The sequence below is a fragment of the Halorubrum rutilum genome (assembly GCF_042665015.1).
Classification (GTDB): domain Archaea; phylum Halobacteriota; class Halobacteria; order Halobacteriales; family Haloferacaceae; genus Halorubrum; species Halorubrum rutilum.
In genome coordinates, this window is sequence record NZ_JBHTBL010000001.1 from 54,018 (window position 1) to 108,417 (window position 54,400).

The following is a 54,400-nucleotide window of genomic DNA, read 5'->3' on the forward strand; positions in this document are numbered from 1 at the left end:
CTGACCCCTTCGACGGCTCTGACCCCTTCGACGGCTCTGACCCCTTCGACGGCTCCGACCCCTTCGACGGCTCCGACCCTCTCGACGACCCCGACCGGGCCGACGGGAGCGCGGTCGCCGACCCGGTCGCCGACGACGTCCGGTCGGCGATCAGCGTCCCGATCGGATCGTACGGCGTGGTACAGGCCGTCTCGGACGGATACGCCGCATTCGACGACGGCGACATCGAGTTCGCGGAGCTGCTGGCCGCCCACGCGGCCGACGCGATCGACCAGATCGAGACGGAGAACGCCCTGCGGGCCGAGCGCGACCGGCTGACGGCGCTGTTCGACGACCTCCCGCTGCCGGCCGCGAGGACGGTCGCGCTCGGCGACGGCGAGCGTCGCCTCGACGCCACGAACGAGGCGTTCGAGCGGACGTTCGGCTACTCGACGGCCGACCACGGCTACCGCGAGATCCGCGAGGGGATCGTTCTGGAGGACGCCGACCCCCCCGATCCCGAGGCGATCCTCGACGCGGAGGAGACGCCCCGCCTCGAAGTGCGCCGCCGCACGACCGACGGGATCAGGGACTTCATCCTGCACGTGATCCCCGTGCGACGCCCGGAGGAGACGGTCGTCTACAGCGTCTACGCCGACATCGGCGAGCAGAAGCGGGTCGAGCGGACGCTCCGCCGCCTCCACGAGACGACCCGCGAGATGTTCCGCGGCGAGGACCGCGAGGAGATCGCCGAGCTCGCGACGCGGGCCGCGATCGACATCCTCGAGTTCCCGAGCAGCGGCGTCCGGCTGTACGACCCCGACGCGGGGAAGCTGCTGCCGACCGCCATCAGCGAGGAGGCGACCGCCGCGCTGGGCGAGCGCCCCGCGTTCGGCCCGGGCGACGGTCGGATATGGGAGGCGTTCGAGACCGGCGAGCCGATCCGCGTCGACGACCTCGACGACGTCGACACCCCGGTCGGCTACGGCGACCACCGGAGCCTGCTCGTCGTCCCGCTCGGCGACCACGGGGTGATGCCGCTCGGCTCGCGCGAACCGGGGTTCTTCGACGACACGGCGACGCAGCTGGCGCGGGTGTTGGCGGCCAACGTCACCGTGGCGCTCGACGGCGCCGAGCGCACGGCGCAGCTCCGGGACCGCGACGACGCGCTCCAGCGCGAGATCGACCGACTGGAGAAGTTCGCCGGGCTCGTCTCCCACGACCTGCGGAGCCCGCTCAACGTCGCGGCCGGCCGGCTCGAACTCGTGCGGGAGTCCGTCGACGACCCGGACGCGCTCGACGAGATCGACCGCGTCGGCGACGCCCACGACCGGATGAGCCAGCTCATCGACGACCTCCTGGCGCTGGCGCGGCAGGGCCGGACCGTCGACGACCTCGAGTCGGTCGACCTCCCCGAGGCGGCGGCGACCGCGTGGCGCACCGTCGACACCGCCGGCGCGGCGCTCGACGCGCCCGACGGTTCCGTCGCGGTCGACGCCGACCCGGAGCGCCTGCGGACGCTCCTGGAGAACCTGTTCGCGAACAGCGTGGAGCACGGTTCCACTAGCAGTCGGGCGGTACCCGACGACAGCGTGGAGCACGGCTCCACTGACAGCCGGACGAAGTCCGGCGACAGCGTGGAACACGGTTCCACTGGCAGTCGGGCGGAGCCCGACGACGACGCGGCCGACGCCGGCCGCGAAGTCACCGTCACGGTCGGCGCGCTCCCGGACGGGTTCTTCGTCGCGGACGACGGGGACGGGTTCGACGTCGACCCCGAGGAGGCGCTCGAATACGGGACCTCGAACGACCCGCGCGGCACCGGGTTCGGGCTCGCGATCGTCCGCGAGATCGCGGCCGCGCACGGCTGGACGCTCACGATCGACGACGCGGACGGGGCGCGGTTCGAGTTCCGCACGGACGACTGACGGCCCGTCGCGACGACGTGGTATATAAAATAACGGGGAGCTGTGCGGTGCGGGTACACACCCGGGCCACGGTTATGCCCGACTCGCCCGTGTAGACGAGGTATGGACGACAGTGCCCGCGAGCTGCTCGAGCCGCTCCCGCCGAGCGCCAAACTGGTCTACTACGTCCTCGACGAGGAGGGCCGGTTCGACCAGACCGGGCTCGCCGAGGAGACGCGCCTCTCCACCAGAACCGTCCGCTTCGCGGTCGAGAAGCTCACCGAGGTCGGGCTCGTCGAGGAGGGGCTCTGTCCCCGCGACGCCCGCCGGTCGGTGTACGCCCCGGTCCCCGAGTCGGAGCGCTCGGGCGACGCCGAGCCCGAGGCCGCCTCGGAGCCCGACGCCGAGGCCCCCACGGCGGCCGCGGTCGCCGAGGACTGACGGCGGTCGCCGTCGACCTGGCCGGATCCGCTCCTTTTACATCCGATCCGCTCCCGGCCCGCCCCCGATCCGTCGCGCTTTTGCCCGCGGGACCGGTAGTGGGCCCACTCGATGGCGACGTATCACATCGAAACCTACGGCTGCAGTTCGAACCGGGGTGAGAGCCGGGAGATAGAGCGCGCGCTCCGCGACGGCGGCCACCGCCCGGCGGACGGCCCGGAGGACGCCGACGTCGCCATCCTCAACACCTGCACGGTCGTCGAGAAGACGGAGCGGAACATGCTCCGGCGCGCCGAGGAGCTCCAGGAGACGGCGGCCGACCTCGTCGTCACCGGCTGCATGGCGCTCGCGCAGGGCGAGGCCTTCGAGGAGGCCGGGATCGACGCCGAGATCCTCCACTGGGACGAGGTGCCGACGTACGCGCTCAACGGCGAGTGCCCGACGACCACGCCCGACGCCGAGCCCGTCCTCGACGGCGTCGTCGGGCTCCTCCCCATCGCTCGCGGCTGCATGAGCAACTGCTCGTACTGCATCACGAAGTTCGCGACCGGGCGGGTCGACTCCCCGCCGGTCGAGGAGAACGTCGAGAAGGCCCGCGCGCTGGTCCACGCCGGCGCGAAGGAGATCCGCGTCACGGGACAGGACACCGGCGTCTACGGCTGGGACGACGGGGATCGGAAGCTCCCCGAACTGCTCGACCGCATCTGCGACATCGACGGCGAGTTCCGGGTCCGGCTCGGGATGGCGAACCCCGGCGGCATCCACGGGATCCACGAGGAGCTGGCCGACGTGTTCGCCGCGAACGAGGAGCTGTACGACTTCATCCACGCGCCGGTCCAGTCCGGCTCCGACGACGTGCTCGAAGACATGCGCCGACAGCACCGCGTCGAGAAGTTCCGCGAGGTCGTCGCGACGTTCGACGACCGGCTCGACCACTGGACGCTCTCGACCGACTTCATCGTCGGCTTCCCCACCGAGGACGAGACCGACCACGAGCGGTCGATGGACCTGCTCGCCGAGGTCCGCCCGGAGAAGATCAACGTCACGCGCTTCTCGAAGCGCCCCGGCACCGACGCCGCCGACATGAAGGGACTCGGCGGCACAGTGAAAAAGGAGCGCTCGAAGGCGATGTCCGAGCTGAAGATGGAGGTCGTCGGCGAGGCGTACGAGTCGATGGTCGGCGAGACGTTCGAGGTGCTCGTCGTTGAGGAGGGCACCGGCGACTCCGTGAAGTGCCGCGACTCCGCGTACCGCCAGATCATCGTGCGGAACGCGACCGAACGCGGGGTCGACGTGGGCGACTTCCTGGACGTCGAGGTGACCGGCCACAACACCGTCTACGCGTTCGGCGATCCGGTCGACGAGGCGGGGTCCGGCCCCGCCGGCGTCGAGGACGCGGGAGCGGTCCTGGGCGACGACTGACCGAGCGACAAGCGAACGGAGCCCCCGCCGAACGCGCCGCTCACGTCTCCGCGTAGATCATCTCGATCTCGTCGGCGAACCGGTCGAGGATGTTCCGCCGCTTCTTCTTCATCGTCGGCGTGAGCAGGTCGTTCGCCTCCGTGAACTCCTCCTCGACGAGCCGGAAGCGCTTGATCCGCTCGTACGGCTCGAACCCCTCGTTGACGCGGTCGACCTCCGCCCGTATCCGTCCGCGGACCCGCTCGTCGCGGCAGACTGCCTTCCGATCGTCGGGGAGGTCGACGCCCCGCGCGTCCGCCCACGCCGCCACCCGCTCGAAGTTCGGGACGATGAGCGCGGAGATGAACTTCCGGCCGTCGCCGAGCACGACGCACCCCTCGACGAACTCGTTCGCGGCGAACCGGTCCTCGATCGGCCCCGGCGCGACGTTCTTCCCGGTCGAGAGCACGAGCAGCTGCTTAGCGCGCTCGCGGAAGGCGACGTACCCGTCCGGACGGAGCCGGACGACGTCGCCAGTGCGGAACCACGGCGCGTCCGGGTCGCCGCCGCGCTCCTCCGGCGGCGTGCCCGCGAGGGCGACCCCCTCGGGAAGCCGGTCGGGCTCGGTGAACGCCTCGGCGGTCGCCTCCGGCCGCTCCCAGTAGCCGTCGGTCACCTGCGGGCCGCGCGCGAGCAGCTCGCCCGTCTCGCCCGCGAGGTCGGCGGTCGCCTCGCCGACGACCGTCCCGTCGACCGCGATCTCGGTGTCGGCGACCGGCGGACCGATGGTGCCGACCTTCGGCGCCTCCGGGGGATTGACGCTGATGACGGGCGAGGTCTCCGTGAGCCCGTACCCCTCCAGTATCGGGAGGTCCATGGCGTGGTACAGCGCGCACAGCTCGGCGGACAGCGACCCGCCGCCCGAGATGAAGAAGTCGACGTTCCCGCCGAGCGCCTCCCGGACCGACGAGAACACCAGCCGGTCGGCGACCGCGCGCTTCGCGTCGAGCAGGGCGCCCGGGTCGTCGGCCTCGTGGTGGGCTCGCCCGACCGCGACCGCCCACTCGAAGACCCGCTCTTTCACCGCCGACTCGCCCGCCTGCTCGCGGATCGCGTCGTACAGCTTCTCGTAGACGCGCGGGACGCTCGTGGTCGTCGTCGGCCGCACCAGCCCGAAGTCCTCGCGGAGCGTGTCCGGGCTCTCGGCGTACCCGACCGTCGCGCCCGCCGCGAACATCATGTAGTGGCCGGCCAGCCGCTCGAAGACGTGCGCGAGCGGGAGGAAGGATAGCGTCGTCGACTCGGCGGAGATCCCCGGCACGCCGGGGTCGCGGTCCGGGCGGTCCGCGAACCGTCGGTAACACTGGGTGACGTTGGCTCGGAAGTTCGCGTGAGTGAGCCGGACGCCCTTCGGCCTCCCGGTCGTCCCGGAGGTGTAGATGAGGCTCGCGAGGTCGTCGACGTCGGTCGAATTAAGCCACCCCTCGTAGGCCGCCTCGTCGAACGCGTCGGCGCCGAGCGCGTGGAGCTCGCCGAGGGTGTACACGTCGTCGGCGCCGAGGGCGGTATCGACATCGTCGCCGTCGCCGCCGAAGTCGACCTCCCCTACGTCGACGTCGTCGAACGAGACGACCGCGTCGAGGTCGCGCGAGAGCTCGCCGGCGACGGCGAGCACCTCGTCGAGGAGCTCGCGGTCCCCGACGACGACGACCGTCGCGCCGGGGTCCTCCAGCAGGTACCGGACCTGGTCCGACGACGAGGAGGCGTAGACGGTCGTCACGACCGCGCCCGCGGCCAGCGCCGCGAAGTCGGTCTGGGCCCACTCCATCCGCGTCTCCGCGTAGAGGGCGACCCGGGTGCCGCCGTCGACGCCGAGCTCGCGGAACCCCGCGGCGAGCCGGCGGACGAGACCGCGCATCTCGGCGTAGGTGACGTCGGCGTACTCGCCGTTGAGCGCGGCCGGGAGGACACCCTCCGCGACCAGCGACCGGTCGTAGGGTCCGCCCTTATACCGCTGAGCGGTCCGGTCGGCGTTGCGCTCGGCGGACCGCTCGAAGGTGCGCGGAAGCGTCTCGCGGGCGACGACCTCGTCCGCGAACGCCCGCTCCGCCTCCCGCCAGTGCATACCCCTCCGACCCGCCGGAACGGTATAAACGGTCTGGTCGTTTCGAATTTACGTCGGGGTGCCGGAACGCGAGGGTTTAATCCCGGGAGGGGGCGAGGGACCCCTGTGGACCCCGACCGGATCCCCGCCGAGTTCCCCGCCCCGAGCTTCCGCGGCGCGCAGGAGCGCGCGCTCGCGGACATCCGCGACGCGTTCGCCGCCGGCAACGACGTGGTGCTGGTGCGCGCGCCGACGGGCAGCGGGAAGTCGCTGCTCGCGCGAGCGGTGATGGGCGCGGCGGCGACGGTCGACGAGACGGCGCCGAGCGAGGCGACGGGCGCCTACTACACGACGCCGCAGGTGTCGCAGATCGACGACGTGGAGGCCGACGACCTGCTCGACGACCTGGCGGTCATTCGGGGGAAGTCGAACTACGACTGCATCCTTCCGGGCGAGCACGACACGCCGGTGAACCGCGCGCCCTGCGCGCGGGAGCAGGGGTTCGACTGCTCCGTGAAACACCGGTGCCCGTACTTCTCCGACCGCGCGATCGCCTCCGGAAACCGCTACGCCGCATTGACGTTAGCCTACTTCATGCGCACCGCCGGCTCCGAGGTGTTCCGGAAGCGCGACGTCGTCGTGATCGACGAGGCGCACGGGCTCGCGGAGTGGGCGGAGATGTACGCGACGATCGAGCTCTCCCCCGAGCGCGTCCCCGTCTGGGACGACGTGAGCGTTCCCGACGTCGAGGCCGACGCCGGCCCGGAGGCGGACGCGCTCAACCGCACCGCCCGCTTCGTCGCCTCCCTCCGCGACGTCGCGAAGCGCGCGCGAGACGAGCTGACCGGGCGGCCCGAGCTCGACCGCGAGGAGGTCGCGCGCCGCGACCGCCTGCAGGAGCTGATCGGCGAGCTCGGCTGGTTCCTGGAGGACTACCGCGACCTCGACTCGCCGACGACGTGGGTCGTCGACCAGTCCGGCGGCGAGGGGTCGCCGCTCGCGATCAAGCCGCTGGACCCGGCCCGCTACCTCCGCCACACGGTGTGGGACCGCGGGAACCGCTTCGCGCTGCTGTCCGCCACCATCCTCTCGAAGGAGGCGTTCTGCCGCGGGATCGGCCTCGACCCCGCCGACGTCGCGCTCGTCGACGTCCCCCACACGTTCCCGCTGGAACACCGCCCGCTGTACGACGTGACGCGGGGGTCGATGACATACGAGGACCGCGACGAGACGGTGCCGGAGATCGCCCGCCTGATCGTCCGGCTGATGGCCGAACACCCGGACGAGAAGGGACTGATCCACGCCCACTCGTACGACATCGCCGGGCGGATCACCGAGCTGCTGGGCGAGTTCGGCGTCGCCGCGCGGGTCAGGCGGCACGGCCGGGAGAACCGGGACGCCGAGCTGTCGGCGTGGAAGGCGAGCGACGACCCGGAGGTGTTCGTCTCCGTGAAGATGGAGGAGGCGCTGGACCTGAACGGCGATCTGTGCCGCTGGCAGGTGGTGTGTAAGGCCCCGTACCGCAACACGAACGACTCCCGCGTCGCCCGCCGGCTCGCCGACGACCAGTGGGCGTGGTACCACCGGACCGCGCTCCGGACCGTGATACAGGCGTGCGGCCGCGTCGTTCGGTCGCCGGACGACCACGGCGCGACGTACCTCGCGGACGACTCCCTGCTGGACCTCTTCGACCGGGCGCGGGCCGACACGCCGCCGTGGTTCCGCGACCAGATCGACGCGATGACGACGCCCGACCTCCCCGACTTCGACCCCGCCGCCGCGCTCGCCGGGATCGACGCCGACCCGTCCGGTCCCTCGCGGGCGGGACGGGAGCACGCGGGTAGTGCCGGGACCGCCTCGGGGCGCGGCGGCTCCGCTTCCGGGGGATCCGGGGACACGGCGAACAGCGGGACGGAGACGACGAGTGCGAGCCTCGGGACCGGAGCCGGCGGCGACGCCGACGGGACGCGGACGCGCTCAGAGACCGACGCCGACCGGCGCGAGGACCACCCGCTCTCCGACGTCTGGGGCGACAGCTGAATCGGTGCGGCGGTCGCGTCGCGGTTCGCTCGCGGCGTCTCGCGAGGCGACGCGCCGGCCGCGTCACAGAGGCGGCGCCTACAGCACCGAGATGCCCCAGGCGGCCATGGAGCTCACCATGAGGAACGCGAAGAACAGCGCGAAGATCTGTTGTCTGTCCATACCCCTCCTGCGCCACAGAGCGACATAATTCCTGCGGGCCGTCGTCGGTAGTGGTTATACGCCACCGATCTGATCGTCCGTCAATATATATCGTATAAGGTGTATCAGGAACCTCAATCAATTAGTAACCTTCATAAACCTTCACGGGCCTATCGTAGGTATGGCAACGAAGGGCCTCCGGAGCGCGCTGACGCTGTACGGTGCGAGAACGCTGACACTCTCCCAGGCGGCCGCGCAGGCGGGGCTTGGCGAGGCCGAGTTCGTCGACCAGCTGGAGCGCCGCGGCATCGACGTGACCGACGCCGAGCGCGCCGCCGCGCTCGGAGAGGAGCGGTCCGTCCACGCCGACTGATCGGAAGCGACGCGCGGAGTCGCGGGGTTTGACCGTTCGGATCTGATTTTCTGCCGTTTCACAGCGCTATCCTCGTCGGGACGTCGGTCACCGAACGTCGCTCCTCGATCGAGAGCGGGGTACGCGCGTCGGCACGGTTGCTCGGTCGTTTAGACGCCGGATCGGGGTGTCGCGGTCGGTAATTTATAAGCGGTCGGCGGCTCCGCGGCGAACACCGCCAAAAGCCCCAGCCGCTCGGCTGTACGTTATTGCTGATCCTGCGGCGAACACCGCCAAAAGCCCCCGCCTCCCGGCTGCCCCTTCGATTCCCGCTCGACCGCCCCGCACCGCAGCCTCGCACCTCCCCAGCCTCGCCGCGGTCGCCGACGGCGACCGCGGGCTCCCTCGCGCGGTGCTGCTCGCGGGCCGATGGCCCGCTCGCAGGCACGCGCCACCGCACCGTATCTCCATAACTCGATGTCGCAGTCGCTCGGGGGTCTACATACCGGTGCACCGCGGACGGGCTACTCTTCGGGGACGAGGTGCACCTCGCCCTCGTGTTCGAACGCGAGGACGCTGTCGGCCTCGCCGTCGACGAACTCGGGGTTCGGCACCGTCTTCGCCTCGTAGGTGACCGGGTCGAGCACCTGGATCGCGTTCTCGTCTTCCACCGTCACCACCGTCGTCTCCGCGGCGTCGTCCCGAGTCCCGAGCCGGGCCGCGTCGGGCGCCGCCCCGTCCGCGAACTCGGAGGCGTACTCGGCGCCCGTGGCGAGGCGGACGCCCTGCAGGCGCCCGGAGACGCCCGTGACCAAGACGGGACCGTCGCCGTCCTCGGGGTCGATGATCTCGCCCTCTGCGTACCGGGGGAGCCGGACCGCGAACGTCACGCGGTACACCTCGTTGCCGTCGCCGTCCTCGGTGACGAGCGTCGGGTACGACTCGAAGCTCCCGCCGAGCGCGTCGGTGATCCGCGTCGCGACGTTCTGCGCGAGCCGGTTCGAGGAGAGCTTGATATCGGGGCCGTCGTCGGTCTCGTTCACCTCCGTGACGAACGCCTCGCGGTCGCCGTCGGCCTCCTGGGCCGCGACGTACGACTCGGCGATGTCGAGCGCCTCGACGCGCTCTGCGGGCGTCAGGTCGCGCTCGTCCGCGCGCACCTGCACGGTGCCGGCGTAGTAGCCGCCGGCGATCCGCCCGCAGCGGTCGCAGGTCCCCCGCGATATCTTCACCGGGACCGTGACCTCCGCGGACCGGAGCGTCCCGCGGACGACGCCCGAGAACCGGCAGTGCATCCGGACGTTGTTCTCGTCGACCTGCTCGGGCTCGACGCCCCACTCGACGTCCGTGGCGTCGACGTGGACGCCGAGCGCCTCCGCGACCTCGTCGACGGCGACGTCGGTGTAGTCGCGCGCGCCGACGTCGCGCCACGACTCGCCGCGCCGGACCGCGCCGCAGCCGGAACAGACCAGCACCTCGATCCGGTCGGGCGCGTCGACGAGGTCGAAGTCCTCGAAGTAGCAGTCGTCGCAAAGCAGCGCGTCCCGTCCGCGCGGCTCGCCGGGGAGCGGCTCGCGCCGCTCCGGGACCGAACCGCCGCACCGCGGACAGAACTCCCGCGACTCGCTCATTGCCGACCGCTACGCCGAGGAGGCGTTTAAGCGACGCGGACCGGCGGCGATCCCCGGATCGTCGCCGCCACTCGGACCGGTCGCCGTCGCGCGAGCGCCGCCGACCCCTCCGAAATCGTTTTTCGCGCGGACCGTGAAGGGGCTCGTATGAGCGAGAACCCCGACGACGAACGGCTGGAGGAACTGCGAGAGAAGAAGATGGAGGAGCTCCGCGAGCGCCAGCAGGGCGGCGGCGACGCCGAGGCCCAGCGCGAGGCGCAGGAGCGCGCCGACGCCCAGCAGGAGGCCGTGCTCAAGCAGTACCTCACGGACGGCGCGCGCCAGCGGCTCAACGCGGTCGCGATGTCGAAGCCGGAGTTCGGCGAGAAGGTGAAACAGCAGGTCGCGGCGCTCGCGCAGAGCGGCCGGATCCAGGGACAGATCGACGAGGACCAGATGCGCGACCTCCTGAAGGAACTCCAGCCCGACCAGCAGAGCTTCGACATCCGGCGGCGATAGATGGAGCTCGCGCTGCTGTACAGCGGGGGGAAAGACTCCTCGCTCGCCGCCCACCTGCTCGACCGGTTCTACGACGTGCGCTGCGTCACCGGGAGCTTCGGCCTCACCGACGACTGGGAGCACGCCGAGCGGGCGGCCGCGGAGCTCGGGTTCCCCTTCGAGCGCGTCGAGCTCGACCCCGCGGTCGCCGAGGAGGCGGCGGAGACGATGCTCGCCGACGGCTACCCTCGAAACGGGATCCAGCGCGTCCACGAACACGCGCTGGAGGCGATCGCGGGGCGGGACGTCGACGCGATCGCCGACGGCACCCGCCGGGACGACCGGGTGCCGACGGTCTCGCGCGCACAGGCGCAGAGCCTAGAGGACCGCCACGGCGTCGACTACATCTCCCCGCTGTCGGGGTTCGGGCGCCACGCCGTCGACCGCCTCGTCGAGGCGACGTTCGACGTCCAGCAGGGCCCGAGCGAGGAGGTGCCGAAGGCCGACTACGAGGACGAGCTCCGGACCCTCATCGCCGAGGAGCACGGCGCGGCGGCCGTCGACGACGTGTTCCCGGCCCACGACCAGACGTACGTCCACGGCCGGAACGACTAGGGGGGCGTCCGCCCCGCAGTCGCTCGTTTACTCCCCGTCGTCCGTCTCTTCGTCGCCCTCGCCGACCTCGTCACTCTCGTCTGCCGCCGCGACCTCCTCGGCGACCGCCTCGAACGCCGCGAGGATGACCCGTTTGCAGGCCTGTCCCTCGGTCGTCCAGTGCTGGGCGTAGTCGAGCATGTCGTCGTAGATCTCCGGCTTGCAGCCGGCGGCCTGCGGGTGGCCGCCGCCGTTCACCTTCCCGGCGACCTCGTGCGCGTGTTTGAACCCTTCCGAGCCGCGGATCGACGCCGAGCCGGCCGGCTTGACGATCACCGCGGCGTCGGCGCCGGCCTCGCGGAGCGCCTCCGCGACCTCGTTCTGCGAGCAGCGCCCGTACGTCACCGCGACGCTCCACGCGCCGACGTCGTGGGTGACCGCGCGGGCGACGGCGGCGTCGATCCGGGCCTCCTTCTCCACGCGGCGGTCGGCGACGAACGCCTCGACGGTCTCTGGGGGGTCGGCGCCGTACGCGCCCACGACGGTCGCGTACTCCTCGCCGCCGGCCCAGTAGGAGTAGTCGGCGAGGTCGTCGGAGCGCGGGTCCTCCTTGATCCAGAGGTCGTGGTCGCGCGTCACGGCCGCCAGCTCGGTCCACCGGTCGTCGAAGTCGTGGTCCAGCGAGCGGAGCGCCACGTCGGCGGTGCACTCCTCGTCGGAGTCGCCGATCACGAGGTCGACGCCGAGCTCGCGGACCGCCGCCGCGGTCTCGTCGTCCCACTGGTGGTGGTCGAACCAGCGGATCGAGGCGGCCTCCTCGGCGAGCGCCTCCAGCGGCTCCGCGATCCACTCGTACTCGTCCGGGCAGAGGTCGCAGACGAACAGATCGATATCGTCGTCGGCGTACGCGAGCACGCGTTCGAGCGAGGTGTCGAGCGAGTACGGGCCGGCCGAGACCAGTCCGACCGGCGAGCGCGTGTGGGCGTCGGCGGTGGGGTCGTCCTCATCGCTCTCGTCGCCCTCGTCGCCCGTCGCCGCGTCGTCGTCGTCCTCACCGTCCGCCGCTCCCTCGTCGTCCGCCCCCTCCGCGAGCCGCGCCGCGATGGCCGCCTCGAAGTCGGCGACGTCGAGGGCGGCGTCGTACGCCTCCCGGACCATCGCCGCGCAGGCGAGGCCGTCGGCGTCGCCGTCGGCGATCACGACCGCCTCGCTCCCCTCGATCGCCTCCTTCGCCCGCCGCTCGGCGCGCTCCTCGTCCAGGGAGTCCGGGTAAAAAAAGCCCTTGCCGGGCAGCCGCGTGTACCGCGAGCGGGGGATCCCCGCCTCGTCGATGAGGTCGTCGTCCATATCGTCGACCCGAGCGGGAGCGGGAAAACTCCGCCGGTCGAACGCCTCGCTCCGGGTCGCGGGGCCTCAGATCGTCGTCCGTCGCGGGTCCTCGTCGGTGAGCTGGCGCACGGTGAGCACGGGGACGGGGCAGGTGCGCACGACGCGCTCCGCGACGGAGCCGATGAGGAACCGGTTCTCGCCGTGTCGCCCGCGCGTTCCCATCGCGACGACGTCGGCGTCGACGTCCTGTGCGTACCCCGAGATCTCGGCGGCCGGCCGCCCCTCGCGCACCTCGGCCGTCACGTCCAGTTCGGGGTCGCGCGCCGTCGCGGCGTCGGCGACCGCTTCGAGCGCCGCCTCGCCGTGGTCGTCGAGGGCGTCGCGGAGGTCCTCGCGGACCTCGTCGGGCGTGGACTCGACCTCGCCCTCGTCGACGACGTAGACGGCGTGGACCTCGGCGTCGAAGCGCGCGGCGACGTCGACCGCGACGTCGACCGCCCGGCGCACGCTCTCCGAGCCATCGGTCGCGACCACGATCGTATCGAACATACGACTCCGTTCGCCGAGGCGGTAATTAAAAACAGGCGGTCGGCGGCGGGACAACTTCCCTCGGGGGTCAGGCGAGGAAGACGTGCCGCGGTCGGTCGGCCAGCACCTCGCGGCCCCACTCGACCGTCTCGCGGAACTCGTCGGAGCCGAAGAAGGCCATCGCGTCCTCCTTCGCCGCCCACTGGCTGGCGATGAACATGTCGTTCTCGTCCTCGACGTTGCTCATCAGGTCGGTCTCGACGTGGCCGTCCATCTCCGCGAGGATCTCGCCGACCTCGTCGAACGTGTCGCCGAACTCCTCGCGGTAGTCCGGCTTGACGGTGTAGAACATCCCCATCGTGCCGAAGCCGGACTCCTCGCCGGCGCGCGCGACGATCCCCGGGAGCTCCGAGAGGAAGCCGGCCGCGGTCTCGGCGGCCGAGGCCGTGTCCCAGATCGAGACGACGGCGGCCCGGTCGGTGTGCCGGCCCTCGTACACGGCCGTCTTCACGTGAGTGCCGTAGTGGTCGAAGTTGCCGCGGAGCCCCTCGACCTCGTCGAACAGCTCGTCGACGTCCGCCTCGCTGTACAGCACGGTCGCGTACACGTCCTCGCCGTGGGGCTTCCCGGCGTAGATGTCCAGGTCCGCGAGCTCGCCGCGGATCGCCTCGTCCGAGACGCCGTCGTCGCCCTCGCCCGTCGCCTCCTCGCCGCCCGTCGCCTCCTCGCCGTGCGGGTGGTCGCCCTCGCCGCTCGCCGCCTCCTCGCCGTGCGGGTGGTCGCCGTGCGCCGAGCCCCCGCCGGCGCCGGCCCGGTCGCGCCCCTCGCCGCGGCCCCCGTGGCCGTCGTCGCCGTGGTGATTGCCCTCGCCGTGGGCGTGACCCGCGTGCGCGTCCTCCCCGTCCGCTTCCCCCGCAGGCACCGTCTCGCCGGCGAGGTACGCGCCGAGGTCCGCGGGCGGGAACCGCCGGCCGATATAGAAGTCGCCGAACTCGCCGTAGCGCGAGGAGGCGGGGTCGAAGCGCATCTCGTAGACGATGTCCTTGATGTCGGTCGGGTCCGCTCCGAACAGCGTGACGCCCCACTCGTGGTCGTCGAGGCCGACCGAGGAGGCGATCACCTGCTTGATCTTCCCGGCGTACTCCTTGCCGACCTCGCCGTGGCCGGCCATGAGCTCGGCGCGGTCCTCGAAGTCGAGGTCGTACCAGTTGTACTCCTCGCCGCGGCGCTTGCTCATCGGGTAGAAGCAGACGTACTCGTCGTCCGGGATCTCCGGGGTCAGCTTCCCCTCGATGTACCGGCGGAGGCCCTCGTCGATCTCCTCCGGACCGTCCTCGAAGTACTCGTCGGAGACGTAGCCGGAGACCTCGGTCACCGAGACGTACGAGGTGGTCCGCTCGGTGAACCTCGCCATGGCCGTGTCCTCGAAGCGACGCTCGATCGACGAGAGGTGATCGAGCGAGGGCCGGAAGTGGACGAACAGGAGGTCGGCCTTGTGCCCGACCACGGAGAACAGCCCGGAGTCCCCCTCGTCGGCGTCGGCCACGCGCTCGCGGTCCCGCAGGAAGGCCTCGCCCTCCTCGATCGCTCGGCGTCGCTCCCGCTCGGGGGCCTCGCGCCACGCGTCCCAGTCGATCGACCGGAAGTCGTGCAGCGCGAACCACCCCTCCTCGGTCTGTGGTGCCTCGACCATACGCCGGCTTGGAGCCCCGCGGCTTAGGGGCTTGCGGGTCGCGGCCGAGAGCGACGGCTGGCGACCGGCCGAGAGCGACGGGAGGTGGCCGCCGGGGCGTCGCCGCTACCGATCGATCAGGCGTCCGAGTACCCCGCCCGGGAGCCCGGCGCGGACCAGCCGGTCGTACAGCCGGTCGGGGAGCACCGCCGCCAGCCGCGGGAGCCAGCGCGCGCGGCGGCTCACCCGGTAGACGGCCCGCGGTCGGTCGACCGTGGCCGCCTCGACGACGCGCTCGACCACGGTCTCCACGTCGGTCGCGGCGGGCGCGTACCCCTCGAACGCCCGGTAGGCGTCGGCGTAGGGGCCGTCGGCGTGGGAGTCGTCGGCGCCCGCCTCCGCGTTCCGCTCGGCGAGCCCCGCGGCCGCGCGCTCGTTGAACCCGGTCGGGACCGGGCCGGGCTCGACGAACGCCACCGTCGCGCCGTGCGGCTCGACCTCGCGGCGGAGGGCGTCGGCGTACCCGCGCAGCCCGGCCTTCGCGGCGCTGTAGGCGCCGTGGTAGGGGAGCGCGGTCGAGCCGACCATCGAGCCGACGAGGACGATCCGGCCGCCGCGCTCGCGGACCGACGGGAGCGCGGCCCGGACGACGGTGTGGACCGCGGTCAGGTTCGTGTCGAGCTGGCGGCGGAACGAGTCGACGGAGGTGTCCTCGACGGCCGCGATCTCGTACCCGCCGACGCAGGAGACGACGCGGTCGAGCGGGCGGTCCGCGAGCAGCGCCGCGACCGCGTCGCCGTCGCGCAGGTCGAGGGCGTGCGTCTCCGCCGCCTCCGGGAGCGCGGCCAGCCCGTCGGCGTCGCGGTCGATCCCGATCACGTCGTGACCGGCGGCCGCGAGGGTCCTGACGACGCCGCCGCCGATCCCGCCCGCCGCTCCGGTCACGAGGACGCGCATGGCTCCCGGTAGCGACCGGGGACGGGTGACGCTGACGGTTCAATCCGCCGCCGAGTCGCCTCGGGAACCGACGGCGGGCGGCGCGGCTCGCGCCCCGAAGGCATATACCGCCGACCCGCGACTACCCGACGTATGTCCACCGACGAACCGTCCGTCCCGATCGTCTGCACCGAGTGCGAGACGGAGACCAGCGTCCCCCTCTCGGACGTGGCGGACGCGCTCGCCAGACACAACGACGGGAAACACGACGGGGAGGAGATCGCGGAGGTCGACCCCGCATTAAAAGACCGGCTCGCCGACCTCGTCGCCGAGGACCTCGGGCTCTTCGACGAGGCGTAGACGAAGCGAAACCGACCGCCGCTCTCGGGTCGGCTCAGTCGTTCTTCGCGAGCGCGCCCTTGGGATGACCCTTGTGCTGGAGGTTCCGGTTGTCGCGCTCCCGGGTCGCCGTCGCCGGGATCACCGCGTCGCCGCCGACCTCGCTCCGCGGTCGCCCGGTGTAGCCGTGGTCGGGGTGTTCGGCGCAGTGAGCCATCGCGTCGTGGGAACCCTCCCACGGCCCCTCGTCGCAGCCGTCCGCCGTGCAGACGAACACTATTGCATCGGACATGTTGCCGGAGGATACCGAGTTGACATATATAAATATACAGACTCAATTATCACGTTCGATAACGATCGGATCGTTCGTTCCGGCTCGGACGTCGTCCTCCCCGATCTCCACTCGGTCGCCACCTCCGATCTCCGCTCGGTCGCCACCCCGAACTCGATTCAGTCGCCGTCGCTTCGAACTCGATTCAGTCGCCGGCGGCGGGGGCGCCGAACAGCTCGACGCTCGTCCCGTCGTGGCGGCAGTCCTCCAGCGCGTGTTTGGCGGCGAAGCCCGCCTCGTGGGCGGAGGCGCCCCGACCGACGCCGACCTGTAGCTCCACCTCGACGTCTTCGCTCACGTGCGCGACCGCGTCGGCGAACGCGCGCTCGGGGAGGTCGGGACAGACGGAGACGATGTTGTCCCCGCCGACGAAGAAGGAGAGCGCGCCGTGCCGCTCCCGGAGGTATCGCATGAGGGAGCCGTACGCCCGCTCGATGTTGATGAACGTGTCGAACTCGTTGAGCCGGTCGGTGTACTTCCCCGTCGCGTTGACGACGTCGAAGTGCGCGACCTGGAGGTCGGAGGGCGTCGTCTCCGTGAGGTACTCGCCGGCGAGCACCTCGGTCCGGTGCTCGTCCTGCGCGCTCCCCTCCACCTGGAGCTGGCGATTCGCCGCCTCCAGCGCGTCGACCGGTCGCTCGTCGACCGCGGTGCCGAGGCTGATGCTCACCGGATACCGGTTCCCGATCGACTCCTGAAGGGCCGCGTGGGCCGCGCCGTCCACCCCGTTCGTCACCGCGATCATGTTGTCGAAGCGCGTGAAGAAGACGTACGCGTCGCGGTGGCCGACGAACTGGGCGACGTCGGCGAAGAGCCGCGACTGGAGCGTCTGGAGGTCCATCTCCCGGCGCGGCTCCGGCGTCGTCGTCCACGGCCCGTAGTTGTCGATCTGGACGAGGGTCACCTGGGTCGTCGTCACAGTAAACTCCGATAAGGAGTCGCGCCGCTTTACGCTTCCGTTATCCCGAAGGTGAAACCGTTACCGTATCTGGGAACCTCGGGCCCCGGCGGGGAGGCCGTCGCCCCGGAACCACTACGGCCGTGGGGCCCCGAGGACGGACATGGGGTTCAGCGGCGCCGTCCTCGACGTGGACGGCACGGTCGTGCGAGGCAACGATCCGATCCCGGGCGCGCCGGCGGGGTACCGGCGGCTCCGCGAGGCCGGGATCGAGACGCTGTTCGTCTCGAACAACCCGACGAAGGCGCCGCCGGCGTACGTCGACCGGCTCGGTGCCGCGGGGTACGACGTCGACGCCGACAGCGTGTTCACGGCCGGGACGGTGACGACGCGGTACCTCCGGGAGCACCACGCCGACGACGACCTGCTCTGTATCGGCGAGGCCGGGCTGCTCGAACAGTTCGCCGACGCGGGGCTCTCGACCACCGACGACGTCGGCGCCGCCGACGCCCTGGTCGCCTCGATCGACCGCGAGTTCGACTACGAGGACCTCTGTACCGCGCTGTGGGCGCTCGATCGGGACATCCCGTTCATCGGTACCGACCCCGACGTGGTGATCCCGGCGCCCGAGCGCGACGTGCCCGGCTCGGGGGCGGTGATCAACGCCGTCGCCGGCGTCGCCGAGCGCGAGCCCGACGCCGTCCTCGGGAAGCCGTCGGACACCGCGATCGAGATGGTCCGCGAGCGGCTCCCCTACCCGCCCGAGGAGTGTCTCGTCGTCGGCGACCGCCTGAACACCGACGTCGCGCTCGGCGAGCGCGCGGGGATGACGACCGTGCTCGTCAGGTCCGGCGTCACCGACGAGGACCGGATCGCCGCCGCCGACGTCACCCCGGACTACGTGCTCGACGACCTCGGCGACATCGACCGCGTCGTCGGCTGATCGGAGTCGTCCGCCGCGCGCGGTCACGAGACGTGCCAGCGTTCTCCGGAGGTCCGGCGTTCTCCGGAAACCACCGGTTCGGCGTTCTCAGGAAGCCTCGATCCTGCGGTCTCGGCGGCTCTCGCCGCCGCCGACAGTTCCGCCCCGTGGCGAACGTTTATCTCCGGACGGCCGCTTCCCGACCGGTATGAGTGACGTTGACACCCACGAGGAGGCGACCGGAGACGACGAGGAGGACCCGGAGCGCCCCGTGCGCGTCATCGAGGGGCACGCGGTCCGGTTCAACGAGTACCGCTACTGACCGCCCGCGGTCCGGGACCGCTTCGGTGGGCGGTCCGGGACCGATCGCGTCGGCGACCCGACACCGCCCTCGCGGCCGACCGGCGCCGATCGGGGCCGCGATCGCCGGCCGGTGTCGGGACCGTTAAGTGCTCGTCCCGGGTAGCCGAAGCCGTGATACGGAGGCTCCGACGGGCGAGTACCTTCGCCGGCGTGGCCGCGCTCGCGGCCCTCGCGCCGACGCTCGGCGACGCCGCGGTCGTCCCCTTCCTCGCGGTCGCCGGCCTCGCCTTCTTCGGGATCCGGGAGGGCGAGTGGTTCGAGACGCTCGCGCTTCCCGGCGACCGAGAGGAGGAGCGGCTGTACGGGCTCGTCGCCTTCTCGGTCGCCGCCGCGGGCCTCGCGCTGTTCGCCTCGCTCCCCCGCGCGCCGCTCCCGTACGAGGCGTTCGCCGCGGCGGCGCTCGCCGTCGGCGGCGGGCGGCTGGGCCGGGAGTTCGTCGGCCGGAGCTCGACCGACGAGTTCCCGCTCGTCGCCGGCTACGTCGGCGTCGGCGCCCTCGCCGCCCTCGCCGGACAGGTCGCGGTGCGGGTCCAGACCGAGCTCCTCGGCGACGCCGGCGGACTCGCTCTCGGCGGGCCCGTCCCCGCCCCGAGCCTCGACCTCGCGGGGACGGCCTCGTCGCTGGCGACGGCGTTCCCCGACCTCGTCTTCCTGGCGTCGGTGGCCGCGCTGACCGCCGCGCTCGTGCGGTCGCTGGTGTTCTCCCGCGACGCCCACATCACGGTGATCCTCGTCGCGTTCGCGGTCTGGGGGTTCGTCGCGCTCGACCCGACCGTCACCGTCCCCCTCGTCGCGTTCGGGCTCGGCGTGACCGCCGCGCTGGGCTACGTCTCGTTCGCGCTCGGGACCGCCTCAGTCCCCGGCATGCTCACCGGGGTGCTCTCCGCGCTGCTCGCCGTCGTGCTCGGCGGCGTCGGCTGGTTCCTCACGCTGATGGCCTTCTACGCCGTCGGCGGCCTGGCCTCGAAGTACCGGTTCGACGAGAAGGCCGCCCGCGGCGTCGCCCAGGAGAACGAGGGCGCCCGCGGCACCGGCAACGTCCTAGCGAACTCCGCGGTCGCCCTGGTCGCGCTCGTCGGCTACGCCGCGACGGCCCACGTCGCCCTCCCCCCGGCCCCCTTCGCGTTCGCCTTCGCCGGGGCGACCGCCACCGCGATGGCCGACACGCTCTCCTCGGAGATCGGCGGGCTGTTCGACGGGCCGCGGCTCGTCACCACCCTCCGGCGGGTCGAGCCCGGCACCGACGGCGCGATCACGTGGCAGGGCGAGCTCGCCGGCCTGACGGGCGCGCTCGTCGTCGGCGGCATCGCCGCGGTCGGGATGCCGGTCGGCGACCTCGCCGTCGGCGGGGGGGTCGTCGTCCTGGCGGGGGTCGCGGGGATGACCGTCGACAGCGTGCTCGGCGCGGTCGTCGAGGGCGACCGCGTCGGCAACCAGGCCGTGAACTTCCTCGCGACGCTGTCCGGGGCGGCGGTCGCGGTCGCGCTCGGGGTGACTCTGCTGTGAGTCCGACGCCGCGCGACGGCGAGGACGAGGGGAACGAGGCGTCCGAGGCGTCCGGCACGTCCGAGGCGTCCGGCACGTCTGAGGCGTCCGAGGCGTCCGGCTCGCCCGACCCGCCCGACGAGGACCTCCCCGCTCCGGACCCGCGCGTCCGCGCCGCTCGTCCGACCGACGCCGACCGGATCCGGGAGCTGCAGTCGTTCCTCCGGCAACCGAACCCGGACCTCCTGGAGTACGGGCTCGCCGTCGGGTCCGCGCTCGTGAGCGTCGCCGACGGGCGGCCCGTCGGCTACCTGCTCCCGGTCGACGCCCCGAACCGGCCGGGCGTCCACGTCACCGAGCTCGTCGTCGCCCCGGACTACCGACGCGAGGGACGCGCCCGCGGCCTCCTCTCGGCCGTGGTCGGGGACGGGACCGGTCCGGTGACGCTGCAGGCGCACCCCGACAACGACGCGGCGCTCGCGCTCTACGACGGGCTCGGCTTCGAGGTCGTCGACCGGCGCCCCGACGCGTACGCCGACGGCGACGCGCTGGTGTTGCGCCGGGAGTAGGACGGGTCGCGTTCCGAAATCGGACAGACAAAAGGACTATTCGACCCCCGCGCTTCGGGCGAGACATGAGCGACGCCGACGCGGGAGCCGGCGGGGCGGGCGGGAACGAGAGCGACGACATCGACGTCGACTTCGGCGAGGACGGGCTCGTGCCCGCGGTCGCCCAAGACGCCGACTCGGGGGAGGTGCTGATGCTCGCGTACGTCTCGCCGGAGGCGCTCGACCGCACCCGCGAGACGGGCGAGGCGCACTACTACTCCCGGTCCAGAGAGGAGCTGTGGCACAAGGGCGGCTCCTCCGGCCACACGCAGGCGGTCCGGGAGGTGCGCGTCGACTGCGACGCCGACGCGCTGCTGTACCTCGTCGACCAGACCGGCGGGGCGTGTCACACGGGCCACCGCTCCTGTTTCCACCGGACGATCGAGGGCGAGAACGTCGGGGAGCGCGTCTTCGACCCGGACGAGGTGTACTGATGGGGGGGGCCGTCGCGAGCGGGTCGACGGCCGATTCGGACCCGGTCGCCGAGGCGGGCGAGGCGGCCGCGAGGCTCCGCGAGCGGTACGACGAGCTCCGGCGGCTCGAAGACCGGATCGCCGACCTCGGCCGCGAGCGCGTCGAGGCCGCGGCGGACACCTACCGACGGGCGCACCGCGTGCTCGACCAGTACGAGGAGGACGCGGTCGGCAGCGGGGACTTCGAGGCCTACGTCCGGTTCGAGGGCGAGTTCGCGAACGCGGTCGACGTGGCCGACGACGCGCTCGCCGCCGAGGCGTTCGCGGCCGCCGACGAGGCGGTCGACAAGAAGCGGCTCTCCGAGTCGGACTTCGCGGCGGCCCGCGAGGCGCTCGACCCGGCCGGGGAGTACGTCGACCTGCTCGCCGACCGCGACGAGGCGCTCGACGACTACCGGATCGCCCGCAAGGAGGCCAGGCGGGCGCGCAAGGAGCTCGACGCCCGGCTCGACGAGCTCCGCGAGGTCGCGGCGATGGCGGACGCCGACCTCGACGCCGACGTCGACCGCCTCCGCGAGCCGGTCGAGGCGTACAACGAGGCGGTCCGCGAGGCGTTCGACGACTTCTACAAGTCGGCGTCGGCCCGCGAGGTCTTCGCGTTCCTCGACCGCGCGGACGCCACCCCCTTCGTCGACGTCGACGTGCCGCCGACCGATCTCGCCGACTACGTCGTGGAGCACGCGGCCGGCGAGGAGCCGCTGCCGACCCTGCTGGAGTACGCGGACTACTCGAACTCCAAGCTGGAGCATTACGTCGACGACCCCGGCGCGCTCCGGACGGCGGTCGCGGTCCATCGCACGTACGTCGAGCGGCTCGACGGCGAGCCGCTGACGCTCGACTGGCCCCCCGCCGCCGGCGACGAGCTCGCCTACGAGATCGACGAGCTGATCCCGCTGGTCTCGCGGGTCGCCGGCGACGAGACGGTCGCGACGCTGCGGGATATCCGCGACCTCGCGCGCGACGAGGCGTACGAGCGGCTCCGCCGCGCCGCCGAGGTGCGCGACGCGCTCGACGAGTCGGAGCTGGAGCTGGTGCGGACCGGCGCCGTCGACGACCGGGTGCGCGAGGCCGAGCGCACGCTCGACGTCGTCGACGAGGTGCTGGCGGAGACGGAGCGGGAGTAGCGCTTTTAACAGTCGGCGGCGCGGACGTGCGGGTATGACCCGATTCGACGCCGCCACCGAGGACGAGCGGCTGCGGCTGTTCGCGGACGCGGCGACCGCCCACCGGACCCGGTCGAGCGACGTGATGACCGTCGACGTCGACCCCGACAGCGACGTCACCGAGGGCGGCGAGGTGCCGCCGTGGATCCAGCTCGCGGGCACGGAGCTCATTCTGGACTGTACCGACGACGAGCTGGACCGGCTGAAAGCGCTGCTCGGCGAGTTCCCCGAGTTCCGGATCGACGAGCTCGTCAGCCCGGAGGAGGCCGAGGGGACGAACGCGGTCGTCACCGCGCGCTCGGACGCGAACCGCGTGGCGGGGTTCGTCGAGCGCGCGTTCCGCGAGGTGTACGAGTTGGACGAGGGGTACCGGGCCTGGGTGACGGCGATATGAACTGAGCTTCGGTGTCGCTGTCGACCATTTGTAAGTTGTCGACGACGCGGGGAACGTCGGTAGAGCCCCAGTCGCTCGCTTATAAACAGCTAACTACAGATAGACGGTGAACACCTCCAAAGCCCCAGCCGTGAGGCGGGCGCACGCTCGCTGCGGTCCTCGGTCGCTCGCGTCGCTCGCTCTCTGCGGTCCTTACTTCGCCTGCGCCCGCCTCACGGCTGCCCCTTTGAATCCCGCCCCGCACCGCGACCGCACCTCATACCTCCCCAGCCTCGCGGCTCCCTTGGGTCGCCGCGTCCCTCGCACGCGCTCCTCGCGGCCGCCGGCGGCGGCCGCTCGGAGGCGCGCGCCACCGCTTCGATCGCTTATAAATTGCCGATCGACACTGACGTGTGCGTAAACGCGTCCCCGCAATTCGTTCGCGACACACTTACTTTCCGCCGCGCGTTTGACCCGATAGACAGTCGCCTCGCGTGCCCGCGGGACGGGGGCGACGCCGACCACCATGCAACAGTACCTCGATCTCGTCGACGACACCCTGTCGACGGGCACGTACAAGCCGAACCGGACCGGCGTCGACACGATCGCGTCGTTCAGCGGGCAGTACACCGTCGACCTCGCGGAGGGGTTCCCGCTCCTCACCACGAAGAAGATGGACGGCTACCGCTGGAACTCGCTCATCCACGAGGTGCTGTGGTACCTCTCCGGCGAGGAGCACGTCCGGAACCTCCGCGAGGAGACGAAGATCTGGGACGCGTGGGCCGACGAGGAGGGGCGGCTCGACACCGCCTACGGCCGGTTCTGGCGCCGCTTTCCGGTTCCGGGCAAGGACGCCGCGCTCCCCGGCGAGACGTGGCCCGAGGACGCCCACCGCTGGGTGACCGTCGAGGAGGCCCCCGACGGGACCGAGCGTCGCACCTTCGACCAGATCCGGTACGTGCTCGACACCCTCGAAGAGAACCCCCGCTCGCGCCGGATGGTCGTCAACGCGTGGCACCCCGCCAACGCCGCGACCTCGACGCTCCCGCCCTGCCACTACTCGTTCGTCGTCAACGTCCAGGACGACCGACTGAACCTCCACCTCACGCAGCGCTCGGGCGACATCGCGCTCGGGGTGCCGTTCAACGTCGCCGCGTACGCGCTGCTCGCGAACGCGCTCGCGCAGCGGTCGGGGTTCGAGGTCGGCGAGTTCGGCCACACCGTCGTCGACGCGCACGTCTACTGCGGCCGCGGCGAGCGCGGGAAGTGGTACGCGAACAACCTCAAGTACGTCCAGGAGCGGCTCGCGAGCGTCGAGAGCAAGGCCGACTACCTCGACGTGAAGGACTGGGTCGAGCGCACTGCGCCCGACGAGGCGGACGGCGAAGCGGGGTACGACCACGTCCCCGGCCTGCTCGAACAGCTCTCGCGGGAGCCGCGCGAGCGCCCACGTATCGAGATCGCGGACGAGCCACTCGACGAGCTGACCTACGACGACGTCGAGCTCGTCGACTACGACTCCGCGGACGGGCTCTCGTTCGCAGTCGCGGAGTGACGCACCAGATGGACCCCGAGACGGAGCTCGACCTCGTCGTCGTCGCCGCCGTCGCCGAGAACGGCGTCATCGGCGACGCGGGCGGGATGCCGTGGCACTACCCGGCGGACCTCGCGCACTTCAAGCGGCTCACGACCGGCCACCCCGTGATCGTCGGCCGGAAGACGTACGAGAGCATCGCCGGCCGGATCGGCGGCCCGCTCCCCGACCGCACCAGCGTCGTGCTGACGACGCGCGACCTCGACCTCCCCCAGGGGGCGGTCGCGGCGGGCGACGTCGACGAGGCGGTCGCGCTCGCCGCCGCCGACGCCGCCGACCGCGGCGTCGACGAGGCGTACGTGATCGGCGGCGCGGCGGTGTACGAACAGCTCCTCGACCGCGCCGACCGACTGGTGCTGACGGAGGTCCCCGAGCGCCCCGACGGCGACACGCGCTTCCCGGACTGGGACGCCGACGCGTGGCGCGAGGTCGACCGCGAGCTCGCCGCGGACGCCGGCGCCGAGGCCGACGCCGCTGCCGACGCCGACGACGACGGCCTCGCGTTCGTCACCTACGAGCGAGCGACCGAGTGAACCGACGGTCGTCGACTCCGGCCCCGGAGTGGTCGTTCGAACTCCGAACAAGTCGAACGCTGTCGGATACCGACAGCGTTCTCGCTGATAACCAAACGTAACAACGCTTTTACCGCTCCAGGTTGTCACCTGTTGACATGGCGCTAGCCGAGTCGACGATCGAGCCGAGGCGGTGTCCGTTCTGCGAGGCGGAGCTGTCGTCTCCCGGCGCCGGCTTCGTCCGGCACATCGAGGAGACCCCGGAGTGTCGGGACGCCTTCGGGACCTGGCGTGACCGCGTGACCGACGACATGCGGGGCGGCTGGGCCGGGTGACGACCTCGCTCGCGACGCCGGGAAACCGCGGCCGCCGCGGCCGCTCAGTTCCGTAGCGCCTCCACCGGCCGCTCGTTCGCCGCCTTCCAGGCCGGGTAGGCCCCGCTGACGAGCCCCACGCCGACGCCGAAGCCGAGCGCGAGGATCAGGTAGTAGCCGTTCGTCGGGTCGAGCGCGAGCGCGGGGTCCACCTCGGGCGTCGCGAGGACGAGCCCGGCGACGAGCAGGACGGTGAGGACGGTCCCCGCGGCGGCGCCCGCGGCCCCGATGAGGCCGGCCTCCGCGAGCAGCACGCGCAACACGTCGCGGCGGGTCACGCCGACCGCGCGCATCACGCCGATCTCCTGTCTCCGCTCGACGGTGCTCATTAACATCACGTTGAGGATCGAGACGCCGGCGACGACGAGGGAGATGGCGCCGAGCCCGAGGAGGAACGTGCTCAGCAGGCCGAAGAACTCGTTGATCTCGTCGACGATCGCGGCGAGCTCGAACAGGTCGACGCGCTCCTCGCGGGCGTTCACCTCCTCGCGGATGGCGTCCGCCGCGGCCCGCGCGGCCTCGCCCGACTCCGCGACGACGAGCGCCTGTGCGTACCCGTCGGTCGAGAAGGCGGACTCGGGGAGGAAGACGGCGTCGTCGGGCGCCACCGGGCTGAACGTCTGGCTCTCGACGAGCACCGCGACGACCCGCACCTGCGACCCGGCGATCTCGACGGTGTCGCCCGCGCCGACGCCGAGCTCCTCGGCGACGCTCGCGCCGACGATCGCGCCCCGCCGGTGGCGCTCGGGGAGCCGCCCCTCGGCGGCCTCGAACGCGAGCGCCGGCTCCTCGACGCCGTAGACGGTCGCGAACTCCTGCTCCGTCGGGCCGGCGACGACCGCGTTGTCCGAGTACAGCGGGACGACCGCCGGCTCGCCGACGGCGCGCCGGATGTCCGCCACGTCGGCGTCGGATAACGAGTCGATCCCGGCGTCCGCGTTCGGCGAGACCACCACCTGCGTGCCGATGTCGCCGATGGCGTCGTCGGCGCCGAGCGCCAGCACGTTGCCGAAGATCCCGAGCGCCGCGACCGCGAGCACGCCGATGCAGACGCCGAGCACCGCGAGCGCTGTCCGCACCCGGTTCCGGCGCAGGTTCCGCGCCGCCATCGCGACCGCGGGGCGCCAGCCCCGAAGCCGGTCACCGAACCCCGGCGAGTCCGGTGAGTTCGGTGAATTCGGTGAGTTCGGTGAATCCAGTGAGTCGAGCGAGTCGATCCGGCTCATCGGTCACCCGCGCTCGCCGTTTCGGGGTCGGGACGAGGCGCCTCCTCGTCCGCCTCGCTGCCTCTGCCGTCCGGAACGCCGCCGACGAGCACGCCGTCGGTGAGCTCGACGACGCGGTCGGCGTACTCCTCGACGAGCGGGTCGTGCGTCACCGCGACGACCGCGACCCCCTCCTCCTTCACGCGCTCGAACTCGGCGAGGATCGACTCGCCCGTCTCCGTGTCGAGGTTCCCGGTCGGCTCGTCCGCGAGCAGCACCGCCGGCTCGTTGATCAGCGACCGGGCGATCGCGACCCGCTGCTTCTGCCCGCCCGAGAGCTCCGACGGCTCGTGGTCGAGCCGGTCGCCGAGCCCGAACCGAGAGAGGAGGTCGGCGGCGCGGTCGCTCGCGTCGCCGGGGTCGAACGCGGTCGGCAGCGCGACGTTCTCGACCGCGGTCAGCGTCGGCAGCAGGTGGAAGTCCTGGAAGACGAACCCGATCGACTCCTTGCGCGCCGCCGTGCGCCCGGCGACCGAGAGGCTCGTCACGTCCGTCCCGTCGAGGAGCCGCGTCCCCTCGGTCGGGTCGTCGAGCAGCCCGAGCACGTTCAGCAGCGTGGACTTCCCGGAGCCGCTCGGCCCGACGACCGCGACGAACTCGCCCGGCTCGACCGCGAAGTCGACGTCGTCGAGCGCGACCACGGGCTCCGCGCCCCCGCCGGGGTAGCGCTTGGTCGCGCCCCGCAGCTCGACGCTATACATCGCGGCGACGGACGACGGCCCCCGCGACCGCGAGCCCCGCGGCGCCGACGAGGCCGACCGCCCCGAGCGCCCCGATCCCGCCCGCGGAGCCCAGCGTTCCGACGGCCCCCGTGCTCCCGTTCGCGCCGCCCGCCGCGTCGGGGAGCGCCACCGTCTCCGTCTCGACGTACCGCACGCCGCGCTCGGTGTACGCGATCCGGATCGGGACCCGGTCGGCGACCGACGCGTTCGCCGTCGCGTCGAGGTCGAAGGCGACGAAGTCGCCGGCGCCGACCGCGCCGACGAAGTACTCGCGGCCGGGGGGCGTGGGCTCGACGCCCGGCGCCTCCCCGACCGAGACGACGACGCCCTCCAGCTCCCCGCCGCCCGCGTTGCCGAGGTTGGCGTCGACGGTGACCTCGCCGTCCCCGACCGTCTCGACCGTCGCGTCGGTGACCGTCGGCGCCCCCTCGTGCGCGGGGTACCGGAGCGTCGACGTCGCGGTGCGCTCCGCGCCGGCGCCCGCCTGCGCGTCGAGGCCCGAGCGGAACGCCGCCGTGAACGTCACGGCCGAGCGCCGGTCGAGCGGCCCGAGGTCGACGACGACATCGCGCGCCTCGCCGGGCGCGACGTCCTCGACGACGTACGGCCCGGCCTCGAAGCCGGCGTCGTCGGCCTCGCCGGCCCCGCCGCCCGCGTCGTCGCCGTCGCTCCCGTTCCCGCTTCCCCCTCCGCCGGCGACCGGCTCGCCGACCGCGGTCAGGCTCACGCGGTCGGCGGTCGTCGTCCCCGTGTTGACCACGGTCACCGCCACGGGGGAGTCGGCCGACTCCGCGGCCCGCTCGGCGTCGTCGCCGGTGTCGAGCCCGCCGCCACCGCCGCCGAAGATCCCCTCGATGCCGCTCACGCCGACGCCCCCGGCGCCCTCGCCCTCGTCGTCGCTCTGGAGGTCCTCCGGGGCGAGCCCGCGCGTCCGGAGGTCGAGCGTCACCTCGGCCGGCTGGACGTCGAGGACGACGTCGCGCGTCACGGTGACCGTGCCGCCCTCGCCCGCCTCCTCGTCGCCGGTCGCCTCCTCCTCGGCGACGACCTCGACCGTGAGCCGGCGCTCGCCTGGCTCGTCGAACCGCGTCCACAGCTCGACGTCGAGCGCGTCGCCGGCCGAGAGCGCGCCGACCGCGGTCGCCTCGTCCAATGGCTCCGCGTCGTCGTCGGCCGCGTCGACGACCCTGACGCTCGTCACGTCGGCGGCGGCGGGGCTCCCGCCGGAGTTCGAGAGCGAGACGTTCAGCGTCGTGCGCTCGCCGACGACCGGCTCGCTCGTGCTCGGCTCGACCGCGTCGATCGCGATCCGCGTGTCGGGCACCGCCGCGGCGCCGCCGACCGCCGCGAACAGCGTCAGAAGGGCCAGCAGGGCGGCCGTCGTTCGTGTGGGAATCAATGTCGACCCTGTTAGGGGACCGATCGACATATATCCGTCGTAGGTCGGGACCGGCGACTCGACCCCTCTCCCGCCGACCGCGGGCGGGGAAGTGTCCCCGGGTCGCGCCCGGGGCGTACCGGTTACGGACCCTTTTTCAACCGTCCGGCGTAAGGGGAGGTAATGAGCCAAGGCGACACCGCGAGAGCGGGTGATCGGCGATGATGGGCGGCAACGACCAGCAGGCGTACGACCGCGGCACGTCGCTGTTCTCGCCCGACGGGCGCATCTACCAGGTCGAGTACGCCCGCGAGGCGGTCTCGCGCGGCGCGCCGAGCGTCGGGATCCGCACCGCCGAGGGCGTCGTGTTCGTCGCGATGTCCCGCGCCTCCTCGACGCTGATGGAGGCCGAGAGCATCGAGAAGCTCCACAAGCTCGACGACCACCTCGGCACCGCGAGCGCCGGCCACGTCGCCGACGCGCGACAGCTGATCGACCTCGCGCGCCGCCAGTCGCAGGGGAACCGCCTGCGCTACGGCGAGCCCGTCGGCGTCGAGACGCTGACGAAGTTCGTCACCGACCACATCCAGGAGAACACCCAGCGCGGCGGCACGCGCCCGTACGGCGCCGCGCTCCTCATCGGCGGCATCGACGACGGCGAGCCGCGCCTGTTCGCCGCCGACCCCTCCGGCACCCCGAACGAGTGGAAGGCGACCGTCATCGGCGGCGGCCGGAAGGAGATCCAGGGTCACTTGGAAGCGGAGTGGACCGACGACCTCTCGCTGTCCGCCGGCATCGAGCTGGGCCTCGCCGCGCTCGCGGCCCACGAGGACGAGTTCGACGCCGACGACGTCGCGGTCGCGACGATCACCGAGGCCGACGGCTACCGGACCGTCCCCGGCGACGAGGTCGCCGAGGCGTTCGAGGCGGCCGGGCTCGGCGGCGACGACGCCGACGAGGAGACCGACGCCGATGCGGGCGAGGACGCGGGCGACGACGCCGACGCGGACGACGCGAGCGACGAGGAGTAACGACGCCGCCGACGAGGCGCAACGCCGCGGTTCCCGCCGACCGATCGCTTTTCTCTCCCGCCGTCGAACGCCGGCCATGGTACGCGTCGCGGAACTCGTCGCCTATCCCCTGAAGTCGAACGACGGCGTCGCCCTCGACCGCGCCGAGATCGGACCCGCCGGCGCGCTCCGCGGAGACCGGACGTACGCGCTCGTCGAGGCCGGCGTCGACCCGCACGAGGCCTCCGTCGGCGGGAGCGGCGGCTACGTCAACGGGAAGCGCGAGCCGGCGGTCCACGGGCTCCGCGCGAGCTACGAGCTCGCCGGCCCGGCCGACGCGACGCCGACCGCGGTGACCCTCTCGCGGCCGGCGCGGCCCGAGACAGGGGCCGACGCCGACGAGCGGACGTTCGCGCTCCCCGACGACGGCGACGCGCTGGCGGCGTGGGTCGGCGACTACCTCGGCTACGCCGTCGACCTGGCCCGCGAGCCCGACGGCGGGCTCCCGGACGACCGGGCCGCCGCTGGCCCAACCGTGGTCTCGCGCGCGACCCTGGAGACGGTCGCCGGCTGGTTCGACGCGGTCGCGGACGCGACGGAGATGCGCCGGCGGCTGCGCCCCAACGTCGTCGTCGACGGCTGTCCCGCGTTCTGGGAGGACCGGCTGTTCGCCGACCGCGGGGAGGCGGTCCGGTTCGCCGCGGGCGACGCCGAGCTGCTCGGCGTCAACCCCTGCCAGCGCTGCGTCGTCCCGTCTCGGGACCCGGACACGGGCGCCGAGATCGACGGGTTCCGCGAGGCGTTCATGGAAAACCGCCGCGCGACGCTCCCGGACTGGACCGAGAGCGACCGGTTCGACCACGACTTCCGGCTGATGGTGAACACCGTCGTTCCGGAGGCCGAGCGGGGGTCGGCCCTCGCGGTCGGCGACGAGGTGACGATCGCGGGCGTCGAGCCGCTCGACGGGGAACCCTACTGAGCGTCGGGGACGGGACTCGGCGAGAAGAGAGCCTCCGGGTCGCCGGCGACTACCGACCGCCGTCGGTCAGCGCGACCGGCTCTTCCTCGGCGGCCTCGGTCGCGGCGTCGGCGGTCCCGTCGGCGGTCGGCTCCTCGACGCTCGCGGTGTCGGGCGTCGACGCGCCGACGCCGAAGTGGTTCCAGAGGGTGACGGCGACGACCGCGTAGGCGATCAGGTCGTAGTGGACGGCGCCCTCGAACGCCGTGAACGCGGCGAGGGTGCTGTAGCCGAACAGCGCGGTCACGCCCGCCACGAAGGCGCTCTCGTTCGTCACGCGGCCCGCGGCCGCCGCGGCGAGCGACCGCTTGATCATCGGCCCGCAGGCGACGAGGAACGCGATCCCCGACAGCGATCCGAGGTTGACGAAGAAATGCGTCGCCATGTTGGAGTCGAGGATCGACTGGAGGTACTGGACCGTCACCGGGTCGTAGAACAGCCACTCGATCCGGGTGGGGTAGAGGACGGCGATGTACGGCGTCGCCACCATCAGCCCGAAGAGGACGGCGACGGCGACGCGCGCGGAGGCGAACTGCGCGGCGCGCCGCACCTCGAACGCCGCGTCGCCCGGCGCGACCACGAGCCCGCAGGCCTCCAGCGCGTCCCGGAGCTCCTCGCGGGAAACGTCGGGGTCGTGGTGGATCCCGACCGTCCCGTTCCGCTTCGTCGCCGAGGCGGCGCTGACGTCGTCGCGGTCGAGGAGGACGGCCTCCAGGAGCCCCTCGCGCCGCTTCGTGTCGATCCCGTCCACCGAGAAGGTGTCGTGAACGTGCGGCTCCGGCACTCGCGCGGTCCGCGGCCCCGCGTCGTCGGGCGACGCGTCGCGGCGGCCGCCCGCCGGCGCGTCGATCCCCCGGTCGCGGGCCGCGGCGTCGAGCCGCGTCGAACGCCCGTGGCGGTCGTCTGGCATGTGAACTACCTACGTCCGAACCGGCATGAAACTTCCCCCCGTGGCGGCGTCGCTCGACCGGTCGGAACGACGTCGCTCGGTCGGCCATGACGACGTCGATCGGTCGGTCACGGCGACGCCGATCGGTCGGTCACGGCGACGGCGGCGGTCCGCCCCTCCCCTACTTCGCGAAGTAGCTGGTCAGGTACCCCGAGAGGAACGAGGCGATCCCGACCGCGGCCAGCAACTCGCCCGTCGACCACTCACCGTCGCCGTCGGAGCGCGCGGCCGCGGCGGTCACGGCGAGGCTGATGACGAGCGAAATGATTCCGTTGCTCAGGTCGGTCTTGAATCCCATACCCGACGTACGCCCTCCGAGCGCATAGTCGTTCGGTCGGGCGACGTCTCCGGTCTCGGACCCGGCAGACGGGAGCCCGTCAGGCGTTGACCGACTCCAGGTAGGAGGTGACGATCATCTGTCCCTTCCGCGTGAGCGCCGCCCCCGACTCGCCGTCCACGACGAGCTCCTCGTCGCGGAGCGTGTCGAGGACCATCGACGTCCGGGTCACGTCGCCCGTGACCACGTCGGCGATGTCGGCCTCGCCGCCGGCCGAGTAGATCGACACGAGGATCTCCAGCTGCTCTTCGGTCGGGTCGAACGACTCCAGCTCCTCCATGGCCTCGTCGTACTCCAGCTTGATGTACCGGCCGAGCACGTTCAGCGTCCGTTCGTTCGGGACGGTCGCGATCGAGGAGACGGTCCGCCCGTCGACGGCGTGCCGGAACACGAGCGCGGGCCGCCGCGTCCCCGCGAGCGTCCGGTCGGTCCGCTCGTAGTCGATCACGGCGGAGAGGTCGACTTTGAACGGGTCGGGGCAGTCGACGAAGCCGATCGCGCCGGGCGAGAGCGTCACCGACGCCGTGTGGTCCGACGCGTCCGTGACGCGTCCGCCGACCTTCGCGGGGTGCCGGACGGTGACCGTCACGTCGCGCAGCAGGGCCGTGAACAGCAGGCGGACGAACCGGTCCATGTCGTCCGGCTCGCCCTCGACGAGGGCCGTGCGCCGCTCCCCTCGGCGGTCGTACGCGAGGGTGACGCTGTCGCTGAAGAACGAGCGCAGGTCGCCCGGGACCGTGCCGACGACCACGTCGAACACGCCGGAGAGCGGGACGGTCGTCTTCCCGTCGTCCGTCACGAGCACCAGCCGACGCTCGCTCAGGAGCACCCGCCCCGTCACCGGCTCGTCCCCTCCGACGTCCGGGGCGTGGACGCGACCGACGAAGTCGGCGACGACGGACTCCTCCATCGGACCACGCTATGCGCCGTTCGCTATTTACTGTTGCCCACGACGTATCACTCCTGATAACGATCTGTCAGGCACTCGGGTGCGGCCGGACGCGTTCGGACTCCGCTCGATTCCGGAACGGCCCTCGTTCGGCCTCGCTCGGGCCTCGCTCGGGCCTCGTTCGCCCCTCGATCGGTCGATCGATCGACCGCCGAGAGCCGAGGAACAGCAAAGCCTAATGAGGAGGGCATCAAACCATCAGGTGATGCCCACAGTAGAATACCTCAACTACGAAGTGCTCGACGACCACGGTTGGTCGATGGACGACGACGACCTCTTCGAGGAGGCCGCCGACGCCGACCTCGACGCCGAGGACTACGGCACCCTCGAAGTCAACCAGGGCGAGTACATCCTCGAATCCGCCGAGGCGCAGGGCTACGACTGGCCCTTCTCGTGCCGCGCCGGCGCCTGCGCGAACTGCGCGTCCATCGTGAAGGAGGGCGACATCGAGATGGACATGCAGCAGATCCTCTCCGACGAGGAGGTCGAAGAGAAGAACGTCCGCCTCACCTGCATCGGCAGCCCGGCGACCGACGAGGTCAAGATCGTCTACAACGCGAAACACCTCGACTACCTGCAGAACCGCGTCATCTAACGCCGCACCGACCGCGGTCGCACTCACAGACGGTGTTCGATGTGGGTCGCCCACATCGGCCTCACCGTTTTTTCGAACGCGCCACCCGGAGAGCGGCCGCCCTCTTCACTCCCCGTGACGCCCCCTACCAGGCGGACCACGCCGTCAGGCTCTCGTCGCGGCCGTACACCCGCTTGCAGTCCTTCGCGTAGGCGAAGTCGCCCTCGTGGTCCAGCTTCTCGTGGCGGTACTCGGGGGCGTCCTCGCGGATCTGGACGCCCTCGACGGCGAACTCCTCGTCGCCGAACTCGACGGTCTCGCCGACCGTGAACTCGTAGTCGCCGGGGACGTTCACCCGGACTGAGCGCGTCTCGTCGGCGTCACCGTCCTTCGGGTGGAGCGTCACCGGCACGGAGACGTTGTCGACCGCGCGGGTCCACAGCGTCGCGACGTCCTCGACGCCGGCCTCCTCGACCCGTTGCTCGGGGCCGACCTCGATCCCGGTCACCCGGACCTGCATCAGCGCGTCGGGGGTGTCGACGACGAACTCCTCGCCGGTCGCGACGTAGGTGTCCGCCGGCACGTCCATCCGGGTGGTGAACGACTCGCCGTCCTGCGAGACGACGATCTTCAGCTCGACGGTCTCCGCCTCCGGGATCTCGGCCTTGTGCGTGTGGTCGCAGTCGGTACAGCGGACGGTCGCCTGCCCGCCGGGGCGCAACACCTCGTGGACGGTCTCCTCGCCCGGGGAGCACGACGGGCAAGCGAGGCCGACTCGGTCTCCTGTTTCGGTCATTACGGCGTCGTACCCGCCGCTCGCGTAAATATCCGCCCCTGTGGCCGCGGTGCGTCACGCGCTCTCGTGGAGCGGGGGACGAGCCGGGGCGGGTCGACGGCGATCGGTCCGAGGCCGAATCGGTCCGAGGCCGAATCGGTCCGAGTCCGAACCGGCCCCGCCGGAGTAAGGAAACTGGTTTACCGGTGTCAGGGGAACGGACGCCCATGATCGTTCCCGGATCCAGCTCACAGCTGCTCGCGGCCGCGCTCGCCGAGGAGACGGGTCGGCCGCTGGCGACGCCGACGTATGACCGGTTCCCGGACGGCGAGACGCTCGCGGCGGTGCCCGACTTCGACGCCGACGAGGCGACGGTCGTCGCGACGACCGACTCCGACGAGGCGTGGGTCGAACTGCTCCAGCTCCAGGACGCCGTCCGCGAGGCCGGCGCCGAGCGCGTGTCGACGGTGATCCCCTACATGGGCTACGCCCGACAGGACGAGTCGTTCGGGGCGGGCGAGCCCGTCTCGGCGCGGGCGATGGCGCGGGCGATCTCCACCGGGACCGACCGCGTCGTCCTCGTCAACCCCCACGAGCCGCGCGTCGCCGAGCTCTACGACGTCCCCGTCGACGTCGCCGACGCCGCGAGCGTCCTCGCCGACCCCCTCCCGGCCGGCCTCGCGGAGCCGCTGTTCCTCGCGCCGGACGCGGGCGCCGTCGACATCGCCGAGACGGTCCGAGACGCGTACGGCGCGGGCGAGACGGACTACTTCGAGAAGCACCGCGACCGGGAGACGGGCGCCGTCGCGGTGTCCCCGTCGGACGCGGCCGTGTCGGGGCGGGACGTGGTCGTCGTCGACGACATCGTCGCCACCGGGTCGACGATGAGCGAGGCGGTCGCCGTGCTGAACGACCGCGGCGCGGCGCGGGTGCTCGCGGCCTGCGTCCACCCGGTGCTCGTCGCCAACGCCGTGACGAAGCTCCGGGGCGCCGGCGTCGACCGCATCGTCGGCAGCGACACCGTCGAGCGGGGCTGTAGCGTCGTCAGCGTCGCCCCCGCTCTCGCCGAGGCGCTGGAGTAGCCCCTTACTCGATCTCCCGGATCACCCGCGCCGGGTTCCCGCCGACCACCACACGCGCCGGAACGTCCCTCGTTACCACCGCGCCGGAGGCGATCACCGCGCCGTCGCCGACGGTCACGCCGGGGTTGAGCACGGCGCGGCCGCCGATCCAGACGTCGTCGCCGACGGTCACCGGTTCCGCGCGCTCGCGGCCGGTCGCGCGCTCCTCGGGGTCGATCGGGTGCGTCGGCGTGTAGACGTGAACGCCCGGGCCGAGCAGGCAGCGGTCGCCGAACTCGATCGGGTTCGAGTCGAGGAGGACGCAGCCGTAGTTCGCGAAGAAGCCGTCGCCGACGGCGACGTTGTAGCCGTAGTCGCAGCGCACGGGCGGCTGGACGGTCGGGTCCTCGCCGACGGCGTCGAACAGCTCGCGGAGGAGCCGCCCGCGCCGGTCCCGTTCGGCCTCGCTCGTCGCGTCGTATCGGCGGGCGAGGTCGCGGGCGCGGGCGCGGTCGGCGGCGAGCGCCGGATCGCTCGGGTCGTACGGCTCTCCGGCCAGCATCCGCTCCGTCTCGGTCGCCATGCGGGGACCGACGGGACCCCGGGCATAAGGGCCGGCGGTTCGGCCGCCCGGTTCGCTCGTCGACCGGTCCTCACCCGTGCGTGTAGCCGCGGTCCGCGAGGGGGTCGCCGTCGGCGGTCACCCCCTCCGCGGCGTCGACGACGGTGCCGACGCGTGCGAGCCCGGAGGGACAGCCCTCGCGGGCGTCGTCGAGGTCGCCCTCGGGGACCGCGCAGACGAGCTCGAAGTCCTCGCCGAAGTGCGCGGCCAGCTCGAACCGGTCTGCCGGCCCCTCCGCGACGTCGTCGACCGCGGGGTGGACGGGGAGCCGGTCGCGGTCGAGCGCGAAGCCGACCTCGCTCGCCTCCGCGAGCTGGTGGAGCGACCGCGCGAGCCCGTCCGAGGAGTCCATCATCGCGGTCGCGCGCCCGGCGAGCGCGACCCCGTCGGCGACCCGCGGCGCGAGCCGGAACAGGTCGTTGGCGCGCTCGACCGCGGCGTCGTCGCCGCGCTCGAACAGGCGGAGCGCGGCCGCCGACCGGCCCCACTCGCCGGTGACGCAGAGCGCGTCGCCCGCGGCCGCCCCCGAGCGCGTCACCGGGCCGGCGTCGGTGACCGCCCCGATCGCGGTCGAGGCGGTCGTGAACTCCCCGTGGGAGTCGAGGTCGCCGCCGACGTACTCGGCGTCGACCGCCTCGCAGACGTCGACCGCGCCGGCGACGAACCGGTCCAGTTGGTCGGGGTCGAAGACGTCGTCGGCGTAGACGGCGACCGCCGCGGTCGCGCGCGCCCCCATCGCCGCCACGTCCGAGAGCGACGCGCCGACCGCGCGCCACCCCGCGGTGTACCGGGTCGTCCCCGGCGGGAAGTCGGTGCGCTCGTGGAGCATGTCGGTCGTGATGACGGTGTCGCCGACGACGGCCGCGTCGTCGCCCGCGTGCGGCAGGTCGGCGGCGAGCCGGCGAAGCGCGTCGCGCTCGTTCACGGGCGTCCACACGCGCCGGAACCGGTTAGTATGGATCGGTCCGGCCCCTCGTCGCCGGATCGTGAGCCGTGATACCAAGCGCCATTTAAATAGGTAAAACATGCTAACGAATATTATCATTATCAATCATTATGTTTATTACCGGTCCTCCGAACTCACCAAGTGCAATGTCAGTATCCGTACGCGGACACGCGGCAGCCCGACGCGACGAGCGATCGACCACCAGACGACCACCGCAACCGCCCACACGACCCGATGACGACACCTGACGACACCACGACGCCCGAGACGACCCGACCGACAGACCAGCGGACGACCGCCGACGCTTCTCCGCCGATCCCCGGCCGCACGCCGATCACCGAGGAGGCGGGCGCGCCGCTCGTTCCGCCGACGCGGCCCGACGCGACCGCCGGGACCGACGGGACCGGTGAGACCGACGGGACCGTCCGGACCGACGCGACCGCCGAGCCGTTCGACACGCCCGGCCGCCCGAGCCCGCCGCCGACGGACGCGGAGCGGGAGGCCCCGCTCGTCCCGGACCTGCGTCCGACGCGCCGCGCGCGGACCGACGGGGGGTCGCGATGAGCGCCGTCCCGATGGCCGGCACCGGCGACGGGCCGCGGCCGGACCCGACGACGTTCACGCGCGACGCGACCGACCGGCTCGCGAGGGACCGCCCCGCGACCGATCGGGCCGCGAACGACCGTTCCGCGACCGAGCGCCCCGTCGAAGACGCCGCGGAGTGACACCCATGCATCCAAACCAACTCGACGACGACGTCTTCACGAGAGACATCGACAACCCGGCCGGCCGGCGGCTGCGCGAGCTGTTCGACGAGCAGGAGTACACGTTCGCGCCCGGGATCTACCACGCGCTCGACGCCCGCCTCGCCGAGATGGCGGGGGTCGACGCCGCTTACATGAGCGGCTACTCGACCGTCCTCGGTCAGTTCGGCTTCCCCGACCTGGAGATGGTCACGATGACCGAGATGGTCGAGAACGCGAAGCGGATGGTCGAGGCGACGAACCTCCCGGTGGTCGCCGACTGCGACACCGGCTACGGCGGCGTCCACAACGTCCGCCGCGCGGTCCGCGAGTACGAGAAGGCCGGCGTCGCCGCCGTCCACATCGAGGACCAGACCTCGCCGAAGCGGTGCGGCCACATCGCCGGCAAGCAGATCGTCTCCCGCGAGCAGGCGCGGTCGCGCTTCGAGGCGGCCGTCGACGCCAAGCAGAGCGAGGACACGGTGATCATCGCGCGCACCGACGCCTACGGCTCCGCCAACGGCGACTGGGAGGAGCACCTCGAACGCGGCCGGATCTACGCCGACGCCGGCGTCGACCTCGTCTGGCCGGAGATGCCCGACCCGTCGCGCGAGGACGCGATCGAGTACGCGGAGACGATCCACGAGACCCACCCCGACCTCGACCTCGCGTTCAACTACTCCTCGTCGTTCGCGTGGAGCGAGGAGGAGGACCCGCTCACCTTCGCGGAGCTCGGCGACCTCGGCTACCAGTACATCTTCATCACCCTCTACGGGCTCCACTCGGGCGCCCACGCGGTGTACGAGGACCTGCAGAACATCGCCGAGAACGACGAGGAGGCCCAGTTCGACCTCGAAGAGCGCTACCTCGGCCACGAGACGGAGAGCCACCACGAGCTCTCCTTCGTCCCGCGGTACCAGGACGTCGAGGCGCGCTTCGACCCCGAGGCGTCGGCCCGACACGAGGAGTCGGCCGGCTTCACCGACGAGGAGCGCGACCCGATCACGGCGAGCGAGAGCGACGACGACTGATCGGACCGGGCGCGGCCGTCGGATCCATCACCCGCGCCCTCGCGTCTCTCCGAGCGCCGTTCGTTCCCGGTCGAGCGAACGAAGGTAGCCCGCGGAACCGCCCGGACCGGCCTTCGGTCCCCCTCAGGCCGGGAGCGTGTCGATACCGTCGATCTCGACGTAGCCGTAGCCGCAGTCGGGACAGCGCCACTTCGTCTTCTCGCCGAGGTGGAGGGTCATCGCCGCGGTCCGGTAGAACGACCGGGTCTCTCCGCACGAGGGACAGTCGACGTCCTTTTCGAGCGCCATGCCCGCGGTTCGGTCCGGCGCGGTTTTGAAGCTACTGATTCACCGGTTGTACGAAGATGAGGAGTGAGCGATCGCCGTCTACGAAGAGACAGCCAGTCGTTTATAAATCGTTGCTGCCGGATCGACGGTGAACAACTCCAAAGCCCCAGCCGACGAGGCGGGCGCACGCTCGCTGCGCTCCTCGCTCAGTCGCTTCGCTCCTTCGCTGCGGTGCTTGCGTCGCCTGCGCCCGCCTCGTCGGCTGCCCCTTTGAGTCCCACCCACCCGCAACCGCACGGCACCTCACACCTCCCCAGCCTCGTCGCTGGCGGCTATTGCCGCCAGCGACTCCCTCGCACGCGCTGTTCGCGCCCTTCGGGCGCTCACAGGCGCGCGCCACCGCAGTAACTTATAAATATCCGTCCAGTCGTGTCTCGTCCCTACTTCTCGTCCACGTGTCGGACCTCGCTCGCGACGCCGCGGGTCGACTCGACCATCTCCGGCCCGGACATCTCGGCGCGGCCGACCGCGAACGCCTCCGGCCCCTCGATGACGACCTCGTCGCCGACCCGGATCTCGTCGTCCGCGTCCACGACGCCGGGGGCGAGCACGGAGCCGTGCGGGACGAACGGATCGATCTCGACGCGCTTCGTGGGGGCGTCGCTCTCGACCCACCGGCGCGCGCCGGCGAGGGTGAACGAGAGGGTGCCGTACTGCGGCACCATCGTCGCGAGCTGCTCGCCCGGCTCGCCCTCGCGCCCGGCGTCCGGGTCGTCGCCCCACACCTGCAGCTTGGGGTAGCGCCCGGTGGTGCGGACGGCCGAGTCGCCCCCGTAGCTCCCGGACTCGCCGTCGCCGCCGGCGAGGCCGCCGAACAGGTCGTCGCCGGCGCCGTCGCCGAGGAGGTAGTCGGCGATCGCCCGGACCGTGTTGTGCTCGCGCTCGCGCTTGCTGTAGGCGGGCTCGCCCTGTAAGGCGGCGTTCAGCTCCCCGAGCGACTCGTCGCTCGTCGGGTGGCCGACGCAGGTGTACTCGAACGGGACGTCGATCGCGGGGTCGCGCTCGACGCGCTCGCAGATCTCGCGGTAGCCGTCCTCGGGGACGTGCGCGATCACTCGCGAGTAGTCGTTCCGCCGCAGGTACCGCCGGAGCACCTCGGCGACGAACCCGATCTCGTCCTCGCTCCAGTCGCCGGTGACGACCGCGTCGTAGTGCTGGGCGGGATAGGTCGTCTCCAGTTCCTGCGGCACCACGCCGATCGGCGAGGTCATCGAGACGGTGTGGCCGCGCCACTGGATCGCGTCGTGGAACTGGCCGTGGCTCTGCGAGTCGCTGTACGGCTTCGTCGCGGAACAGGGCACCAACACGAGCGGCTGGTCGGCGAAGCGGTTCCGGTACCGGCTCGTCACGCGGTCGGCGAACCGCCGGATCTCGACGCGGTCCAGCGTCTCCGCGCTCGCCGCGGTCACCTCGGCGTCGCGTATGAGGGGCGTCCGCTCCTCCAGGTACCCCCACTGGTCGTCGAACTCCCGGAACGCGGCCGTGAGCCACCCCTCGTGGCGGGCCTGTCCCTCGACGTAGTCGCGCAGGCGCCCCGCCCGGATCCGCTCGCGCACGCGTCGGAGCTCGGCGCGGAGCGCGTTGACGTTGTGCTCGGCGCAGTCGGCGCGCGTGAACTCGTCGCGAGGCCCCGCGCAGGCGGGACAGGCGCACGGCAGCTCGTCGAGGTCCGCCAGGAAGTGCTCGGCGTCGGCGGTGAGATATCGTCCCTGCGTCCCCTTCGTCCGCGCGAGGGTCGCGTCGACGAGGTCGACGCCCGCGTACGCGAGGACGGCGACGTTCAGCGGCGTGGCGACGCCGGAGAGGAACAGCGCGGTGTCGGCCGGCAGCGACGCCTTCGCCGAGACGACCGCGTCGCGGAACGCCTCGCCGTGGCCGACGAACCCGGACGCGTCCGAGAGCAGGTACGCGTCGGCGCCGACGTCGCGGGCGCCCTCGCTGTCGACGACGGCCGCGGCGGGGTAGTCGACGTCCGGGTGGTCGACCGCGAACGACTCGCGGACCTCCTCGCGGGTCCCCGCGGGGAACGAGCGGTGCGGCAGGACCGTGAGCGAGGCGTCGTCGCCGTCCGGCACCCCGCGGTCGCCGGCCCAGAGGCTCCCGGCGTCCTCCAGGAACGGGTCCGCGAGCGCCGGCGTCGTCACCGGCTCGGCGAGCCGCAGCTCCCCGAGTCGGGCGGCGCCGTCGCGCTCGTGGACCTCGAAGTGGTCGGTCATACTCCCCCTCGCGCGGGGACGGTCAATTCTCTTGTGTTCCGCGCCGCGGCCGTCGAAACGGGGTCGCCGCAACCGTTAGGCCCGCCCCGACCGAAGGGATCGCATGGACCCGTCCGGCCCGTGGGACCGCGACCGCGTCGACGAGTTCCTCGAAGAGGCGCGCGTGCCGGTCCGGCTCGGCTGCCGCACGCCCGCGGACGACCCGTGGATCGTCTCGCTGTGGTTCTCGTGGGACGGCGCCGTCCACTGCGCGACGAGCGCCGACGCCGACCTCGTCTCCTTCCTCGCGCACGACGACCACGTCTCCTTCGAGGTGTCGACGAACGACCCGCCGTACAGGGGGGTCCGGGGGCGCGGCCGCGCGACCGTGTCGCCGGACGCGGACAAGGAGCTGCTCCGCGCCCTGCTGGAGCGGTACCTCGGCGGCGTCGACAACCCGACCGGGGAGCGACTCCTCCGCCCGGAGCGCGAGGAGGTCCGGATCCGGATCGAGCCGGAGCGACTCCACACGTGGGACTACTCGGAGCGGATGGGGTCGGGAGACGGATAGCGTCGCGCGGCCGGCCCGCTTCCGGTCTCCGTCGACGGTCACGGAACGCGACGGAGGGAAACCGCCGAACGCAGAGCTCGGACATCCGCTTCGGACCGGTCGACGATCGACGCGAAACAGCGTTGGTATCAAAGCCGTCTTACTCTCAGCGGTTGCAGAGGGCGGTATGCGTCTCGCCCTCCGATACGCCGTCTCGATAGCCGTCGGACTGGCCGTTACGATTCCCGTCGGGGAGTGGGCTGCGGGAGACTGGCTTGTCACGGCCTCACTGCTGCCGCTCTTCGCGGCCGCGACGTCGCTGATTATCGCGCATCGCCGGCGATGGACGCGATCGAACGGCGAGCTCTCACCGAGGGCCGGAGCCGCAGTCGGCGGCGCCGGCGCGTTCACCGGGGGAGCGCTGATCCGGACGTCCCCGCCGGCCGCTGCCGCCGGATTCGGGTTGCTACTGCTCGGCATGGCGGCGGGCATCGCTGTGTCCGACTCGTCGTGAGCAACGGTACCGCGGAGGGGATCGACCTCGCTCACGCGTCGTACGGATCCGGCGGAAACCCCCTCGTGTCGGAATGCTCGATCACGTTCGACGTACGCCTTCGGAGCAACTTCGACGACGACGCCCGAGTCGACGGTCGACCGTCGGACCGGCTGTCCACCGTCGCCGATCGGAAGCCCCGCGCAGAGCGACTCGTGCCACCGGGAACCGTCGGGGGTCGCCCCGCGCGGCGGCGCTCAGCCCGCGTCGAGAACGAACGACACGAAGCGCCCTACCGCGTGTACCAACAGCGTCACCGGTAGCACGACGGCGGCCGCCGCCACCGCGACGGAGAGCGCCGTCGGGACCTCACCCGTCGAAAACGCGAATCCGGTCACTGCCAGGAGTCCGCCGACGAACGCTCCCGCGGCGACCGTCTCTAACGTCCTCATTCCGTCGTAGGCCAGCGCACGGGCGCTGCCGTCTCCGGTAAACGGGACGCCACGGCGACTCACTTCCAGATATCCGTGAACGAGCAGGAGGAGTGCCACACCGATCAGTAGGACGACACAGACGAGGGCGATGGCGGCTCCCCCTGTGAGTATCGACGTTTCCCCTCCGATCGCCGCTAACGACCCGAAGGCCAGAAGCGGGAGCGCGATCGCTCCGATCGCAATCGCCACGACGGAGATCCCGGCCTCGACGTAGAGCCCGTTCCGCGAGAGCCACGTGTACGCCCGGTCCGAGCGAGAGCCCGATCGTGAGGAGGCGCTGCGTCCGTCTTCGGAGGGAGACCCGCTCTCCGAGAGGTCGCCTGTCATATTGGGTGATCGGTCGTCCGGCGTATACCTCCTGTCCCGTGTTTCAACCGCGGAATCACGGTGGGGACGAACTCCTTCCACGAGCCGCGGCGCTCGGTGCGTCGTCCCGGCACCGATCGGATCGAGACCGAGACGCTCCGGTCGAGCGGTCGGACGGGTCCCGTTACCCCGACCGCCCGAGCGTCCGCAGGTCCTCCGTCTCGACGCGGTCGGGAACGGCGTCGAGCGCCGCCTCGGGCCACCCGTCGTGACCGAGCGTGATCGCGGTCTCGGGGTTCGCCGAGGCGAGCGCGGCGACGCCCTCGGCCGCCGCGACCCGCGCCGCCTCGTCGAGCCGCTCCGGGACCTCCGCGGTGAGGGGGTACGTCTCCGAGAGCGCCCGCGGGAAGGGGCCGAACGGCGGCTTCACGCGCCACACCGCGTCGTAGTCGTGCGTGGAGGGGGCGTTCGACTCCGTGAGCAGCAGGCGGTCCGGGACCTCCAGCCGGGCGAGCCGGTCGCGGTGCCGGCGGATCTCGGGGCGGCGGGCCGACTCGTGGGAGGTGTAGAAGAACGCGTCCTTCGAGACCGGGTCGGTGCGCTCCAGCTCGTCGGCGTGGTCCAGCAGCGCCCGGTAGCCGTCGAGCATCGCGGGGTGGCCGCGGGCCCGGCGGTCGACCAGTTCGAGGAGGTTCCCCGACCGGATCGCGGCCTTCACCCGGCGGAGCTCCTCGAAGGTGACGTGGAGGTTGTGCTCGGCCAGCAGCCGCTCGGCGGACGCGTCGGCGTCGGCGTCTCCGCCCCCGTCCATCTCCCGGAGCTCCGCGGGCGTGTGCTCGGCGCAGACCGGACACGAGCAGGGGAAGTACGCCATCTCCTCCAGGTGTTCGGTCCCCGACACGGTCAGGTAGCGCCCGTCGCGCGCCATCAGCGCGTAGGCGGCCGAGTCGAAGAGGTCGCAGCCGGCGGCGACCGCCAGCGCGAGCATCATCGGGTGGCCCGCGCCGAACAGGTGGACGGGGGCGTCCGGGTCGAGCCCGCGCTTCGCGGCGCGCACCGCCTCGACGACCTCGGCGTAGCGGTACGAGTTCAGGAGCGGGACCATCGCGCCGACCGGGAACACGTCGAGGTCGGTCTCGGTCGCGTGCCGGCCCGCCGCCTCCCGGAGGTCCGGGAACGTCGACCCCTGCACGGGGGCGTTGACGAGCATCTCGCCGGTCGCCGCGGCCTCGGCGTCGGCGAGCGCCCGCTCCGTGGTCGCCAGCTCCCGCTCGGCGCGCTCGCGGTCGACGTCGGGCGGGGTGGGGACGTCGACGGGCGTCGCCACGTCGCTCCCGATCCGCCGCTGGAACTCGATTATCTCCTCGGTGGTCACGTCGATGTCGCCGTACTCGGCGAGCTGGAAGGAGCCGGAGTCGGTCATGATCGCGCCGTCGAACCCGAGGAAGTCGTGGAGCCCCTCCGCCAGCACCCGGTCCCGGATCCGGTCCGTGCTCCGGATGATGTAGGAGTTGGTGATCAGCATCTCCGCGCCGAACTCCTCGCGGAGCCGCGACGGATCGACCGTGAGCACGTTGGGGTTGACGACCGGCAGCAGCGCCGGCGTCTCGACCGTGACCCCGGCGCGGGGGACCTCCAGCCGCCCGATCCGCCCGGCGGCGTCGTGGTCCCGAATCTCGAAGTGATCGCGCATACCCGAGGTGGACGGACGCGGGCGGTAAGGGTTGCGTTCGGGGGCGACGGGGCGCTCGGGGGAACGGCGCCCCCTCGGAACTCGGCCGCCGTTCTCAGAGCCCGGTCGGGTGGCTCACGTACTCCGTCTCCAGTCCCCACTCCGCCGACAGCGACCTGAGGGATCGGACCCCGAACGTCTCGGTCGCGTAGTGGCCACCGAGGAACACCGTAATTCCGGCCTCCCGCGCGTCGTGGTAGACCTGCTGTTTCCCCTCGCCCGTGATCAGCGCGTCGGCGCCGGCCTCGACCGCCTCGTCGAGCCAGTCGACGCCCGAGCCGGTGACGACCGCGACGCGCTCGACCTCGTCGGGGCCGAAGTCGAGGACCCGCGTCGGCGACGCCTCCCCCTCCGGCTGCCCCTCGAACCCGTCGAGCGTCCCGCGGATCGACGCGGGCGACCGCGGCGCGTCGAACTCGCCGATCGTCCCGATCGTGACCGGCCCGATCTCGCCGAACGGCTCCGTGTCGCCGAGTCCGATCTCGTCCGCGACGCCGGCCGCGTTGCCGAGGGCGGGATGGCCGTCCAGCGGGAGGTGCGAGACGTAGAGGGCGAGGTCGCGCTCGATCAGCGCCTCGATCCGGTCGTAGGTCGACCCGGTGACGCGGTCGATCCCGCCCCACGAGATCCCGTGGTGGACGACGAGGGCGTCGGCCCCCGCCTCGGCGGCGGCCTCGATGGTCGCGAGCGCGGCGTCGACCGCGAACGCGACGCGCTCGATTTCGGCGTCGTCCGGTCCCACCTGGAGCCCGTTCGCGCTGGCGTCGACGTCGGCGTACGCCGCCGTGTCGAGCTCGTCGTCGAGCCGCTCCGCGTACTCTGAGAGCTGCATACCGGCCGATACGCTCGGGGGAAGGTAAAGCGGTGCGGACCGGGGCGGCGAGCGGCCGCGGTCAGTCGTCGAGCTCCTCGGCGATCGACTCCGGCGGCCCGTCGAGGTCGGGGGCGCTCCCCTCGCCCGTCGACTCGCCGCCCGGCGTCTCCGGCGGGGCGTCGAACTCGGGGTTGAACAGCCGGAGCGCGGTCCGGATCGTCTCCCAGTCGTCCTCGCCGGCGGCGTCGCGCAGCGAGCTGGTGGGGGCCGCGAGCAGCTGGCCGACCAGGGCGTCCGCCATGTCCTCGACGGTCTCGCGCTGCGCCTCGGTCAGGTCCCCCTGCGACTCCAGCTTCGAGAGCGCGCGGTCGACCTCTCGGGCCTTGACGCGGTCGGCGCCCGCGTACATCGCGGAGATGGCGTCGTCGGCGCGCTTGCGCTTGTACGCCCGCAGGATGCGGTCGAGCTCCTCGTCGATGATCGCCTCGACCTCGCGCGCCTCCGCCTCGCGGCTCTCTCGGGTCCGCCGGGTCACGTCCTCCAACGCGTCGATGTCGTACAGCGAGAGCCCCTCGCGGTCGGCGACGGCCGGGTCGACGTCGCGGGGCTGCGCGATGTCGACGCAGACGAGCCGCCCCGCGTCGGCGACGTGGCGCGGCTCGATCACCGGCTCCGAGCTCCCCGTCGCCGAGATCACGAGGTCGGCGTCCGGGACAATCGCCGGGAGGTCGGCGAGGGGCACGGCCTCGGCGGGCGTGTCGATCTCGCTCGCGACGAACTCCGCGTTCGGCACCGTCCGGTTCGCGACGACGATCTCGGAGACCGCGGTGTCGTCGAGCGTCCGGGCCGCGAGCGTCCCCATCTCGCCGGCGCCGACGACGACCGCCGACCCGCCGGTGAGGTCGATCTCGGTGGCGGCCAGCCGGACCGCGGCCGAGCCGAGCGAGACGACGCCCTCGTTGATCGAGGTCTCGTTGCGCGCGCGCTCCCCGACGTGAAGCGCCTTCGTCACCGCGTCCTTGAGGACGGGGCCGATGCCGCCCGCGGACTTCGACTCCTCGTACGCCTCCCGCAGCTGGCCGATGATCTGGTCCTCGCCGAGCACGAGCGACTCAAGCCCGGAGGCGACGCGCATCAGGTGCTCCAGGCTCTCCTCGTGGTCGAGGCGGCGGACCGCGCCGCCGCGGACCTCGGGGGCGAACGACGCCAGCGCGTCGGTCCCGTCGACGGTCCGGTCGGTGACGACGAACGCCTCCGAGCGGTTGCACGTCTGGAGGGCGAACGCCTCCTCGACGCCGTCGCGCGCGAGCAGGTCCGAGACGGTCGCGCGGACGCCGTCGCCGCCGGCCGACTCGATCTCGTCGACCGTCGCGCGGGAGTGGGCGACGCTCGCGCCGGCGATGGCTCCCGTCTCCTTCATCCCTTGAGTACCTCCTCGATCACGGAATACGCCTCTTGGCGACCGTTGGATCTCCCCTTTTGTAAACCCTTCCAAACCCCCTCGGATCGCACGACGCGACGGATCGCCTCCCGCCGCGTCTGGGGGTCGATCCCCCGCTCTCTGAGCTCCGCGCGGAGCTCGCCCGAGAGCTCCGCCATCGCCCCCGCCCCGTCGATCTCGGCCTCGACGCGCTCCCTGAGCGCCTTCGCGAGCGCCGGGCTCGCACCCCCCGTCGAGAGCGCGACCCGCACCGGGTCGTCTTCCACCGTGGCGGGCACGACGACGCTCCCGACGTCGCGCGAGCCCGACCGGTCCGCGGCCGACGCGTCCGTCCGGTTGACGAGCAGGCCGGCGTCGAGCGCGGCGGCCTCGGCCGCGGCGTTGACGGCGGCGTCGTCGGTGGCGGCGACCACGAGGGCCGGTCCGAGGCGATCGATCCACTCTCCGACCGCCTCGGGGTCCGGCGCGGCGCGGACCAGCTCGACGGTCGGGCCCTCCGCCCCGCTCCGGCCGCCCTCCCTCGCGAGCTCGGCCAGCCGGTCGTCGAACGCGGGGCTCGCGACGACGACGCGGGCCTCGTCGGCGAACCGCGCCGCCTTCCGCGCCCCCACGGCGCCGCCGCCGAACACGAGCACCGACTCCCCGGCGAAGTCGTGGTAGAGGGGGATCACGACCGCCACCTCGGGACCGCTATCGGGACGGTCACGCCGTGTTGCTGTCGGCGCGGTCGGCGATGCGGATCCCCGTCTTCTTCAGGATCCGGGTCGAGAACAGCGTGTCCCAGTCGTCGGCGCCGACGTCCCAGTGCTCGTCCATCAGCTCCTTCACCTCCGCGATGCGGCGCTCGCTCTCGGCCTCCGTCCGCCCGTGCGTCATCGCGAAGAAGTTGTACTCCCAGACGCCGGCGTGTCGGGGGCGCTCGTAGCAGTGGGTGACGAAGTCGAGCGCGGCGACGGCCGGTCCGACCTCGTCGAGGGCGTCCTCCGGCACGTCCCAGACGGTCATCCCGTTCTCCGTGTACCCGAGCGCGTAGTGGTTCGGGATGACGCCGACGCGGCGCACCTTCCCCTCCCGCTCGAAGCGCTTCACCGTTTCGAGCACCCAGTCGACGTCGGCGTCGATCGCGGCCGCGACGTCGGCGTAGGGCGTCTCCGTGATCGGGAGGCCGCCCTGAATCTCGACGACGAGGTCGCGCTCGTCGGGGGTGAGCGTCCCGCGGTCGCTGGGTTCCACGGCGGGCCCGAGGTCGGACAGGTCGACGTCGCCGTCGGAGACCGGGCCGTCGACGAGGAACGTCGCGCCGACGTGGAACTCCCGGAGCTTCGGGAGGTTGTACGTCTCCTGGCCCGTCGCGGCCTCGATGTCGGCGAGCACCTCCTCGACGCGGTCGCTCCCGTCCTTGTCCGGGTCCGGGTGGTCGGCGACGCTGACCACGAACCACATGTTGAGGTGCGGGTGCTCGCGCTCGTAGTTGTGCGCGACCGCGGTGAACTCGTTGACCGTCTCCGCGATCTCGTCGTAGCGGTCCCCGGGCGCGTGCATCGCGACGAGCGACGCCGCCCCGCCGATCTCCTCGGCGTTGACGAGCGCGCCGAACCGCGATAAGATTCCCTCCGCGTCGAGCTCGCGGACGCGCTCGCACAGCTCCGGCCCGGTCACGTCGACGCCGCGCTCGCGCAGCGCCGCCGCGGCCGGCTTGAAGGGCCGCTCGGTCACCGGGAACCCGCCCTGGAAGGCGTTGATGATCCCGCGGTCGAGCGCCGTCAGATCCGCGTCGACCTCTCTCATGCCTCGGGGTCGGGTCCGAGCGAGAATAAGCGATCCGACCCGGGCCCGCGGACGCGGGAGGCGGGCGAGACCCCGTCTCCCCGCGCCGGTCTCAGCCGTCGAGGTCGCGCGCGATGTCCGACAGCGACGACGGCGGGCCGCGCGTCGCCTCGTACACGACGCGCTCGCCGGGGATCCGAAGCCCGTACAGCTCCCCCGGCACGACGACGTCGAGGACGACGCTATCGCCCGGCTCGCGGCCGTTCGCGTCGAGCCACGCGACCAGGCGGTTCTCCCCCTCGCCGGTCTCCCGCGCGAGCCGCCGGTTGTCGAACGCGCCCCGGATCAGCCGTCCGGCGCTGTCGGCGGTCACCGGCGCGTGCCGCTCCTCGCGGTCGATCACGACCCGGACCACGTCGCCGGCGGCCACCTCCAGCGACTCGCAGCTCCCGGACTCGACGCGCCCGGAGAGCTCGTCGTCGTCCGGAATTCGCACGCAGGGGCGGCGAGTACCGCCGCTCCGAGCGAGCGAGACGCGGACCGAAGCGACGCCCTCGTCGTCGGAGGGAACGCGGGGCATCGAGAACGAGCGTTACTCCTCGTCGGCGTCGCCGTCGTCCTCGCCGAGCGCGGCGGCGACGTCGTCGCCCTCGATCACCGAGACGTTGATCTGCGCGACGTCGTCGTCGACCTCGCGGCCGCGGACGGTGATGCGCTTGCGCTCGCCCTCGCGGGACGGCTCGAAGCCGACGCCGCCCTCTAACAGGAGCTCCTTCAGGCGCGTGCCCGAGACGTCCTCGCGCATCGGGCGCCCGGTCTCGTCGGAGCCGCCGGTGATCTCGATCGTGTGCCCGGAGAGCCCGACGGCGTCGCCGCCGATCTCGTCGCCGATCTCGCGACCGAGGAACCGGTTGGCGTCCTGTCCGTCGACCTCTCGCTGGAACGTCTCGCCGCTCTCGGGGTCGGCGATGACGACTTTGAATTCGGCCATGGGCGAACCGAGACCCCCGCGAATAAAAAGCACGTCGAAACCGCGATTCGGCCCCGATCGCCCTCCGAGGCCGCTCGACGCGCGGACTCGGCGCGGAGACGGACTCACCGCCCGGCGCCGATCCGCTCGACGCGCCGCGACCCGTCGCCCCACGGTCCCCCGACGAACGCGTCTTCCAGCGCCCGTGCGACGCGTTCCGGGTCGTCCGGCCCGCCGGCCGCCGCGACGCTCCCGACCGTTTCCGGATCGAACGGCACGCCGAGCGCGTCGTAGACGGCGTCGCTGACCGCGGCGATCTCGCTCGCGTCCCCCGGCGCGACGACGACGCAGCCGGCGACCAGCGCCGCGTCGGCGCGGACGCGCTGCGCGATCCCCGACACCTTCCCGCCGCCGGCGACGCGCACGGAGTGATCGCCCGGACAGAACGCGGCCGGCGGCTCGCCGGCGACGACATCGGCGCCGAGCCCCCGAAGCGCGCCGACGACCGTCTCGACGGCGCGGTCGTACCGCCCGGATATCGATCCGCGCGCGTCGTCCGCCGCCGCCTCGTCCGCCGCCACCCCGCCTCCGGCCGCATCGCTCGCCGCCGTCCCGCCGTCCAGGGGGACCGCGTGGGCGAACGCGAGCGTCTCCCCGGCGTACGCGACGGCCCGGCCGCCGACGTCGCGCTCGACCGCTCGGAACCCGCGATCGGCCGCGACCCGTTCGGCCCGGTCGAACCCCTCCGCGCGGGCGTCCCGGCGACCGAAGGCGACCTGCCGCATCGGCGTCCACACGCGGAGTCCGGGCGTCCCCGCGGCGGCGCCCGCGAGCAGCGCCGCCGTGCGCTCCCGGTCCGCGTCGGGGTCGCCGGCGGTCCCTCTGAGCACGCGCATACCGTTCGTAGGACGGCCGGCGGCAAGCCGATTTCGGCCGGCAGCGAGGCCCGCTCCCGGTGTCGCCCTCGTCCTCGCGTCGCCGGGGCGTATGACACAAACGTTTTGCCGGGCCTCTGACTGGGTCACGTATCGATGAGCGACCTCGGCGCGCTGCCGGTGCGAGCATACCTCGCGGCCTGCCTGCTTGCCGGGATCGTCGGCCTGTGGCTCGGCCGCGTCGCGTGGCGGGAGCGCGACCAACCGGGCGGCACCGAGGTGGCGCTCTACCTGCTGTGTGGCGGCGGAATATCGCTGTTGTACGCCGTCAGGGTGGCGAGTCCGAGCGAACTGGTCATGTCCGTCGCGCTCAACCTCGCGACGCCGTTGGTCGCCGCGGTCCCCGGGGTCTGGACGGCGTTCACGCTCGCGTTCGCCGGTCACGACCAGTGGCGGACGGAACGCCGGATCGTCTCGCTGGCGACCCCGCCGTTCGTCTGGGTGCTGCTCGCGTGGTCGAGCGCCACCCACGGCCTCTCCCGGCGGTCGCTCGGCGCGGTCGTCGAGGGCCCGTTCACGCTGCTCTCCTTCGACCTGGGCCTCGCGGACGTCGCGTTCGTCCTGTACGCGTACGCCCTCTGCGTCGTCGGCGTCCTCGTCGTCGCGGACCTGTACCGGCGGACCGGGAACCGCTACCGGCTCCAGACACTCGTGATCCTGCTGGGGACGCTGTTCCCGTTCCTCGGGGGGATCGCCACCGTCGTCGACCTAGGCAGCTACGCGGACCTCGCGTGGTTTCCGCCCGCGCTCGTCGTCCACGGCGTCTCCCTCTACGGGACGGTGTTCTGGCTCGGGACGCTCGACGCCGCGGTCGTCGCCCGCGACACCGCGGTCGAGGTGATGCAGGACCCGGTGATCGTGGCCGGCTCCGACGGTCGGATCCGCGACCTCAACCCGGCCGCCGAGGAGCTGCTCCCGCCGGACGCGGTCGGCTCGTCGCTCTCGGCGGTGTTCCCGCGGCTCGACGTCGGCGCCGAACACCCGATCGCCATCGACGGGCGACAGTTCGACATCCAGGAGGACCCGATCACGGACCCCCGCGAGACGGACCGCGGCCACGTGTTCCTGCTCCGCGACGTGACGGAGCGGGAGCGTCGGCAGACGGAGCTGGAGCGCCGCGAGGCGGAGCTGGAGCGGCAGAACGAGCGACTGGAGGACTTCGCCGGCGTCGTCTCTCACGACCTCCGGAACCCGCTCGCCGCGGCGACCGCGGCGGTCGAGCTGGCGCGTCACGGCGACGGCGGCGACGCGCTCGACCGGGCGGCGGACGCCCACGAGCGCATGGACGACCTGATCGAGGGGCTCCTCTCGCTGGCGACCGCCGGACACTCCGTCGACTCGGCGGACCGGGTGTCCCTCGACGCGACCGTGCGTCGGGTCTGGTCGCGGCTCGAAACCGCGGACGCGACGCTGTCGGTCGAGGGCCCGAACGCGACGGTCCTCGCCGACGGCGACCGACTCGAACAGCTGCTCTCGAACCTGTTCCGCAACGCGATCGAACACGCCGGCGACGACGTCGCGGTGCGGGTCGACATCGAGCGCCGCGCGGACGGCGTCGCGCTCGCCGTCGCCGACGACGGTCCGGGCGTCCCGCCGGAACAGCGCTCGCAGGTGACGGAGCGGGGCGTTTCGCTCGCCGGCGGGACGGGACTCGGGCTCGCGATCGTCGCCGACATCGCGGAGGCGCACGGCTGGGAGCTCTCGGTCGAGGAGTCCGAGTCGGGCGGCGCCCGCTTCCTGATCGTCGGCATCGAGCCCGCCGACGAGTGAGCGACCGCGGGGAGGGTCGCCCCCGACCGCGGCCGACTGCCGCCGCCGACGACCACTTGTCGGTCGGGCCCCGCCGTGCGAACGACGATGCCCGTCACGCTCCCGCCGGACGCCATCGACGGCTACCGGCGGTTCTCCCGGTTCAACTCGCCGTACCCGGCACACGACGACGGCTGCGCCGTCGACCTGTACCCCGAAGCGGATCGGGGGCTCTCGCCCGTCTCCGGGATCGTCCGCGAGACGCGGACCGTCGGCTGTCCGGACCGGTCGTACGCCGCGAGCGAGGACCACCTGATCGTCGTCGACCTCGACGACGAGTGGTGCCGGCGGGCCGGCGCCGAACCCGGAACCGTCGCGCGGGTCCTCCACGTGGTCCCCGAGGTGTCTCCCGGCGACCGCCTCGCCGTCGGCGACGACCTCGGACCGACGACGCGCTCCGGGTTCTTCGGGCGGTGGGTCGACGACCACGTCCACCTCGGGTTCCGGGCGCCCGGCGCGAACGCGCTCCGGGCGAGCGGGTCGCTCCCGGTCGAGGTCGATGTCGACGTCAAGCCGATCGCCTGGGACGGGGAGGGCGTCGTGGCCGAGCGCGGGCCGACGCACGCGCTCCTCGACGCGCCGGTCCACCCCGACCCGGGCGGGTCGTTCGCGGCGCTCGCGAGCGACGAGGGGATCCCGCTCGACGGCGGGCTGGCCCACTACGCCGGCGGGGGCGCGTTCGGCGGGGGCGCGGTCCCCGACGGCGACGGTGGCGGGAGAGTCGGACGGGCCGACCGTTTCGGCCGGCTCGACGAGGGGACGGCGGCGGCGCTGTGGGGCACCCGCGTCGGCGTCGCGGCGGGCCGCGGGCTCGCGTGGGACCCGGTCGACGTGCTCGCGAACGGCGAGCGCGTGGTGGGGCTGTCGCTGTTCGCGGCGCGGGACGCGGGGTACGGCGCGAAGGTCGTCTGTCCGGACCGCGAGCTCGCGGTCGGCGAGGCGGTGTCGCTCGACGTGGTCCCGAGCGACGACCCGATCCGGCTCGGGGTGGGATGATGCCTCCCCGTCGGTAGCGAGTGGCGATAGCGAACAGCCGGCGCTAACGACTCTCCGCGGCGGTGCGCCGGACTCCCGTCTCGGCCGCCGCGGGCGACGCGTCAGGTCACGGGGCGGCTGGGTCGGCATCGGTGATAAGCGGTCAGACGGTCCCGCCGCGGTGCGACTCCGACCCACGTCATCGTGGCCAACCGCCGACCAGTTGCCTCCCGTTTCGGGGGCTACAAGCGGGACCCTCGCGAGTGGGGAGTATGAACCGGACAGACGTCGCGGCGCTGGAGCCCCTGTCGGCGGAGGCCGTCGCGCTCGTCGAGCGGCGGATCGAGGAGGAGCACGGCTACCTCTCGTGGCTGAACACCTCGGTCGACCTCGTCGAGCGCGGGCGCGTCGTCCTCTCGATCCCGTTCGACGACAAGCTGACGAACAGCGACGGCGGCACCATCCACGGCGGCGTGGCCGCGACCCTGATCGACACCGCCGGCGGGGTCGCCCAGCGCACTGCCTTCGAGGACCCGCTCTCGGGCGGCGTCGCGACGGTGAACCTCAACGCGAACTACCTCCGTCCGGCGACGGGCGACCTCACCGCCGAGGCGACGGTCGTCAGGTCCGGCGGCTCGATCGGCGTCAGCGACATGACCGTCACCGGCGCCGCCGACGGCGAGACCGCCGAGGTCGTCGTCGGTCAGGGGTCGTTTCGGCTGTTCCGCGAGTAGCCCGCGAGGCCGTCGAGGAGGTCGGCGGGGTCGTCGAGCGCGGCCGCGAGCGCGGTCACCGCGTCGCGCTCGGTCCGGTCGGGCGCCGCGCGGACCGTCACCGACTGCTCGCCGAGCGACACGAAGCCGCAGTCGAGCCGCGCCGCCGTCTCGCGTAGCCCGAGCCCGACGTCGGCGGCGCCGGCGATCACCCTCCGCGCCGGGCTCTCGAACGCCCGCACCGTCAGGTCGTAGCCCGCGATCCCCTCCGTCAGCTCTCCCCGCGAGGTCGACCGCTCGTCGGCGAGCGCGTCGAGCGCGTCGTCGAGGCTCCGTCGGAGCCCGGAGTCGGTCGGGCGGTTGACGAACCGCAGGTCGCGGTCAACGACGTCCCCGAGCCCCGTCACGTCGGCCGGGTTGCCCGCGGGGACGACGAGCCCCCACTCGCGCGTCCACCCGCCGAGGTCGACCGTCTCGACCTCGCGGTCGGTCGGCCCCGCGACGACCGCGACGTCCGGGACGCCGTCGCGCA

General features: G+C 72.4%; 58 protein-coding genes (2 of these 58 only partly in view). 29 read left to right on the forward strand and 29 right to left on the reverse strand.

All coding sequences use genetic code 11. From position 1 onward, the window contains the following. From ACFQMF_RS00310 to ACFQMF_RS00320, 3 genes are all read left to right on the forward strand, one after another. A protein-coding gene (locus ACFQMF_RS00310; protein WP_256407859.1) for a GAF domain-containing protein crosses the window boundary here: on the forward strand, positions 1-1,907 show its 3' portion. It extends 895 nt beyond the left edge of the window; the window shows 1,907 of its 2,802 coding nt (coding positions 896-2,802); the start codon falls outside the window, past its left edge; the stop codon is at positions 1,905-1,907. 102 nt (positions 1,908-2,009) lie between these two features. After that, complete coding sequence (locus ACFQMF_RS00315; protein ID WP_256407858.1) at positions 2,010-2,327, forward strand: helix-turn-helix domain-containing protein; 318 nt, start codon at positions 2,010-2,012, stop codon at positions 2,325-2,327. A 111-nt stretch (positions 2,328-2,438) separates the two neighbouring features. Further along, complete coding sequence (locus ACFQMF_RS00320) at positions 2,439-3,749, forward strand: tRNA (N(6)-L-threonylcarbamoyladenosine(37)-C(2))-methylthiotransferase (RefSeq protein ID WP_256407857.1); 1,311 nt, start codon at positions 2,439-2,441, stop codon at positions 3,747-3,749. Between the two features lie 40 nt (positions 3,750-3,789). On the opposite strand, the gene ACFQMF_RS00325 is transcribed toward ACFQMF_RS00320, so the two are convergent. Next, positions 3,790-5,853, reverse strand: a complete 2,064-nt coding sequence (locus ACFQMF_RS00325) for an AMP-dependent synthetase/ligase (protein WP_256407856.1) — start codon at positions 5,851-5,853, stop codon at positions 3,790-3,792. 105 nt (positions 5,854-5,958) lie between these two features. Here ACFQMF_RS00325 and ACFQMF_RS00330 point away from each other — a divergent pair, with 105 nt between their 5' ends. Then, positions 5,959-7,872: a helicase C-terminal domain-containing protein gene (locus tag ACFQMF_RS00330; RefSeq protein ID WP_256407855.1), complete on the forward strand. Its 1,914-nt coding sequence runs from the start codon at positions 5,959-5,961 to the stop codon at positions 7,870-7,872. 322 nt (positions 7,873-8,194) lie between these two features. Further along, positions 8,195-8,386, forward strand: coding sequence for a DUF7317 family protein (locus tag ACFQMF_RS00335; RefSeq protein WP_256407854.1), 192 nt, complete (start codon positions 8,195-8,197; stop codon positions 8,384-8,386). A 503-nt stretch (positions 8,387-8,889) separates the two neighbouring features. Here the strand turns inward: ACFQMF_RS00335 and ACFQMF_RS00340 are convergent. Next, positions 8,890-9,996 (reverse strand): 60S ribosomal export protein NMD3, encoded by a 1,107-nt coding sequence (locus ACFQMF_RS00340; protein WP_256407853.1) that lies wholly within the window; start codon positions 9,994-9,996, stop codon positions 8,890-8,892. Between the two features lie 147 nt (positions 9,997-10,143). Between ACFQMF_RS00340 and ACFQMF_RS00345 the strand changes: the two genes are divergently transcribed. Further along, on the forward strand, positions 10,144-10,494 hold the full coding sequence (locus ACFQMF_RS00345) for a DNA-binding protein (protein WP_256407852.1): 351 nt from the start codon (positions 10,144-10,146) through the stop codon (positions 10,492-10,494). Continuing rightward, complete coding sequence (locus ACFQMF_RS00350; RefSeq protein ID WP_256407851.1) at positions 10,495-11,088, forward strand: DUF7411 family protein; 594 nt, start codon at positions 10,495-10,497, stop codon at positions 11,086-11,088. It abuts the gene before it with no gap. Positions 11,089-11,115: 27 nt separating this feature from the next. On the opposite strand, the gene ACFQMF_RS00355 is transcribed toward ACFQMF_RS00350, so the two are convergent. The 4 genes from ACFQMF_RS00355 to ACFQMF_RS00370 all read right to left on the reverse strand — a co-directional run bounded on the left by ACFQMF_RS00355 (position 11,116) and on the right by ACFQMF_RS00370 (position 15,553). Continuing rightward, positions 11,116-12,414, reverse strand: a complete 1,299-nt coding sequence (locus tag ACFQMF_RS00355) for a DHH family phosphoesterase (RefSeq protein ID WP_256407850.1) — start codon at positions 12,412-12,414, stop codon at positions 11,116-11,118. Between the two features lie 66 nt (positions 12,415-12,480). Further along, positions 12,481-12,945, reverse strand: coding sequence for a universal stress protein (locus ACFQMF_RS00360; protein WP_256407849.1), 465 nt, complete (start codon positions 12,943-12,945; stop codon positions 12,481-12,483). Positions 12,946-13,012: 67 nt separating this feature from the next. After that, positions 13,013-14,617: a heme-binding protein gene (locus ACFQMF_RS00365; protein WP_256407848.1), complete on the reverse strand. Its 1,605-nt coding sequence runs from the start codon at positions 14,615-14,617 to the stop codon at positions 13,013-13,015. 105 nt (positions 14,618-14,722) lie between these two features. Continuing rightward, positions 14,723-15,553 (reverse strand): SDR family NAD(P)-dependent oxidoreductase, encoded by an 831-nt coding sequence (locus tag ACFQMF_RS00370; RefSeq protein WP_256407847.1) that lies wholly within the window; start codon positions 15,551-15,553, stop codon positions 14,723-14,725. A 132-nt stretch (positions 15,554-15,685) separates the two neighbouring features. Here ACFQMF_RS00370 and ACFQMF_RS00375 point away from each other — a divergent pair, with 132 nt between their 5' ends. After that, on the forward strand, positions 15,686-15,892 hold the full coding sequence (locus tag ACFQMF_RS00375) for a hypothetical protein (RefSeq protein WP_256407846.1): 207 nt from the start codon (positions 15,686-15,688) through the stop codon (positions 15,890-15,892). A 34-nt stretch (positions 15,893-15,926) separates the two neighbouring features. On the opposite strand, the gene ACFQMF_RS00380 is transcribed toward ACFQMF_RS00375, so the two are convergent. Further along, positions 15,927-16,163 carry a hypothetical protein gene (locus ACFQMF_RS00380; protein WP_256407845.1) on the reverse strand — a complete coding sequence of 79 codons (237 nt, stop codon included), beginning with the start codon at positions 16,161-16,163 and terminating at the stop codon, positions 15,927-15,929. 184 nt (positions 16,164-16,347) lie between these two features. Beyond that, the gene (locus ACFQMF_RS00385) at positions 16,348-17,121 is read right to left on the reverse strand and encodes a GTP cyclohydrolase III (RefSeq protein WP_256407844.1); all 774 of its coding nucleotides are present in this window, start codon (positions 17,119-17,121) and stop codon (positions 16,348-16,350) included. A 142-nt stretch (positions 17,122-17,263) separates the two neighbouring features. On the opposite strand from ACFQMF_RS00385, the gene ACFQMF_RS00390 reads away from it, so the two are divergent. From ACFQMF_RS00390 to ACFQMF_RS00430, 9 genes are all read left to right on the forward strand, one after another. Next, on the forward strand, positions 17,264-18,043 hold the full coding sequence (locus ACFQMF_RS00390) for an HAD-IIA family hydrolase (RefSeq protein ID WP_256407843.1): 780 nt from the start codon (positions 17,264-17,266) through the stop codon (positions 18,041-18,043). A 453-nt stretch (positions 18,044-18,496) separates the two neighbouring features. Next, on the forward strand, positions 18,497-19,891 hold the full coding sequence (locus tag ACFQMF_RS00395) for a DUF92 domain-containing protein (RefSeq protein WP_256407842.1): 1,395 nt from the start codon (positions 18,497-18,499) through the stop codon (positions 19,889-19,891). Between the two features lie 179 nt (positions 19,892-20,070). Further along, positions 20,071-20,439, forward strand: a complete 369-nt coding sequence (locus tag ACFQMF_RS00400; protein ID WP_256408415.1) for a GNAT family N-acetyltransferase — start codon at positions 20,071-20,073, stop codon at positions 20,437-20,439. 65 nt (positions 20,440-20,504) lie between these two features. Continuing rightward, positions 20,505-20,912: a phosphoribosyl-AMP cyclohydrolase gene (gene hisI / locus ACFQMF_RS00405; RefSeq protein ID WP_256407841.1), complete on the forward strand. Its 408-nt coding sequence runs from the start codon at positions 20,505-20,507 to the stop codon at positions 20,910-20,912. Further along, on the forward strand, positions 20,912-22,075 hold the full coding sequence (locus ACFQMF_RS00410; RefSeq protein WP_256407840.1) for a DUF7118 family protein: 1,164 nt from the start codon (positions 20,912-20,914) through the stop codon (positions 22,073-22,075). The genes hisI and ACFQMF_RS00410 overlap by 1 nt, the downstream gene beginning before the upstream one ends. Positions 22,076-22,109: 34 nt before the next feature. Beyond that, on the forward strand, positions 22,110-22,508 hold the full coding sequence (locus ACFQMF_RS00415; RefSeq protein ID WP_256407839.1) for a hypothetical protein: 399 nt from the start codon (positions 22,110-22,112) through the stop codon (positions 22,506-22,508). A gap of 505 nt (positions 22,509-23,013) precedes the next feature. After that, entirely contained in the window at positions 23,014-24,042 is a 1,029-nt protein-coding gene (gene thyA, locus ACFQMF_RS00420) for a thymidylate synthase (protein ID WP_256407838.1), read from the forward strand. Positions 24,043-24,050: 8 nt separating this feature from the next. Then, the gene (locus ACFQMF_RS00425) at positions 24,051-24,614 is read left to right on the forward strand and encodes a dihydrofolate reductase (protein WP_256407837.1); all 564 of its coding nucleotides are present in this window, start codon (positions 24,051-24,053) and stop codon (positions 24,612-24,614) included. 137 nt (positions 24,615-24,751) lie between these two features. After that, positions 24,752-24,928, forward strand: a complete 177-nt coding sequence (locus ACFQMF_RS00430) for a DUF7501 family protein (protein WP_256407836.1) — start codon at positions 24,752-24,754, stop codon at positions 24,926-24,928. A 44-nt stretch (positions 24,929-24,972) separates the two neighbouring features. Here the strand turns inward: ACFQMF_RS00430 and ACFQMF_RS00435 are convergent, their stop codons facing one another. From ACFQMF_RS00435 to ACFQMF_RS00445, 3 genes are all read right to left on the reverse strand, one after another. Beyond that, positions 24,973-26,076 (reverse strand): ABC transporter permease, encoded by a 1,104-nt coding sequence (locus ACFQMF_RS00435; RefSeq protein ID WP_256407835.1) that lies wholly within the window; start codon positions 26,074-26,076, stop codon positions 24,973-24,975. A gap of 113 nt (positions 26,077-26,189) precedes the next feature. After that, positions 26,190-26,933: an ABC transporter ATP-binding protein gene (locus ACFQMF_RS00440; protein WP_256407834.1), complete on the reverse strand. Its 744-nt coding sequence runs from the start codon at positions 26,931-26,933 to the stop codon at positions 26,190-26,192. Further along, on the reverse strand, positions 26,926-28,383 hold the full coding sequence (locus tag ACFQMF_RS00445; protein WP_256407833.1) for a hypothetical protein: 1,458 nt from the start codon (positions 28,381-28,383) through the stop codon (positions 26,926-26,928). Before ACFQMF_RS00445 ends, ACFQMF_RS00440 begins: the two co-directional genes overlap by 8 nt. A gap of 170 nt (positions 28,384-28,553) precedes the next feature. Between ACFQMF_RS00445 and psmA the strand changes: the two genes are divergently transcribed. Both psmA and ACFQMF_RS00455 read left to right on the forward strand, forming a co-directional pair. Further along, positions 28,554-29,363: an archaeal proteasome endopeptidase complex subunit alpha gene (psmA, locus tag ACFQMF_RS00450; protein WP_303654678.1), complete on the forward strand. Its 810-nt coding sequence runs from the start codon at positions 28,554-28,556 to the stop codon at positions 29,361-29,363. Positions 29,364-29,439: 76 nt separating this feature from the next. Next, positions 29,440-30,321 (forward strand): MOSC domain-containing protein, encoded by an 882-nt coding sequence (locus ACFQMF_RS00455; protein ID WP_256407832.1) that lies wholly within the window; start codon positions 29,440-29,442, stop codon positions 30,319-30,321. 49 nt (positions 30,322-30,370) lie between these two features. On the opposite strand, the gene ACFQMF_RS00460 is transcribed toward ACFQMF_RS00455, so the two are convergent. The 3 genes from ACFQMF_RS00460 to ACFQMF_RS00470 form a co-directional block, all read right to left on the reverse strand. Next, positions 30,371-31,270 carry a hypothetical protein gene (locus ACFQMF_RS00460; RefSeq protein ID WP_256407830.1) on the reverse strand — a complete coding sequence of 300 codons (900 nt, stop codon included), beginning with the start codon at positions 31,268-31,270 and terminating at the stop codon, positions 30,371-30,373. A gap of 160 nt (positions 31,271-31,430) precedes the next feature. Then, positions 31,431-31,607 carry a hypothetical protein gene (locus ACFQMF_RS00465; protein ID WP_256407829.1) on the reverse strand — a complete coding sequence of 59 codons (177 nt, stop codon included), beginning with the start codon at positions 31,605-31,607 and terminating at the stop codon, positions 31,431-31,433. Between the two features lie 79 nt (positions 31,608-31,686). Further along, positions 31,687-32,556 carry a CheF family chemotaxis protein gene (locus ACFQMF_RS00470; protein ID WP_256407828.1) on the reverse strand — a complete coding sequence of 290 codons (870 nt, stop codon included), beginning with the start codon at positions 32,554-32,556 and terminating at the stop codon, positions 31,687-31,689. Between the two features lie 244 nt (positions 32,557-32,800). Between ACFQMF_RS00470 and fer the strand changes: the two genes are divergently transcribed. After that, positions 32,801-33,190: a ferredoxin Fer gene (gene fer / locus ACFQMF_RS00475; protein WP_256407827.1), complete on the forward strand. Its 390-nt coding sequence runs from the start codon at positions 32,801-32,803 to the stop codon at positions 33,188-33,190. Between the two features lie 124 nt (positions 33,191-33,314). Here fer and ACFQMF_RS00480 read toward each other — a convergent pair whose 3' ends face one another. Continuing rightward, complete coding sequence (locus tag ACFQMF_RS00480; protein ID WP_256407826.1) at positions 33,315-33,965, reverse strand: HVO_0476 family zinc finger protein; 651 nt, start codon at positions 33,963-33,965, stop codon at positions 33,315-33,317. A gap of 206 nt (positions 33,966-34,171) precedes the next feature. On the opposite strand from ACFQMF_RS00480, the gene prs reads away from it, so the two are divergent. Further along, positions 34,172-35,026 (forward strand): ribose-phosphate diphosphokinase, encoded by an 855-nt coding sequence (gene prs / locus ACFQMF_RS00485; protein WP_256407825.1) that lies wholly within the window; start codon positions 34,172-34,174, stop codon positions 35,024-35,026. A gap of 4 nt (positions 35,027-35,030) precedes the next feature. Here prs and ACFQMF_RS00490 read toward each other — a convergent pair whose 3' ends face one another. Both ACFQMF_RS00490 and thiL read right to left on the reverse strand, forming a co-directional pair. Then, on the reverse strand, positions 35,031-35,588 hold the full coding sequence (locus ACFQMF_RS00490) for a sugar O-acetyltransferase (RefSeq protein ID WP_256407824.1): 558 nt from the start codon (positions 35,586-35,588) through the stop codon (positions 35,031-35,033). Positions 35,589-35,658: 70 nt separating this feature from the next. Continuing rightward, positions 35,659-36,552, reverse strand: coding sequence for a thiamine-phosphate kinase (gene thiL / locus ACFQMF_RS00495; protein WP_256407823.1), 894 nt, complete (start codon positions 36,550-36,552; stop codon positions 35,659-35,661). A 255-nt stretch (positions 36,553-36,807) separates the two neighbouring features. On the opposite strand from thiL, the gene ACFQMF_RS00500 reads away from it, so the two are divergent. Genes ACFQMF_RS00500 through aceA form a run of 3 tightly spaced genes read left to right on the forward strand, consistent with a single transcriptional unit; the run spans position 36,808 to position 38,347 of the window. Next, on the forward strand, positions 36,808-37,137 hold the full coding sequence (locus tag ACFQMF_RS00500) for a hypothetical protein (RefSeq protein WP_256408413.1): 330 nt from the start codon (positions 36,808-36,810) through the stop codon (positions 37,135-37,137). After that, the gene (locus ACFQMF_RS00505; protein WP_256407822.1) at positions 37,134-37,298 is read left to right on the forward strand and encodes a hypothetical protein; all 165 of its coding nucleotides are present in this window, start codon (positions 37,134-37,136) and stop codon (positions 37,296-37,298) included. The genes ACFQMF_RS00500 and ACFQMF_RS00505 overlap by 4 nt, the downstream gene beginning before the upstream one ends. 5 nt (positions 37,299-37,303) lie before the next feature. Continuing rightward, the gene (gene aceA / locus ACFQMF_RS00510; RefSeq protein ID WP_256407821.1) at positions 37,304-38,347 is read left to right on the forward strand and encodes an isocitrate lyase; all 1,044 of its coding nucleotides are present in this window, start codon (positions 37,304-37,306) and stop codon (positions 38,345-38,347) included. A gap of 123 nt (positions 38,348-38,470) precedes the next feature. Here the strand turns inward: aceA and ACFQMF_RS00515 are convergent, their stop codons facing one another. Continuing rightward, complete coding sequence (locus ACFQMF_RS00515) at positions 38,471-38,635, reverse strand: DUF7838 family putative zinc beta-ribbon protein (protein ID WP_256407820.1); 165 nt, start codon at positions 38,633-38,635, stop codon at positions 38,471-38,473. A gap of 419 nt (positions 38,636-39,054) precedes the next feature. Beyond that, on the reverse strand, positions 39,055-40,890 hold the full coding sequence (arcS, locus tag ACFQMF_RS00520; RefSeq protein ID WP_256407166.1) for an archaeosine synthase subunit alpha: 1,836 nt from the start codon (positions 40,888-40,890) through the stop codon (positions 39,055-39,057). 103 nt (positions 40,891-40,993) lie between these two features. Here arcS and ACFQMF_RS00525 point away from each other — a divergent pair, with 103 nt between their 5' ends. Beyond that, the gene (locus tag ACFQMF_RS00525) at positions 40,994-41,440 is read left to right on the forward strand and encodes a pyridoxamine 5'-phosphate oxidase family protein (RefSeq protein ID WP_256407167.1); all 447 of its coding nucleotides are present in this window, start codon (positions 40,994-40,996) and stop codon (positions 41,438-41,440) included. A gap of 166 nt (positions 41,441-41,606) precedes the next feature. Further along, positions 41,607-41,933 (forward strand): DUF8153 family protein, encoded by a 327-nt coding sequence (locus ACFQMF_RS00530; protein WP_256407168.1) that lies wholly within the window; start codon positions 41,607-41,609, stop codon positions 41,931-41,933. Between the two features lie 236 nt (positions 41,934-42,169). Here the strand turns inward: ACFQMF_RS00530 and ACFQMF_RS00535 are convergent, their stop codons facing one another. From ACFQMF_RS00535 to ACFQMF_RS00575, 9 genes are all read right to left on the reverse strand, one after another. After that, positions 42,170-42,733 carry a hypothetical protein gene (locus tag ACFQMF_RS00535; protein WP_256407169.1) on the reverse strand — a complete coding sequence of 188 codons (564 nt, stop codon included), beginning with the start codon at positions 42,731-42,733 and terminating at the stop codon, positions 42,170-42,172. A gap of 163 nt (positions 42,734-42,896) precedes the next feature. Then, complete coding sequence (gene tgtA / locus ACFQMF_RS00540) at positions 42,897-44,405, reverse strand: tRNA guanosine(15) transglycosylase TgtA (RefSeq protein WP_256407170.1); 1,509 nt, start codon at positions 44,403-44,405, stop codon at positions 42,897-42,899. Positions 44,406-44,499: 94 nt separating this feature from the next. Next, positions 44,500-45,276 (reverse strand): Nif3-like dinuclear metal center hexameric protein, encoded by a 777-nt coding sequence (locus tag ACFQMF_RS00545; RefSeq protein WP_256407171.1) that lies wholly within the window; start codon positions 45,274-45,276, stop codon positions 44,500-44,502. 61 nt (positions 45,277-45,337) lie between these two features. Further along, positions 45,338-46,678, reverse strand: coding sequence for a glutamyl-tRNA reductase (hemA, locus tag ACFQMF_RS00550; protein ID WP_256407172.1), 1,341 nt, complete (start codon positions 46,676-46,678; stop codon positions 45,338-45,340). Further along, on the reverse strand, positions 46,675-47,370 hold the full coding sequence (locus tag ACFQMF_RS00555; protein WP_256407804.1) for a precorrin-2 dehydrogenase/sirohydrochlorin ferrochelatase family protein: 696 nt from the start codon (positions 47,368-47,370) through the stop codon (positions 46,675-46,677). Before ACFQMF_RS00555 ends, hemA begins: the two co-directional genes overlap by 4 nt. 31 nt (positions 47,371-47,401) lie before the next feature. After that, complete coding sequence (ahbB, locus tag ACFQMF_RS00560; protein ID WP_256407173.1) at positions 47,402-48,487, reverse strand: siroheme decarboxylase subunit beta; 1,086 nt, start codon at positions 48,485-48,487, stop codon at positions 47,402-47,404. A gap of 91 nt (positions 48,488-48,578) precedes the next feature. Beyond that, a complete protein-coding gene (locus ACFQMF_RS00565; protein ID WP_256407174.1) occupies positions 48,579-49,046 on the reverse strand; it encodes a DUF7112 family protein in 468 nt (155 codons plus the stop codon). Between the two features lie 12 nt (positions 49,047-49,058). After that, on the reverse strand, positions 49,059-49,457 hold the full coding sequence (locus tag ACFQMF_RS00570) for a 30S ribosomal protein S6e (protein ID WP_256407175.1): 399 nt from the start codon (positions 49,455-49,457) through the stop codon (positions 49,059-49,061). Between the two features lie 104 nt (positions 49,458-49,561). Beyond that, a complete protein-coding gene (locus ACFQMF_RS00575) occupies positions 49,562-50,332 on the reverse strand; it encodes a lipoate--protein ligase family protein (protein WP_256407176.1) in 771 nt (256 codons plus the stop codon). A gap of 135 nt (positions 50,333-50,467) precedes the next feature. Between ACFQMF_RS00575 and ACFQMF_RS00580 the strand changes: the two genes are divergently transcribed. The 3 genes from ACFQMF_RS00580 to ACFQMF_RS00590 all read left to right on the forward strand — a co-directional run bounded on the left by ACFQMF_RS00580 (position 50,468) and on the right by ACFQMF_RS00590 (position 53,889). Beyond that, a complete protein-coding gene (locus tag ACFQMF_RS00580; protein ID WP_256407177.1) occupies positions 50,468-52,141 on the forward strand; it encodes a sensor histidine kinase in 1,674 nt (557 codons plus the stop codon). Positions 52,142-52,228: 87 nt separating this feature from the next. Beyond that, positions 52,229-53,176, forward strand: coding sequence for a DUF8155 domain-containing protein (locus tag ACFQMF_RS00585; RefSeq protein ID WP_256407178.1), 948 nt, complete (start codon positions 52,229-52,231; stop codon positions 53,174-53,176). A gap of 251 nt (positions 53,177-53,427) precedes the next feature. Then, positions 53,428-53,889, forward strand: a complete 462-nt coding sequence (locus ACFQMF_RS00590) for a PaaI family thioesterase (protein ID WP_256407179.1) — start codon at positions 53,428-53,430, stop codon at positions 53,887-53,889. Here the strand turns inward: ACFQMF_RS00590 and ACFQMF_RS00595 are convergent. Continuing rightward, positions 53,859-54,400: the final stretch of a molybdopterin biosynthesis protein gene (locus tag ACFQMF_RS00595; RefSeq protein ID WP_256407180.1), read on the reverse strand. 1,456 nt of this gene lie beyond the right edge of the window; only the last 542 of its 1,998 coding nucleotides appear in the window; the start codon falls outside the window, past its right edge; it ends in the stop codon at positions 53,859-53,861. The two genes, ACFQMF_RS00590 and ACFQMF_RS00595, sit on opposite strands and share 31 nt — an antisense overlap.

Bases quoted from the DNA above. Each gene is read 5' to 3' on its own strand.
- ACFQMF_RS00490 (WP_256407824.1), bottom strand. From the start codon at position 35,588: ATGGCGACCGAGACGGAGCGGATGCTGGCCGGAGAGCCGTACGACCCG.
- ahbB (WP_256407173.1), bottom strand. From the start codon at position 48,487: ATGAGAGAGGTCGACGCGGATCTGACGGCGCTCGACCGCGGGATCATC.
- ACFQMF_RS00350 (WP_256407851.1), top strand. From the start codon at position 10,495: ATGGAGCTCGCGCTGCTGTACAGCGGGGGGAAAGACTCCTCGCTCGCC.
- ACFQMF_RS00505 (WP_256407822.1), top strand. From the start codon at position 37,134: ATGAGCGCCGTCCCGATGGCCGGCACCGGCGACGGGCCGCGGCCGGAC.
- ACFQMF_RS00425 (WP_256407837.1), top strand. From the start codon at position 24,051: ATGGACCCCGAGACGGAGCTCGACCTCGTCGTCGTCGCCGCCGTCGCC.
- ACFQMF_RS00545 (WP_256407171.1), bottom strand. From the start codon at position 45,276: ATGCAGCTCTCAGAGTACGCGGAGCGGCTCGACGACGAGCTCGACACG.
- ACFQMF_RS00370 (WP_256407847.1), bottom strand. From the start codon at position 15,553: ATGCGCGTCCTCGTGACCGGAGCGGCGGGCGGGATCGGCGGCGGCGTC.
- ACFQMF_RS00440 (WP_256407834.1), bottom strand. From the start codon at position 26,933: ATGTATAGCGTCGAGCTGCGGGGCGCGACCAAGCGCTACCCCGGCGGG.
- prs (WP_256407825.1), top strand. From the start codon at position 34,172: ATGATCGTTCCCGGATCCAGCTCACAGCTGCTCGCGGCCGCGCTCGCC.
- hisI (WP_256407841.1), top strand. From the start codon at position 20,505: ATGAGCGACGCCGACGCGGGAGCCGGCGGGGCGGGCGGGAACGAGAGC.
- ACFQMF_RS00435 (WP_256407835.1), bottom strand. From the start codon at position 26,076: ATGGCGGCGCGGAACCTGCGCCGGAACCGGGTGCGGACAGCGCTCGCG.
- ACFQMF_RS00500 (WP_256408413.1), top strand. From the start codon at position 36,808: ATGACGACACCTGACGACACCACGACGCCCGAGACGACCCGACCGACA.
- ACFQMF_RS00525 (WP_256407167.1), top strand. From the start codon at position 40,994: ATGGACCCGTCCGGCCCGTGGGACCGCGACCGCGTCGACGAGTTCCTC.
- ACFQMF_RS00570 (WP_256407175.1), bottom strand. From the start codon at position 49,457: ATGGCCGAATTCAAAGTCGTCATCGCCGACCCCGAGAGCGGCGAGACG.
- ACFQMF_RS00340 (WP_256407853.1), bottom strand. From the start codon at position 9,996: ATGAGCGAGTCGCGGGAGTTCTGTCCGCGGTGCGGCGGTTCGGTCCCG.
- ACFQMF_RS00320 (WP_256407857.1), top strand. From the start codon at position 2,439: ATGGCGACGTATCACATCGAAACCTACGGCTGCAGTTCGAACCGGGGT.
- ACFQMF_RS00460 (WP_256407830.1), bottom strand. From the start codon at position 31,270: ATGCCAGACGACCGCCACGGGCGTTCGACGCGGCTCGACGCCGCGGCC.
- ACFQMF_RS00390 (WP_256407843.1), top strand. From the start codon at position 17,264: ATGGGGTTCAGCGGCGCCGTCCTCGACGTGGACGGCACGGTCGTGCGA.
- ACFQMF_RS00355 (WP_256407850.1), bottom strand. From the start codon at position 12,414: ATGGACGACGACCTCATCGACGAGGCGGGGATCCCCCGCTCGCGGTAC.
- ACFQMF_RS00415 (WP_256407839.1), top strand. From the start codon at position 22,110: ATGACCCGATTCGACGCCGCCACCGAGGACGAGCGGCTGCGGCTGTTC.
- ACFQMF_RS00360 (WP_256407849.1), bottom strand. From the start codon at position 12,945: ATGTTCGATACGATCGTGGTCGCGACCGATGGCTCGGAGAGCGTGCGC.
- fer (WP_256407827.1), top strand. From the start codon at position 32,801: ATGCCCACAGTAGAATACCTCAACTACGAAGTGCTCGACGACCACGGT.
- ACFQMF_RS00580 (WP_256407177.1), top strand. From the start codon at position 50,468: ATGAGCGACCTCGGCGCGCTGCCGGTGCGAGCATACCTCGCGGCCTGC.
- ACFQMF_RS00565 (WP_256407174.1), bottom strand. From the start codon at position 49,046: ATGCCCCGCGTTCCCTCCGACGACGAGGGCGTCGCTTCGGTCCGCGTC.
- ACFQMF_RS00585 (WP_256407178.1), top strand. From the start codon at position 52,229: ATGCCCGTCACGCTCCCGCCGGACGCCATCGACGGCTACCGGCGGTTC.
- ACFQMF_RS00380 (WP_256407845.1), bottom strand. From the start codon at position 16,163: ATGTCCGATGCAATAGTGTTCGTCTGCACGGCGGACGGCTGCGACGAG.
- ACFQMF_RS00590 (WP_256407179.1), top strand. From the start codon at position 53,428: ATGAACCGGACAGACGTCGCGGCGCTGGAGCCCCTGTCGGCGGAGGCC.
- aceA (WP_256407821.1), top strand. From the start codon at position 37,304: ATGCATCCAAACCAACTCGACGACGACGTCTTCACGAGAGACATCGAC.
- ACFQMF_RS00430 (WP_256407836.1), top strand. From the start codon at position 24,752: ATGGCGCTAGCCGAGTCGACGATCGAGCCGAGGCGGTGTCCGTTCTGC.
- ACFQMF_RS00515 (WP_256407820.1), bottom strand. From the start codon at position 38,635: ATGGCGCTCGAAAAGGACGTCGACTGTCCCTCGTGCGGAGAGACCCGG.
- psmA (WP_303654678.1), top strand. From the start codon at position 28,554: ATGATGGGCGGCAACGACCAGCAGGCGTACGACCGCGGCACGTCGCTG.
- arcS (WP_256407166.1), bottom strand. From the start codon at position 40,890: ATGACCGACCACTTCGAGGTCCACGAGCGCGACGGCGCCGCCCGACTC.
- ACFQMF_RS00575 (WP_256407176.1), bottom strand. From the start codon at position 50,332: ATGCGCGTGCTCAGAGGGACCGCCGGCGACCCCGACGCGGACCGGGAG.
- ACFQMF_RS00365 (WP_256407848.1), bottom strand. From the start codon at position 14,617: ATGGTCGAGGCACCACAGACCGAGGAGGGGTGGTTCGCGCTGCACGAC.
- ACFQMF_RS00345 (WP_256407852.1), top strand. From the start codon at position 10,144: ATGAGCGAGAACCCCGACGACGAACGGCTGGAGGAACTGCGAGAGAAG.
- ACFQMF_RS00335 (WP_256407854.1), top strand. From the start codon at position 8,195: ATGGCAACGAAGGGCCTCCGGAGCGCGCTGACGCTGTACGGTGCGAGA.
- ACFQMF_RS00470 (WP_256407828.1), bottom strand. From the start codon at position 32,556: ATGGAGGAGTCCGTCGTCGCCGACTTCGTCGGTCGCGTCCACGCCCCG.
- ACFQMF_RS00455 (WP_256407832.1), top strand. From the start codon at position 29,440: ATGGTACGCGTCGCGGAACTCGTCGCCTATCCCCTGAAGTCGAACGAC.
- ACFQMF_RS00530 (WP_256407168.1), top strand. From the start codon at position 41,607: ATGCGTCTCGCCCTCCGATACGCCGTCTCGATAGCCGTCGGACTGGCC.
- ACFQMF_RS00535 (WP_256407169.1), bottom strand. From the start codon at position 42,733: ATGACAGGCGACCTCTCGGAGAGCGGGTCTCCCTCCGAAGACGGACGC.
- ACFQMF_RS00375 (WP_256407846.1), top strand. From the start codon at position 15,686: ATGTCCACCGACGAACCGTCCGTCCCGATCGTCTGCACCGAGTGCGAG.
- ACFQMF_RS00315 (WP_256407858.1), top strand. From the start codon at position 2,010: ATGGACGACAGTGCCCGCGAGCTGCTCGAGCCGCTCCCGCCGAGCGCC.
- ACFQMF_RS00325 (WP_256407856.1), bottom strand. From the start codon at position 5,853: ATGCACTGGCGGGAGGCGGAGCGGGCGTTCGCGGACGAGGTCGTCGCC.
- ACFQMF_RS00480 (WP_256407826.1), bottom strand. From the start codon at position 33,965: ATGACCGAAACAGGAGACCGAGTCGGCCTCGCTTGCCCGTCGTGCTCC.
- ACFQMF_RS00465 (WP_256407829.1), bottom strand. From the start codon at position 31,607: ATGGGATTCAAGACCGACCTGAGCAACGGAATCATTTCGCTCGTCATC.
- tgtA (WP_256407170.1), bottom strand. From the start codon at position 44,405: ATGCGCGATCACTTCGAGATTCGGGACCACGACGCCGCCGGGCGGATC.
- ACFQMF_RS00445 (WP_256407833.1), bottom strand. From the start codon at position 28,383: ATGTCGATCGGTCCCCTAACAGGGTCGACATTGATTCCCACACGAACG.
- hemA (WP_256407172.1), bottom strand. From the start codon at position 46,678: ATGAAGGAGACGGGAGCCATCGCCGGCGCGAGCGTCGCCCACTCCCGC.
- ACFQMF_RS00410 (WP_256407840.1), top strand. From the start codon at position 20,912: ATGGGGGGGGCCGTCGCGAGCGGGTCGACGGCCGATTCGGACCCGGTC.
- thyA (WP_256407838.1), top strand. From the start codon at position 23,014: ATGCAACAGTACCTCGATCTCGTCGACGACACCCTGTCGACGGGCACG.